The sequence below is a fragment of the Erythrobacter sp. genome (assembly GCF_040217515.1).
In the GTDB taxonomy this organism is placed as follows: Bacteria; Pseudomonadota; Alphaproteobacteria; order Sphingomonadales; family Sphingomonadaceae; genus Erythrobacter.
Genome location: NZ_JAVJPT010000001.1, coordinates 110,425 through 165,787, shown reverse-complemented (window position 1 = coordinate 165,787; position 55,363 = coordinate 110,425). Strand labels below are relative to the sequence as shown.

At 65.4% G+C, this 55,363-nt stretch carries 56 protein-coding genes (2 of these 56 running past the window's edge); 39 read left to right on the top strand and 17 right to left on the bottom strand.

Going from position 1 to position 55,363, the window contains the following annotated elements; all coding sequences use genetic code 11:
- The 3 genes in view from RIB52_RS00830 to bla are tightly spaced (each overlapping or abutting the next) and all read left to right on the top strand, a layout consistent with a single transcriptional unit that may run on beyond the window.
- Nucleotides 1–627, top strand: partial view of a stage II sporulation protein M gene (locus tag RIB52_RS00830; protein WP_350171930.1) — the 3' portion only. The gene continues 453 nt to the left of window position 1, outside the view; 627 of the gene's 1,080 nt are visible here — the last part of the coding sequence; its start codon lies off the left edge, out of view; its stop codon occupies nt 625–627.
- Nucleotides 624–1,583: an RDD family protein gene (locus tag RIB52_RS00825; protein ID WP_350171928.1), complete on the top strand. Its 960-nt coding sequence runs from the start codon at nt 624–626 to the stop codon at nt 1,581–1,583. Before RIB52_RS00830 ends, RIB52_RS00825 begins: the two co-directional genes overlap by 4 nt.
- Nucleotides 1,580–2,497: a class A beta-lactamase gene (bla, locus tag RIB52_RS00820; protein WP_350171926.1), complete on the top strand. Its 918-nt coding sequence runs from the start codon at nt 1,580–1,582 to the stop codon at nt 2,495–2,497. Before RIB52_RS00825 ends, bla begins: the two co-directional genes overlap by 4 nt.
- Before the next feature lie 7 nt (nt 2,498–2,504).
- Here bla and RIB52_RS00815 read toward each other — a convergent pair whose 3' ends face one another.
- Entirely contained in the window at nt 2,505–3,578 is a 1,074-nt protein-coding gene (locus tag RIB52_RS00815; protein ID WP_350171924.1) for an isoaspartyl peptidase/L-asparaginase family protein, read from the bottom strand.
- Between the two features lie 59 nt (nt 3,579–3,637).
- On the opposite strand from RIB52_RS00815, the gene RIB52_RS00810 reads away from it, so the two are divergent.
- Nucleotides 3,638–4,597, top strand: coding sequence for an SDR family NAD(P)-dependent oxidoreductase (locus RIB52_RS00810; protein WP_350171922.1), 960 nt, complete (start codon nt 3,638–3,640; stop codon nt 4,595–4,597).
- On the opposite strand, the gene RIB52_RS00805 is transcribed toward RIB52_RS00810, so the two are convergent.
- Nucleotides 4,594–5,532, bottom strand: a complete 939-nt coding sequence (locus tag RIB52_RS00805; RefSeq protein WP_350171920.1) for an alpha/beta hydrolase fold domain-containing protein — start codon at nt 5,530–5,532, stop codon at nt 4,594–4,596. The genes RIB52_RS00810 and RIB52_RS00805 overlap by 4 nt on opposite strands.
- Nucleotides 5,533–5,653: 121 nt before the next feature.
- Here RIB52_RS00805 and ispG point away from each other — a divergent pair, with 121 nt between their 5' ends.
- The 7 genes from ispG to RIB52_RS00770 all read left to right on the top strand — a co-directional run bounded on the left by ispG (nt 5,654) and on the right by RIB52_RS00770 (nt 11,247).
- Nucleotides 5,654–6,805 carry a flavodoxin-dependent (E)-4-hydroxy-3-methylbut-2-enyl-diphosphate synthase gene (gene ispG / locus RIB52_RS00800; RefSeq protein ID WP_350171918.1) on the top strand — a complete coding sequence of 384 codons (1,152 nt, stop codon included), beginning with the start codon at nt 5,654–5,656 and terminating at the stop codon, nt 6,803–6,805.
- A 1-nt stretch (nt 6,806) separates the two neighbouring features.
- Nucleotides 6,807–7,043 carry a hypothetical protein gene (locus RIB52_RS00795; RefSeq protein ID WP_350171916.1) on the top strand — a complete coding sequence of 79 codons (237 nt, stop codon included), beginning with the start codon at nt 6,807–6,809 and terminating at the stop codon, nt 7,041–7,043.
- A complete protein-coding gene (locus RIB52_RS00790) occupies nt 7,043–7,534 on the top strand; it encodes a thioredoxin family protein (RefSeq protein ID WP_350172012.1) in 492 nt (163 codons plus the stop codon). Before RIB52_RS00795 ends, RIB52_RS00790 begins: the two co-directional genes overlap by 1 nt.
- Complete coding sequence (locus RIB52_RS00785; protein WP_350171914.1) at nt 7,531–7,872, top strand: TfoX/Sxy family protein; 342 nt, start codon at nt 7,531–7,533, stop codon at nt 7,870–7,872. The genes RIB52_RS00790 and RIB52_RS00785 overlap by 4 nt, the downstream gene beginning before the upstream one ends.
- Before the next feature lie 13 nt (nt 7,873–7,885).
- A complete protein-coding gene (locus RIB52_RS00780; RefSeq protein WP_350171912.1) occupies nt 7,886–8,818 on the top strand; it encodes a histone deacetylase family protein in 933 nt (310 codons plus the stop codon).
- Between the two features lie 119 nt (nt 8,819–8,937).
- Nucleotides 8,938–10,410, top strand: coding sequence for an NAD(P)-binding protein (locus RIB52_RS00775; protein WP_350171910.1), 1,473 nt, complete (start codon nt 8,938–8,940; stop codon nt 10,408–10,410).
- A gap of 135 nt (nt 10,411–10,545) precedes the next feature.
- A complete protein-coding gene (locus RIB52_RS00770; protein WP_350171908.1) occupies nt 10,546–11,247 on the top strand; it encodes a murein L,D-transpeptidase catalytic domain-containing protein in 702 nt (233 codons plus the stop codon).
- Between the two features lie 18 nt (nt 11,248–11,265).
- Here the strand turns inward: RIB52_RS00770 and RIB52_RS00765 are convergent, their stop codons facing one another.
- Nucleotides 11,266–12,699 carry a L,D-transpeptidase family protein gene (locus RIB52_RS00765; RefSeq protein ID WP_350171906.1) on the bottom strand — a complete coding sequence of 478 codons (1,434 nt, stop codon included), beginning with the start codon at nt 12,697–12,699 and terminating at the stop codon, nt 11,266–11,268.
- A gap of 196 nt (nt 12,700–12,895) precedes the next feature.
- Here RIB52_RS00765 and RIB52_RS00760 point away from each other — a divergent pair, with 196 nt between their 5' ends.
- From RIB52_RS00760 to RIB52_RS00745, 4 genes are all read left to right on the top strand, one after another.
- A complete protein-coding gene (locus RIB52_RS00760; RefSeq protein WP_350171904.1) occupies nt 12,896–13,834 on the top strand; it encodes a DMT family transporter in 939 nt (312 codons plus the stop codon).
- Nucleotides 13,835–13,980: 146 nt separating this feature from the next.
- Nucleotides 13,981–16,653, top strand: coding sequence for an aconitate hydratase AcnA (gene acnA, locus RIB52_RS00755; protein ID WP_350171902.1), 2,673 nt, complete (start codon nt 13,981–13,983; stop codon nt 16,651–16,653).
- A gap of 26 nt (nt 16,654–16,679) precedes the next feature.
- Nucleotides 16,680–17,141, top strand: a complete 462-nt coding sequence (locus tag RIB52_RS00750; RefSeq protein WP_350171900.1) for a rhodanese-like domain-containing protein — start codon at nt 16,680–16,682, stop codon at nt 17,139–17,141.
- A gap of 187 nt (nt 17,142–17,328) precedes the next feature.
- On the top strand, nt 17,329–18,642 hold the full coding sequence (locus RIB52_RS00745) for a hypothetical protein (RefSeq protein ID WP_350171898.1): 1,314 nt from the start codon (nt 17,329–17,331) through the stop codon (nt 18,640–18,642).
- Nucleotides 18,643–19,318: 676 nt separating this feature from the next.
- Here the strand turns inward: RIB52_RS00745 and ruvB are convergent.
- From ruvB to ruvA, 3 genes are read right to left on the bottom strand one after another with little or no spacing between them, the layout of a single operon-like run.
- The gene (gene ruvB / locus RIB52_RS00740; RefSeq protein ID WP_350171896.1) at nt 19,319–20,359 is read right to left on the bottom strand and encodes a Holliday junction branch migration DNA helicase RuvB; all 1,041 of its coding nucleotides are present in this window, start codon (nt 20,357–20,359) and stop codon (nt 19,319–19,321) included.
- Complete coding sequence (locus RIB52_RS00735; RefSeq protein ID WP_350171894.1) at nt 20,356–20,748, bottom strand: hypothetical protein; 393 nt, start codon at nt 20,746–20,748, stop codon at nt 20,356–20,358. The genes ruvB and RIB52_RS00735 overlap by 4 nt, the downstream gene beginning before the upstream one ends.
- A 19-nt stretch (nt 20,749–20,767) precedes the next feature.
- Nucleotides 20,768–21,376, bottom strand: coding sequence for a Holliday junction branch migration protein RuvA (gene ruvA, locus RIB52_RS00730; RefSeq protein ID WP_350171892.1), 609 nt, complete (start codon nt 21,374–21,376; stop codon nt 20,768–20,770).
- A 226-nt stretch (nt 21,377–21,602) separates the two neighbouring features.
- Between ruvA and aroC the strand changes: the two genes are divergently transcribed.
- The 4 genes from aroC (at nt 21,603) to RIB52_RS00710 (ending at nt 24,938) form a co-directional block, all read left to right on the top strand.
- The gene (gene aroC, locus RIB52_RS00725; protein ID WP_350171890.1) at nt 21,603–22,679 is read left to right on the top strand and encodes a chorismate synthase; all 1,077 of its coding nucleotides are present in this window, start codon (nt 21,603–21,605) and stop codon (nt 22,677–22,679) included.
- Nucleotides 22,680–22,901: 222 nt separating this feature from the next.
- A complete protein-coding gene (locus tag RIB52_RS00720; protein WP_350171888.1) occupies nt 22,902–23,990 on the top strand; it encodes a metallophosphoesterase family protein in 1,089 nt (362 codons plus the stop codon).
- 92 nt (nt 23,991–24,082) lie between these two features.
- Entirely contained in the window at nt 24,083–24,295 is a 213-nt protein-coding gene (locus RIB52_RS00715; RefSeq protein WP_350171886.1) for a helix-turn-helix transcriptional regulator, read from the top strand.
- Nucleotides 24,288–24,938 (top strand): hypothetical protein, encoded by a 651-nt coding sequence (locus RIB52_RS00710; RefSeq protein WP_350171884.1) that lies wholly within the window; start codon nt 24,288–24,290, stop codon nt 24,936–24,938. Before RIB52_RS00715 ends, RIB52_RS00710 begins: the two co-directional genes overlap by 8 nt.
- Before the next feature lie 10 nt (nt 24,939–24,948).
- Here the strand turns inward: RIB52_RS00710 and RIB52_RS00705 are convergent, their stop codons facing one another.
- Nucleotides 24,949–25,440: a hypothetical protein gene (locus tag RIB52_RS00705; protein WP_350171882.1), complete on the bottom strand. Its 492-nt coding sequence runs from the start codon at nt 25,438–25,440 to the stop codon at nt 24,949–24,951.
- A gap of 242 nt (nt 25,441–25,682) precedes the next feature.
- Here RIB52_RS00705 and ahpC point away from each other — a divergent pair, with 242 nt between their 5' ends.
- The 3 genes from ahpC to katG all read left to right on the top strand — a co-directional run bounded on the left by ahpC (nt 25,683) and on the right by katG (nt 30,714).
- Complete coding sequence (ahpC, locus tag RIB52_RS00700; RefSeq protein ID WP_350171880.1) at nt 25,683–26,249, top strand: alkyl hydroperoxide reductase subunit C; 567 nt, start codon at nt 25,683–25,685, stop codon at nt 26,247–26,249.
- A 357-nt stretch (nt 26,250–26,606) separates the two neighbouring features.
- Nucleotides 26,607–28,196, top strand: coding sequence for an alkyl hydroperoxide reductase subunit F (ahpF, locus tag RIB52_RS00695; protein WP_350171877.1), 1,590 nt, complete (start codon nt 26,607–26,609; stop codon nt 28,194–28,196).
- 316 nt (nt 28,197–28,512) lie between these two features.
- Nucleotides 28,513–30,714, top strand: a complete 2,202-nt coding sequence (gene katG, locus RIB52_RS00690; protein ID WP_350171875.1) for a catalase/peroxidase HPI — start codon at nt 28,513–28,515, stop codon at nt 30,712–30,714.
- A gap of 60 nt (nt 30,715–30,774) precedes the next feature.
- Here the strand turns inward: katG and RIB52_RS00685 are convergent, their stop codons facing one another.
- Nucleotides 30,775–31,635, bottom strand: a complete 861-nt coding sequence (locus RIB52_RS00685) for a LytTR family DNA-binding domain-containing protein (RefSeq protein ID WP_350171873.1) — start codon at nt 31,633–31,635, stop codon at nt 30,775–30,777.
- A gap of 187 nt (nt 31,636–31,822) precedes the next feature.
- Between RIB52_RS00685 and RIB52_RS00680 the strand changes: the two genes are divergently transcribed.
- Complete coding sequence (locus RIB52_RS00680) at nt 31,823–32,416, top strand: DUF2306 domain-containing protein (RefSeq protein WP_350171871.1); 594 nt, start codon at nt 31,823–31,825, stop codon at nt 32,414–32,416.
- A gap of 46 nt (nt 32,417–32,462) precedes the next feature.
- Here the strand turns inward: RIB52_RS00680 and RIB52_RS00675 are convergent, their stop codons facing one another.
- From RIB52_RS00675 to RIB52_RS00660, 4 genes are all read right to left on the bottom strand, one after another.
- The gene (locus RIB52_RS00675) at nt 32,463–33,881 is read right to left on the bottom strand and encodes a tetratricopeptide repeat protein (RefSeq protein WP_350171869.1); all 1,419 of its coding nucleotides are present in this window, start codon (nt 33,879–33,881) and stop codon (nt 32,463–32,465) included.
- Between the two features lie 93 nt (nt 33,882–33,974).
- Nucleotides 33,975–34,565 (bottom strand): Smr/MutS family protein, encoded by a 591-nt coding sequence (locus RIB52_RS00670; RefSeq protein WP_350171867.1) that lies wholly within the window; start codon nt 34,563–34,565, stop codon nt 33,975–33,977.
- Nucleotides 34,562–35,755 (bottom strand): murein transglycosylase A, encoded by a 1,194-nt coding sequence (gene mltA / locus RIB52_RS00665; RefSeq protein WP_502879431.1) that lies wholly within the window; start codon nt 35,753–35,755, stop codon nt 34,562–34,564. The genes RIB52_RS00670 and mltA overlap by 4 nt, the downstream gene beginning before the upstream one ends.
- Nucleotides 35,756–35,803: 48 nt before the next feature.
- Nucleotides 35,804–36,475 carry a Tim44/TimA family putative adaptor protein gene (locus tag RIB52_RS00660; RefSeq protein WP_350171863.1) on the bottom strand — a complete coding sequence of 224 codons (672 nt, stop codon included), beginning with the start codon at nt 36,473–36,475 and terminating at the stop codon, nt 35,804–35,806.
- 344 nt (nt 36,476–36,819) lie between these two features.
- On the opposite strand from RIB52_RS00660, the gene secB reads away from it, so the two are divergent.
- The 4 genes from secB (at nt 36,820) to RIB52_RS00640 (ending at nt 40,975) form a co-directional block, all read left to right on the top strand.
- Entirely contained in the window at nt 36,820–37,356 is a 537-nt protein-coding gene (secB, locus tag RIB52_RS00655; RefSeq protein ID WP_350171861.1) for a protein-export chaperone SecB, read from the top strand.
- Between the two features lie 27 nt (nt 37,357–37,383).
- Nucleotides 37,384–38,964, top strand: coding sequence for a murein biosynthesis integral membrane protein MurJ (murJ, locus tag RIB52_RS00650; protein ID WP_350171859.1), 1,581 nt, complete (start codon nt 37,384–37,386; stop codon nt 38,962–38,964).
- A gap of 2 nt (nt 38,965–38,966) precedes the next feature.
- Entirely contained in the window at nt 38,967–39,986 is a 1,020-nt protein-coding gene (gene trpS / locus RIB52_RS00645) for a tryptophan--tRNA ligase (protein WP_350172010.1), read from the top strand.
- 293 nt (nt 39,987–40,279) lie between these two features.
- Complete coding sequence (locus RIB52_RS00640) at nt 40,280–40,975, top strand: DUF4136 domain-containing protein (protein WP_350171857.1); 696 nt, start codon at nt 40,280–40,282, stop codon at nt 40,973–40,975.
- A gap of 127 nt (nt 40,976–41,102) precedes the next feature.
- Here the strand turns inward: RIB52_RS00640 and dut are convergent, their stop codons facing one another.
- Nucleotides 41,103–41,567, bottom strand: coding sequence for a dUTP diphosphatase (dut, locus tag RIB52_RS00635; RefSeq protein WP_350171855.1), 465 nt, complete (start codon nt 41,565–41,567; stop codon nt 41,103–41,105).
- The gene (locus RIB52_RS00630; RefSeq protein ID WP_350171853.1) at nt 41,564–43,213 is read right to left on the bottom strand and encodes a bifunctional phosphopantothenoylcysteine decarboxylase/phosphopantothenate synthase; all 1,650 of its coding nucleotides are present in this window, start codon (nt 43,211–43,213) and stop codon (nt 41,564–41,566) included. The genes dut and RIB52_RS00630 overlap by 4 nt, the downstream gene beginning before the upstream one ends.
- 221 nt (nt 43,214–43,434) lie before the next feature.
- Here RIB52_RS00630 and RIB52_RS00625 point away from each other — a divergent pair, with 221 nt between their 5' ends.
- Entirely contained in the window at nt 43,435–43,836 is a 402-nt protein-coding gene (locus RIB52_RS00625; protein ID WP_350171851.1) for a DUF4345 family protein, read from the top strand.
- Between the two features lie 4 nt (nt 43,837–43,840).
- Here the strand turns inward: RIB52_RS00625 and ubiB are convergent, their stop codons facing one another.
- Both ubiB and RIB52_RS00615 read right to left on the bottom strand, forming a co-directional pair.
- The gene (gene ubiB / locus RIB52_RS00620; protein ID WP_350171849.1) at nt 43,841–45,409 is read right to left on the bottom strand and encodes a 2-polyprenylphenol 6-hydroxylase; all 1,569 of its coding nucleotides are present in this window, start codon (nt 45,407–45,409) and stop codon (nt 43,841–43,843) included.
- A gap of 49 nt (nt 45,410–45,458) precedes the next feature.
- Nucleotides 45,459–46,235: a class I SAM-dependent methyltransferase gene (locus RIB52_RS00615; protein ID WP_350171847.1), complete on the bottom strand. Its 777-nt coding sequence runs from the start codon at nt 46,233–46,235 to the stop codon at nt 45,459–45,461.
- A gap of 119 nt (nt 46,236–46,354) precedes the next feature.
- Here RIB52_RS00615 and mutM point away from each other — a divergent pair, with 119 nt between their 5' ends.
- The 7 genes from mutM (at nt 46,355) to RIB52_RS00580 (ending at nt 51,961) form a co-directional block, all read left to right on the top strand.
- Nucleotides 46,355–47,170, top strand: coding sequence for a bifunctional DNA-formamidopyrimidine glycosylase/DNA-(apurinic or apyrimidinic site) lyase (mutM, locus tag RIB52_RS00610; RefSeq protein WP_350171845.1), 816 nt, complete (start codon nt 46,355–46,357; stop codon nt 47,168–47,170).
- Between the two features lie 181 nt (nt 47,171–47,351).
- Nucleotides 47,352–47,612 carry a 30S ribosomal protein S20 gene (gene rpsT / locus RIB52_RS00605; RefSeq protein ID WP_350171843.1) on the top strand — a complete coding sequence of 87 codons (261 nt, stop codon included), beginning with the start codon at nt 47,352–47,354 and terminating at the stop codon, nt 47,610–47,612.
- A 533-nt stretch (nt 47,613–48,145) separates the two neighbouring features.
- A complete protein-coding gene (gene dnaA, locus RIB52_RS00600) occupies nt 48,146–49,549 on the top strand; it encodes a chromosomal replication initiator protein DnaA (protein ID WP_502879430.1) in 1,404 nt (467 codons plus the stop codon).
- Nucleotides 49,550–49,691: 142 nt separating this feature from the next.
- Nucleotides 49,692–50,462, top strand: a complete 771-nt coding sequence (locus RIB52_RS00595) for a HesA/MoeB/ThiF family protein (protein ID WP_350171839.1) — start codon at nt 49,692–49,694, stop codon at nt 50,460–50,462.
- Nucleotides 50,463–50,554: 92 nt separating this feature from the next.
- Complete coding sequence (locus RIB52_RS00590) at nt 50,555–50,704, top strand: hypothetical protein (protein WP_350171837.1); 150 nt, start codon at nt 50,555–50,557, stop codon at nt 50,702–50,704.
- A gap of 82 nt (nt 50,705–50,786) precedes the next feature.
- Complete coding sequence (locus RIB52_RS00585) at nt 50,787–51,173, top strand: YidH family protein (RefSeq protein WP_350171835.1); 387 nt, start codon at nt 50,787–50,789, stop codon at nt 51,171–51,173.
- Nucleotides 51,174–51,223: 50 nt separating this feature from the next.
- Nucleotides 51,224–51,961, top strand: coding sequence for a tetratricopeptide repeat protein (locus tag RIB52_RS00580; RefSeq protein WP_350171833.1), 738 nt, complete (start codon nt 51,224–51,226; stop codon nt 51,959–51,961).
- A gap of 8 nt (nt 51,962–51,969) precedes the next feature.
- Here the strand turns inward: RIB52_RS00580 and RIB52_RS00575 are convergent, their stop codons facing one another.
- A complete protein-coding gene (locus RIB52_RS00575; RefSeq protein ID WP_350171831.1) occupies nt 51,970–52,671 on the bottom strand; it encodes an NAD-dependent deacylase in 702 nt (233 codons plus the stop codon).
- Nucleotides 52,672–52,706: 35 nt separating this feature from the next.
- Here RIB52_RS00575 and dapB point away from each other — a divergent pair, with 35 nt between their 5' ends.
- The 4 genes from dapB to RIB52_RS00555 form a co-directional block, all read left to right on the top strand.
- Entirely contained in the window at nt 52,707–53,462 is a 756-nt protein-coding gene (gene dapB / locus RIB52_RS00570; RefSeq protein ID WP_350171829.1) for a 4-hydroxy-tetrahydrodipicolinate reductase, read from the top strand.
- A gap of 32 nt (nt 53,463–53,494) precedes the next feature.
- Nucleotides 53,495–54,283: a potassium channel family protein gene (locus RIB52_RS00565; protein ID WP_350171827.1), complete on the top strand. Its 789-nt coding sequence runs from the start codon at nt 53,495–53,497 to the stop codon at nt 54,281–54,283.
- Entirely contained in the window at nt 54,280–54,930 is a 651-nt protein-coding gene (nth, locus tag RIB52_RS00560) for an endonuclease III (protein ID WP_350171825.1), read from the top strand. Before RIB52_RS00565 ends, nth begins: the two co-directional genes overlap by 4 nt.
- A 130-nt stretch (nt 54,931–55,060) precedes the next feature.
- Nucleotides 55,061–55,363, top strand: the 5' portion of a protein-coding gene (locus tag RIB52_RS00555) for a hypothetical protein (RefSeq protein WP_350171823.1). Its footprint extends 117 nt past the window's final position; only the first 303 of its 420 coding nucleotides appear in the window; it begins with the start codon at nt 55,061–55,063; its stop codon lies off the right edge, out of view.

Here is a 55,363-nt window from a genome sequence, read left to right as displayed (position 1 = left end):
TGGCTTCTGGTGGTGCAGGACAGCGAATGGTTCTATCGGCTGGTGCCCACGAACCTCGCCGACAATCGCCGCCCGGGGGCGAGCCGCGCGGAATTGATGGAGACGCTTGGGATCAAGGAGGGAAGCGAGGGCCTTTCGAGCTTCGCCGCCTTCCTGTTCAGCAACAATGCGGGCGTGTGCATCCTCGCCTTCGCGCTGGGCTTCGCCTTCGGCATCCCCTCGCTCATGCTGCTGGTTCACAACATGGCGCTGCTGGGCGCTTTCCTGTGGCTGTTCCAGAGCGCCGGGCTGGGGGTCGAATTCGCCGCCTGGCTCTCGGTCCACGGGACGACGGAATTGTTCGGCATATTGCTCGCCGGGGCGGCGGGGCTGCATATCGGGCGCTCGATGGCCTTTCCGGGTGAGCGCAGCGTGCTCGCCGCAGCCGCGACAAGCGGGCGGCGCGGGGCGGTGGTGATGGTCGGCGTGGTCATCATGATGATCGTCGCGGCCTTTCTCGAGGCCTTTCCGCGCCAGCTCGTCGGCGACACCGGCGGGCGGTTCGTGATCGGGGCTATCTTTCTCGCCTTCTGGCTTTCCTATTTCTTCCTCTATCGCCGGGATGCCCCCGCCGAGACCGGACCATGAACGCTGCCACCGCCCCTGCCCCCGCCAATGGGGCCCCGCGCCCCGATCCCGACGCAAAGCGCCGCCGCACGCTGATCACGCCCGAAGGGCTCGCCCTGCCCGTCACCGTCGCATCGCGCGGGGCGCGCGTGGGGGCGCTGGTGATCGATTTTATCGTCATCATCGTCTCGATCGTCCTCATCCAGATCCTTTTCAGCCTGCTGTTCGCAGGGGTGCTCGGGGAGACGCTCGAGGGACTGGGCGGACAGGTGCCGGCGGCGGGCGAATTCGTCGTGATCCTCGCGATCCTGCTGATCTTCGCGGCGCGTTACGGCTATTTCCTCGCCTTCGAACTGGGCCCGCGCGGCGCCACGCCGGGCAAGCGCGCCGTCGGCATCCGGGTCGCCGCGCGCACCGGTCCGCAAGGGGGCGGACGGCTCACCCCCGAGGCGGTGATTGCGCGCAATCTCATCCGCGACATCGAGTTGTTCATGCCCTTCATCTTCCTGCTGCTCGCACCCTCGGGCGAACAGGGCAATGCGGGGATTGCGGGGCTGGTGTGGTTCGGCATCTTCATGGCCTTCCCCTTCTTCAACCGCGACGCGCTGCGCGCGGGCGACGTGATCGCGGGCACCTGGGTGGTCGAGGCGCCGCGCACCAGACTGGCCGAGGCGCTGTCCACTCAGGGCGCGGCGGCGGCGGAGGGAACGAGCGACCTCACCGGGGCGCGCTACCGTTTCGGCGAGGCGGAACTGTCCGTCTATGGCGAGCGCGAGCTCCAGACGCTCGAACGCATATTGCGCGAAGACCAGCCCGAGGCGCTTTCGGCGGTCCACGCCGCGATCTGCCGCAAGATCGGCTGGGACCCGGGCGCAGGCGACGAGCGTGCCTTTCTCGAGGCATTCTATGCCCAGTTGCGCGCGAAGCTGGAAAGCGACATGAGATTCGGCAAACGCAAGGCGGACAAGTTCTCATGACCCTATCTCGCAGGTTCTTTCTTTGTGGCAGCGGCGCCCTTGCCCTTTCCGCCTGCGTGCCGCCCGACCAGAGCCCGCTCGGGCGGATGCAGGCGACCTTGCGCATCATCGAGGCGAAGGCGGGCGGGACGCTCGGCGTCGAAATCTACGACACGCAAACCGGCCTATCGGTCGGCCTCAACCGCGACCGGCGTTTCGGGCACTGCTCATCGTTCAAGCTGTCGCTGGCCGCCATGGTGCTCGCGCTCGACGCGGCGGGCGAGAGCGACGCCTCGCGCCGGGTGACATGGACGAGGGATGACCTGATGCACGTCTCGCCCTTTACCGAAAAGCGGCTGGACGAGGGAGCGAGCCTGCTGGAACTGGCCGAATACACGCAGAAATATTCGGACAATACGGCGGCGAACGTGCTGCTGCGCGAACTCGGCGGCCCGGCCGCGCTGACCGCCTTCTGGCGCAGCATCGGCGACGATGTCAGCCGCCTCGACCGGACCGAGCCCGAACTGGGCAACGTGCCCGTCACCGAATACCGCGACACGACCACCCCCGCCGCCATGGCGCGAACCGTGGCGAAGCTGCTCTACGGCGACATACTGCCCGAGCCGTCCAAGGCGATGCTGCGGCAATGGATGATCGACACGCCGACCGGGCGGCGGCGCGTGCGCGCGGGGCTGCCCGAAGGCTGGGTCGCGGGCGACAAGACCGGCACCTCGACCTGGCCGGGCATGGGAAGTCTCTATGTCGATATCGGTTTCGTGGAGCCGCCCGAACACCCCCCGATCACCTTCGCGACCTATTACCGGGCGAACGAGACATTCGAGGGCATGGACCCCGAAAGCGAAGCCGCGCTCGCGAGCGTGGGCGAGGTGATCGAGGATTTCGCCAAGCGCGGCGAGAGCATCCTGCCCTTCTGAGGCGCGCTCAGTGGTCGGGAGTGTTCGATGCGCCCGCTTCCACGTCGCCGCCGAAGATCGCGACCTCGCTCATGCCGCTGCTGTCGGCGCGGCCGCGATACATGCCCGTCGTGTTGAAGCTGAAGATCGCATGGCCTTCGGGCGTGACAAGGATCACCCCGCCATCGCCGCCGAGCTGCTTGACCTCGGCCATGACTGCGTCGGCAATGCCCTGCGCGATGAAGGAATGATCCTTCTCGCCCTCAGGATCGCCCGCAGAAACGATCTGCTGGCCATAGGCAAGGCGCAGGCAGATATTCATCGCCACGCCCACCCGGATGAAATACTCGCCCCATCCGGTCGCCGAAACGGCGCAGGAGCGATTGTCCGCATAGGTCCCCGCGCCGATCACCGGCGTATCCCCGATCCGGCCCCAGCGCTTGCCCGTCATGCCGCCGGTCGAAGTCCCCGCCGCGAGGTTGCCGTCCTGGTCGAGCGCGACCGCGCCCACCGTGCCGAACTTGGTATCGACATCGAGCGCGGAGAGTTCCTCGGACTTCATCCGTTCGAGCGATTTCCTGCGCGCCTCGGTCGCGAAATATTCCGGCGGCGCGGTCTCGATCCCCTGTTCGACTGCAAACTGCTCCGCCCCCTCGCCCATCAGGAAGACGTGCTCGCTTTCGGTGCGGACTGTGTCAGCGAGCAGGATCGGGTTCCTGATCGTCGTCACGCCCGTCACCGCCCCGGCGCTGCGGTCGCGCCCATCCATGATCGAGGCATCGAGTTCGTTGCGCCCATCCCAGGTGAACACCGCGCCCTTGCCCGCATTGAACAGCGGCGAATCTTCCATCGGAAGAATCGCGGCCTTCACCGCCTCCATCGCGCTGCCGCCCTCGGCAAGCACCTTCGCCCCGGCATCGAGCGCCTCTTGCAGCGCAGCCTCATAGGCGGCCCGGCGTTCCGGGGTCATCCGGTCGGGGTCGAGCGTCCCCGCCCCGCCGTGGATCGCGATCGACCATTCCGGTTTCTCGTGGTCCTCCGCAGCAACCGGCGCGGAGAGGGCGAAAAGCGCGGCAAGCGCTGCAAACATGGCCTTTTTCATGAGTTGCACGCGTAACCCAAAGCTGCGCATCAAGCCAAGCGGGCAAATGGGAGAGCATGATGGCTTACGGCAAGGATACCACCACCGACGAAGTGCTGGAGGGCAAGGACCTTGCGGGGCGGACCTATTTCATTACCGGCGGCAATTCGGGGCTGGGGCGTGAATCGGGCCGTGCGCTCGCCGCGAAGGGCGCTGCTGTCGTCCTTGCCGGGCGCAACCCTGCGAAACTGGGCGATGCGGCGGACGCGATCCGCTCGGCCACCGGCAGCGAACGGGTCGAGACGATCACCTGCGACCTCGCCGACCTTGCCAGCGTGCGCGCCTGCGCGGGCGAAGCGCGCGAGCGGTTCGAGGCGATCGACGCGCTCATCAACAATGCGGCGGTGATGGCCTGCCCCTTCGAACACACCAAGGACGGGTTCGAAATGCAATTCGGGACGAACCATCTCGGCCATTTCGCGCTCACCGCCGGGCTGATGCCGCTAATCGAGTCGGCTTCGGGCCGGCCCGGCAGCGGGCGCATCGTCAACCTGTCGAGCCGCGCGCACCAGATGGCGGGGGTCGATCTGGGCGATCCGCATTTCGAGCGGCGCGATTACGAGCCATGGGCAAGCTATGGCCAGTCCAAGACAGCCAACGTGCTGTTTACGGTCGAACTCGAAAACCGCTATGCGGGCCGGGGCATCCACGCCTATGCGGTCCATCCCGGCGGGATCGACACCAATCTCGGCCGCCACCTGACCGAGGAAATGGCGCAGGCGCTGATGCAGAACATCGCGCACAGCGACCCGGATTTCGCCTGGAAATCGATCCCGCAGGGTGCGGCCACGAGCATTTGGGCGGCAACCAATGACACGGTCGAGGGGCGCGGCGGGTTCTATTGCGAGGATTGTGGCGAGGCCGAGATCGACGCCGAGGCGACCGATCACGGCGTGCGTCCCTATGCGCTCGACCCGCCCACGGCGGCGCGGCTGTGGGAAATGAGCGAACGGATGACGGGCGTGAGCTACCCCGTCTAGCTTCCCAGGAAGCCCTTCATCAGCGCGAACACGTCCTTCGCCTCGCGCGTGGGCGTGATCGCCATGAAGACGTGCGGCGCGGCCTCGTATTCGTAAAGTTTGGCATCCACCCCTGCATCGCGCAACTTCCCCGCAAAGCTGCGCGAATCGACGATGAAAAGATCGTGCCGCCCGGTCCAGATGCGCGTCGGGGGAAGCTGCGCGAGCTGCTCGGTCGGCGTGTAGAGCGGGCTGCATTCGGCGCTCGCCGGGTCGCGGGTGCCTGCATAGATTTCCCCCGCCGCGCGCAGCGTGCCGATCTTGAGCATCGCGTCATGCGGCTCGACCGCGCGCATCGCCTCGTCCTTCATGGCAAGGTCGAGCCACGGCGCGAACAGGGCGAGCCGCCCCGGCTGCGGTCCTGCGGCGCGCGCCAGCCGCAGCGCGAGGGCGAGCGCCATGTGCCCGCCGGCGCTGTCGCCGCAGAGCACGATTCTTTCGGGCGCGTGGGCCTCGGCAAGCTGCGCGAAGCAGGCATGGGCGAGCGCGTCCTGCACGCTCGCCGGGCTTTCGGGGACGACATTATAGAGCGGCAGGGTGATCGACAGGCCGCAGGTCTCGACCAGCTTCGCGGCGAGCGGCCAGTGCACGTCGAACATCGGCAGGACGAAGCCGCCGCCGTGGAAATAGAGCATGTGCCATTCGCCGGGGCCGGATTTCGGGTGGAGCGTGACGACCTCCTGCCCCTCCACGGTGCGCCGCTCGACGGTGAAGCGCTGCTCGAACTTCGCGGGCATGGGCGCGTCCTGCGGCGGCTCGCGCCGGGCGAGCTTTTCGCGGAAGCCTTCGGGGCTGTGCGGGAAGACGGGCTTTCGCCGTTTCATCAGCCACACCACCGCCCGCATCAGCAGGCTGGCGCGCTCGCTGCGCAATTCGGCGGTCGATCCCTGAAGCATGGCGTCTCTCCCTTTGGCGCAAGGCAAGCGCGCGGGAGGCCGGGTGTCAAGCGGGAGGGAGGTCTGACCCGAAACAAGCATGTCATTGCCCCGAAACGCTCTCGTGATTATATCCAGTCCCATGTCTGTGAGACCCTGGCGCGATATCGAGCGGCGTGAATGCCGGCAGATCATGGTGGGCAACGTGCCCGTGGGCGGCGATGCGCCGATCACGGTGCAGACCATGACCAACACCCCGACCGAGGACGTGAAGGCGACGATCGACCAGATCCGCCGCTGCGAGGATGTCGGCTGCGACATCATCCGCGTCTCCTGCCCGACCGAGGAATCGACCCGAAATTTCCGGCAGATCACCCGCGCCTCGCGCATCCCGGTCGTCGCCGACATCCATTTCCACTACAAGCGCGCGCTCGAGGCCGCCGATGCGGGCGCGGCCTGCCTGCGGATCAATCCGGGCAATATCGGCTCGGCCGACCGCGTCGCCGAAGTCGTGCGTGCGGCCAAGGCGAATGGCTGCGCAATCCGCATCGGGGTCAATGCAGGGTCGCTGGAGAAGGACCTGCTCGAAAAATACGGCGAACCCTGCCCCGAGGCGCTGATCGAAAGCGCGCTCGATCACATCAAGATTTTGCAGGACCACGATTTCCACGAATTCAAGGTGGCGGTGAAGGCCTCCGACGTTTTCCTCGCGGTCGCCGCCTATATGGGTCTTGCCGATGCGGTCGATTGCCCGCTGCATCTCGGCATCACCGAGGCGGGCGGGCTGATCGGCGGGACGGTGAAGTCGTCCATCGGCATCGGCTCGCTGCTCTGGGCCGGGATCGGCGACACGGTGCGCGTCTCGCTGTCGGCCGAGCCCGAGGAAGAGGTCAAGGTCGGCTACGAAATGCTCAAGGCCCTCGGCCTTCGCACTCGCGGCGTGCGCGTCGTCTCCTGCCCATCTTGCTCGCGCCAGGGCTTCGACGTGATCCGCACGGTCGAAACGCTCGAAAAGCGGCTCGAACATATCAAGACGCCGATGAGCCTTTCCGTGCTCGGCTGCGTCGTCAACGGCCCCGGCGAAGCGCGCGAGACCGATATCGGCCTCACCGGCGGGGGCAATGGCAAGCACATGGTCTACCTGTCCGGCGTCAAGGCGCACGCGATCGACGACGAGGACATGCTCGACCACATCGTGCGCCTGGTCGAGGAAAAGGCCGCCGCGATCGAGGCCGGCGAACAGGTCGCCTTCGACCCGCACGCGGCCCAGGAAACGCCCGAGGCCGCCGAGTAAGTTGGCAAAACGTCCCGCCCCTGCGCGCCCCGGTGCGATCGGCGTCGCTTCGGCAGGCGCGGTGTCGAGCGGGGCCGCCGCGATCGGCGCGCTTGCGGTCGGTGCGCTCGCCGTGGGTGCGGTCGCGATCGGCACGATCGCCATCGCCCGGCTCGCAGTGGAGCGTCTGCGTATCCGCGATGCCAAGGTCGATGTCCTGCGCATCGGCCAGCTGAGGATCGAGGACCAGCGCGAGTGATGCGTTCCACCATGGCCGCAGCGGCGGCGCTAGCGCTCGCTGCCTGCGCGACCGCGCCGCCCGCGCCCGCCTATCCCGAAGCCGCCGTGTTCGACGTGTCCGAGGACGCGATGGCCGACGTCGAAGCCGCGCTTGCCCGCGCCGACGCTTCGGGCAAGCGCGTCCTGCTGGTGATGGGTGCGAACTGGTGCCACGACAGCCGCGCGCTCGCCGGATGGCTGGAAAGCCCGCGCATCGGCAAGCTGGTGGCGGAGCGATACGAACTGGTCTTCGTCAATATCGGCATGCCGCAAACCGGCGACGGGCATAACCTCGCCGTGGCGCGCCGCTTCGGGCTCGATGAGCTTCCGGGAACGCCCAACCTGCTCGTGCTGACGGCAGACGGAACGCTCATCAACGCCAAGACCGCGACGACCTGGCGCAATACGTCCAGCCGCAGCGAGGCGGCGATTTTCGCAGAGCTTGAGCGGCTGGCGGAGGTCGAGGCATGACCCTGCGCGACCACGTTCTCGAAGTGCTCCACACGCTGCGACCCCTGGGCGCGATCAAGGCGCGCTATTGCATGGGCCAGACCGCAACCCTGATCTATCACGACCGGGTCATGGGCGTGGTCAGTTTGGATGGGCTGTTTATCAAGTCGGACGAAGTAAACGATCCTGTCTTCGACCGGATAGGAGCTGCACGGTTCCTACCGCGGCTCGCATCGGCGAATATCCATCGTTTTCCCTTTCGCAAGGTGCCCGCCGAAGCCCAGCATTGCTCGAAAGCCATGCTCGAATGGGCGCGGCTCGGGATCGAGGCGGTGGAGCGGGAAACCCTGCCCGCCTGATGCTGCCCGCCTGATGCTGCACGTCGTCCACCACGCCGATTACATGGCCCCGCGCCCTGAGCGCGGGACGTTCAAGTTCGACAAGTACTACCTCGTGATGGAGGAACTGCGCGCCCAAGCTGAACGGGGCGGAGCACCCATCACCGAGCACGCGCCCGAGCCTGCCCCGCGCGAATGGCTCGAGGCGGTGCACGATCCGCACTATGTCGAGGAGGTCTTCACCGCCAGCGTCCCGCGCGAAAAGGAGCGGCGCATCGGCTTTCCCGTGACGGAGCGAATCCGCGATCGGGTGCGGCACACCAATGGCGGGACGTGGCTGGCGGCGCATCTGGCGATGACCCATGGCTATGCCGCCAACAGCGCGGCGGGGAGCCACCACGCTCTAGCCAATACCGGCGCAGGCTATTGCGTGTTCAACGATCTCGCGGTGGCATCCAATCGCTTGATCGCGGAGGGATCGGCCCGGCGCATCCTGATCGTCGATCTCGATGTCCACCAGGGCGACGGGACCGCCAGCCTCACCGCCCTGCGCGATGACATCTTCACCCTGTCACTTCATGCCGAGAAGAATTTCCCGGTGCGCAAGGCGCGCTCGAATTGCGACGTGCCGCTGCCCGACGGGCTGGACGATGATGGCTACATGGAGGCGCTTGCGGCCCACCTGCCGCGCATCATGGACTACTTCGCGCCCGATATGGTGCTCTATCAGGCGGGGGTCGATCCGCATGTGAACGACAAGCTCGGACGGCTCGCGCTGACGGATGAGGGCCTCGCCCTGCGCGACCGTTTCGTGGTGGCCGAGGCACGGCGGCGCGGCCTTCCGGTCGCCAGCGCCCTGGGCGGCGGATATGGCGAGGACCAGCGCGAGGTCGCCCGCCGCCATGCCCGCTCGATGCTCGCCATGGCCGACGAAAACGCGCGATACCAAGGGCAGCCGGCGCGCTGAAGACCCGCAGTCCGGCTGCTTGCCGGGTTGTGCCGGTCGTGGTATTCCGACTGTCGACGGGTTGCACGTCTCCCACGCTTTTTCCCGAAGGATGAGGCATACGAGGAAGAGGGGCAGCCGTGACCATTTCCGAAACCGATTATCTCGTCATCGGCGCAGGTGCCGTCGGCCTCGCTTTCGTCGACACCTTGTTCGACGAGGACCCGGACTGCCATATTACCATCGTCGATCGCCGCGCGCGGCCGGGCGGTCACTGGGTCGACGCCTATCCCTATGTCTCCCTGCACCAGCCGAGCACGAATTACGGCGTCAACTCGATGGAGCTCTGCTCCGCACGGGTCGATACGCAGGGCCATAATGCGGGGATGCACCCGCTCGCCAAGCACCCGGAAATCCTCGCCTATTACCTCAAGCTGATGAACGAGCGGCTGCTGCCGAGCGGGCGCGTGGCCTATCATCCCCTCACCGATTATCGCAGCGAGGAAAGCGGGGTGCACCGCCTGCGCGGCATATTGTCGGGCGAGGAGCGAACTGTCCGTGTCCGGCGCAAGATCGTCGACGCGACCTGGTTTCAGACCTCTGTGCCCGCCACGCACACCCCGTCCTTCGAGATCGCGGAAGGCACGCGCTTCGCCATTCCCGGCGAGCTCCCCGCCCTCGTGCGCGATCCCGCCGGACTGCCCGATCGCTACGTCATCCTGGGCGCCGGGAAGACTGCGATGGATGCGGGCGTATGGCTGCGTGAGGCGGGCGTGGCGCCGGAAAGGATCGGCTGGGTCCGTCCGCGCGATTCGTGGATGTTCAATCGCTGGGTTCTCCAGCCCGCCAGCGCCGAGTTCGAGAGATTGCTCGGCTATCAGCGCGCGCTGGTCGAATGTGCCGCTGCGTCCGCAACCGGGCAGGAAATGTTCGCAAAGCTCGAAGAGCGCGGCGTCATGCTGCGGATCGACCGGGACACCGTGCCGACCATGTTCCATTACGCGGTGATATCCGAAGGCGAGGTCGACATGCTCCGGCGCATCGAACAGGTCTTTCGTCAGGGCCATGTCACCCGAATCGCACCGGGACGGATGGAATTCGCCGACGAGGCGTTCGACCTGCCCGAAAACACGCTTTTCATCGACTGCACCGCCACCGCCGTCCCGTTCCGGCCGCGCGAGGAACCTCGTCCCTTTTTCGAACCGGGGCGGATCACGCCGCAGCTCGTGCAGTCGCCGTGGGTCACCTACAGCGCCGCCTTCGCCGCCTTCCTCGAAGCGAATTACGATACGGACGAGGAGCGCAACGCCCTTTGCCCGCCGACACCGCTGACCGGGACACCCGACACCTTTCCCTATGCGGTGATGGAAAACCTTTTGAGTTCGGCACGACTGGGCGAGGATGCGAAGGCCAGCGCCTTCAACGCGCGAAGCCGCCTTCATCCCACCGGCCCGGCGATCGCCGCCATGGTCGCGCGAGGCGATCCGCGCCTCGCCGCTCTGACCGAGCTTGGCGAGGTGATCGCGGCGAACATGCCGGGCGTCATGGCGCTCGGCACGAAAGCGAGGGCGCTCCACGAGGCGGGCATGCCGACAAGCCACGCGGCGGCCTGAGCCTTTGGCGAACCGCGAAGAACCGCGACTTGCCGACGAAGGGGCACGGCCAAGCTACGGAATGACCCTGATATGCGGCCAACCGCAATTAAAGGCTCACGCAAGAGCAAGCTTCGCGCTATATATTGCAGTGATATGAAACGTCGCGATCTCATCAAGGGCACGCTGGCAACCGGGACCTTGCTCGCCCTTCCCGCCGCCCGCCTCGCCGCTCAGCCGATCAAGGGCAGCCCGCGCGACCGCGCGCTCTTCGCCATTGCCAAGCGCGAATTGGAAAGGGCGGGCGATGCGATCTGGAAACGCGACATCGTCGGCATCGCCGATTACGGTGTCCATTCGGCCGAGCGGCGGTTCCATTTCGTCAATCTCGCCCTTCAGGAAGTGCACTCCTACCATGTCAGCCATGGCGCGGGTTCCGACCCGGAGCATGACGGCGTGCTCAACCGCTATTCCAATGTCGAAGGCTCGAACGCGACAAGCCGCGGAGCCTATGTCACCTGGGAGTGGTACAAGGGCCGCTACGGCACCAGCGTGCGCCTCGGTGGGCTGGACGAGACGAACGACAACGCGCTTCGCCGCTACATCGTCATGCACCGCGCCGATTATGCCGAGCCTTCGCATATCGATCGCTGGGGCCGGCTCGGCCGGTCGAACGGGTGTTTCGCCATGGGCGAGGAGCAGTTCCGCATCGCGCTCATGAACCTGTCGGGCGGGCGCCTGCTGTTCGCCGACAGCCTCGGCCTGCAGGAAGACGGGAGCTTCCGCTCCGCCAATCTCGAACCGCTGCGCCCGAGCAAGCCGAGCGACCTGCAGCGCTTCGCGCCCGGCTCGTTCTGAGGCGGACCACTCCGGCCGTCAGCCCTCGTCCCTCGGATCGTTCTCGATCACGATCACCTCGTCGTCGATCGCGCCCGGACGGTCATCGACGCGCGGCTTGTCGAGGCTCGCCAGCACCGGGGCATCGCGGTCGTAAATGTCCTCGAACTGCGTCATCTCGCCCTCCACGTTGGTGCCGTAGGTGAAATAGGTGATGTAGGCCGGGATCTCGCGCTCGATCATGACCTTGGTGTATTCGCCCGAGGTCGAGATCGCGACCGCCTCGTCGCGGCTCGCGCCCTTGCCGAGGATCGCCAGCGTCATGCCCAGTTCGAGCGCGCGCTCGGTGCGGATACAGCCGTGGCTGAGCGCGCGTCTGTCGCGCGCGAAAAGGTGGCGCGAAGGCGTATCGTGGAAGAAGATCGCATGGCGGTTGGGCATTTCCAGCTTTACCCGGCCCAGCGAATTGGTCGGCCCCGGCTGCTGCACGACCGAAATATAGCCGTTCGCCCCCCTGGTCGCCTTATAGCCTTTCGAGCGCGCCCATGATGGATTGTTCAGCACGCGCTGGCCCAGCCCTTCCCCCTTCACGATCGACTGCGGCACGGTCCAGGTCGGGTTGAAGACCACGCCTTCGACCATTTCGGCCAGCTGAGGCGTCGCGGTGCGGCCTGGCTTTCCGACGATGGTGCGATAGGTCTTGAGCGGCTTGCCACCAACCGTCAGGCGCAGCTGGTATTCGGGCACATTGGTGATGAGATAAAGCTTGCCCAGGTCGCGTGGCAGCCAGCGCCAGCGATCCATGTTGGCGCGGATCAGCTTGCGCTTTTCGACCTCTTCGGCAGGGGTCGCGGCGAGCGCATCGCGCAGGCGGGCGTAATCGGGATAACTCGGGTTGAGGCTGGTCAGCGTGCCCGCAATGTCGCCGCTTTCCAGCGCCTTTTCGAGCAGGTCTCCCGTGCGATAGCGATCGCGGTCGGGATCGATCACGAACCACTGCTTGCGCGCCTCCATCGGCGTGCGCCCGTCGCGCAGGTCCTCCACCAGCCAGACGAAGTTTTTCGATGCGAGCGCATCGAGCTCTTCGGACGGGCCGGAAGCGAGCGCAGTCCTGAGCGCCTGGAGGTCGTAATCGGCCGGGTCGAGCCCTTCGACAGCAATGCCCTCGATGAAGGCGACCAGCTTTTCGGCCTGGGAAAGCGACCATTGCGCCACCAGAGGGCCGGGCGGATCGAGATCGCCCTGCACCACCGGATCGGAGATCATGCGAGGAAAAGCCTCTTCGAAACGCGCGCCGGGTTCGGGCGTGTCCGATGCGTCGGGCGCGTCGGGCTCGTCCGGCGTACCTGCTTCCTGCTCCCCCGGAAGCAGGTTTTCGGCCCCGCCCGCGCCATCCTGCGCGCCCGCCGTTCCGGCAAGGCCGAGCACGAGCGCGGCCAGCCCGCCCGCCAGCAGTTTCGCCCGATTTGTCATGTCTCGTTTCCCGTCCGTCCTGCGCGCATGGGGCGCGGCTCTGTTCTGTTTGTCCTTACAGGTATACCCCCACCCCGCCCCCCCTATCAATGGCGATGGCTTTCGCTGGGCTGAATCCGCGATTGCGGGCGAATCGCGAGACGGCCCGCTCGGCGCGTGACGCGGCGCGCCCGGCGGACTACGTAAGGTGCCAGCCATGCCCGATACCGCCTCATCGCCGGCGCACCTCGCGCGCACAGCCCGGCTCGCGCCCTATATCGCGGCGTTCGCCGGGGTTGGCTTCCTTGCGCTGATGGATGCTTTCATGAAAGGCTCCGCCATGGCCGCCGGGGCCTATAGCGCAACCATGCTGCGCTCGCTGATCGGGGCGGCCTTGATCGCGCCCTTCTGGCTTGCGCGCGGGCCCGCCTGGCCGCGCGGAGCTGTGTTGCGGCTGCATCTGGAGCGCGGCGTAGTCTCCGCCTTCATGGCGTTGTCCTTTTTCTACGCGCTGACCAAGCTGCCGCTGGCCGAAGCCATTGCCTTGTCCTTCATCGCGCCGCTGCTCGCGCTCTATTTCGCGCATCTCCTGCTCGGCGAGACGATCCGGCGCGAGGCGGTGGGGGCGAGCCTGCTCGGCCTTGCGGGAACACTGGTGATCGTCGGCGGGCGGATCGGCAAGGGCGAATTCGATGCCGATGCGGGGTTCGGCCTTGCCGCGCTGGCCTTTTCCGCGGTGCTCTACGCCTACAATTTCATCGTCATCCGCCGCCAGAGCCAGCTTGCCGGGCCGGTCGAGGTCGCGACCTTTCATTCCGGGATCGGCGGGCTGGTCCTGCTCGTTTTTGCGCCCTTCGCCTGGCAGGCGCCGGCACCGGAGGTGATGGGCGGGATCGCTGCCGCCGGGGTGCTGAGCGTGGCGGGAGCGATGGCGATCGCCTGGGCCTATGCCCGCGAGGAGGCGCAGGCGTTGGTCCCGATCGAATATTCTGGATTTCTCTGGGCGAGCCTGCTGGGCTGGCTTTTTTTCCGCGAGGCCGTGACATGGCCGACGCTTGCCGGGGCGGGGCTGATCGTGGCGGGCTGCTGGCTGGTCACCCGCCCCGCCCCGTCGCCGGTCGCGTCCGAAAACGCGAACGATCCGACAAAGGCCTGATTCCATCCGATCGCGCCCTCGCCCGCCCTTGACCTAGGCCCCGCTGTCCAGCAATTGCGCGGTCGACGAATTCACCCGGGCCGCTGCGGTGCCCGGCCCCCTTTCCAGCCTAGGAAAGGGCGACAGCCAGAAGGATGGGATACGACATGACCGATACCGGCAAGGACACGCTGGGCACCCGCTCGACGCTGAATGTGGGCGGCACGGAATACGCCTATTATTCGCTCGCCAAGGCGGCCGAACAATTGGGCGACGTGTCGCGGCTGCCCATCTCGATGAAAGTGCTGCTGGAAAACATGCTGCGCTTCGAGGACGGCGGCTTCACCGTCGGGCAGGACGACATCCAGGCGATCATCGACTGGCAGAAGGATCCCTCGACCGGCAGCGAGATCCAGTATCGCCCCGCGCGCGTGCTGCTGCAGGATTTCACCGGCGTGCCCTGCGTGGTCGACCTCGCCGCGATGCGCGATGCGATCAAGAAGCTCGGTGGCGATACGCAGAAGATCAATCCGCAGGTTCCCGTGAACCTCGTGATCGACCACTCGGTCATGGTCGACGAATTCGGCCATCCCAAGGCGATGGAAGCGAACATGGCATTGGAATATGAGCGCAATGCCGAACGCTATGACTTCCTCAAGTGGGGTTCGAAGAGCTTCGAGAATTTCTCCGCCGTGCCGCCGGGCACGGGCATCTGCCACCAGGTGAACCTCGAACACATCGCGCGCGGTGTGTGGTCGTCCAAGGGGCCCGACGGCCAGATGGTGGCCTATCCCGACACCTGCGTCGGCACGGACAGCCACACCACGATGATCAACGGCCTCGGCGTGCTCGGCTGGGGCGTCGGAGGGATCGAGGCCGAGGCCGCAATGCTCGGCCAGCCGATCTCTATGCTCATCCCCGAAGTCGTCGGCTTCAAGCTCGAAGGCCGCATGGCCGAGGGCGTGACCGCGACCGACCTCGTGCTGACCTGCGTCCAGATGCTGCGCGAAGTCGGCGTTGTCGGCCGTTTCGTCGAATTCTACGGCCCCGGCGTTGCCAATCTCACGCTGGCCGATCGTGCGACGATCGCCAACATGGCGCCCGAATACGGCGCGACCTGCGGCTTCTTCGGCATCGACGATGCGACCATCGACTACCTGCGCCTGACCGGCCGCTCGGAAGAGACCATCGCCCTCGTCGAAGCCTATACGAAGGAACAGGGCATGTGGTTCGACCCCGAGGCCGAGCCGGTCTTCACCAAGACGCTCGAACTCGACATGGCGAGCGTCGTCCCCAGCCTTGCCGGGCCCAAGCGCCCGCAGGACAAGGTTATCCTCCCCGAGGTGGGCGAGCTGTTCAACCGCGACCTCGAGTCGATTTACAAGAAGGACAAGCCGCTGCGCGTCGGCGTCGAGGGCGCCAATCATGACATCGGCGACGGCGACGTGGTGATCGCCGCGATCACCAGCTGCACCAACACCTCCAACCCCGACGTGCTGATCGCCGCCGGTCTCGTCGCGCGCAAGGCGAACGAAAAGGGCCTGAAGCCCAAGCCCTGGGTCAAGACCAGCCTTGCACCGGGATCGCAGGTCGTCACCGATTACCTCGTCAAATCGGGCCTGCAGGACGATCTCGACGCGATCGGCTTCGATCTCGTTGGCTATGGCTGCACCACCTGCATCGGCAATTCGGGCCCGCTCGCCCCTCCAATCAGCGAGGCGATCAACAGCAACGACATCGTCGCGGCGAGCGTCCTGTCGGGCAATCGCAATTTCGAAGGCCGCGTGTCTCCCGACGTGCGCGCGAACTTCCTCGCCTCGCCGCCGCTGGTGGTCGCCTATGCGCTCAAGGGCACGGTGACCGAGGACATCACCACTACACCGCTCGGGCAGGACAAGGACGGCAATGACGTGATGCTCGCCGACCTTTGGCCCTCCAATGCCGAGATTGCCGAGCACCGGGCTGCCAATATCGACCGCTCGATGTTCGAATCGCGCTACGCCAATGTCTATGACGGCGACGAGCACTGGCAGGCGATCACGGTCGAGCCGTCCGACACCTACAAGTGGCGCGCCGGGTCCACCTATGTCGCCAATCCGCCCTATTTCGAAGGGATGGACATGACGCCCGCGCCGATCACCGACATCGTCGATGCGAAGCCGCTCGCGATCCTCGGCGATTCGGTCACCACCGACCACATCTCGCCCGCCGGTTCGATCAAGGAGGACAGCCCGGCAGGCTCCTACCTGATTGCGAACCAGGTGCAGAAGAAGGATTTCAACTCCTACGGCTCGCGCCGCGGCAACCACGAGGTGATGATGCGCGGCACCTTCGCCAATATCCGCATCAAGAACGAAATGGTGCCCGGCGTGGAGGGTGGCTACACCACCTATAATGGCGAGCAGATGGCGATCTACGACGCGGCGATGAAGCACAAGGAAGACGGCACGCCGCTGATCGTGGTCGGCGGCAAGGAATACGGCACCGGCTCGTCGCGCGACTGGGCGGCGAAGGGCACGATCCTCCTCGGTGTGCGCGCGGTCATCGTCGAAAGCTTCGAGCGTATCCACCGCTCCAACCTCGTCGGGATGGGCGTGCTGCCCTTGCAGTTCAAGGACGGCGACACCCGTGAGACGCTCGGTCTCACCGCCGACGACACTTTCAGCATCAAGGGCCTCGCCGATCTCGCCCCCGCGCAGGACGTGGAAATCGAGGTCACGCGCAAGGACGGGACGAAATTCACCTTCAGCGCGCTCTGCCGTATCGATACGGCGAACGAAATGGAGTATTACCGCAATGGCGGCATCCTCCATTACGTGCTGAGGAAGCTCGCCGCCTGAGCGCTGACGACAACCGGAGACGATCCATGCGACGCGTGCTTTTCCTTTCCCTGATCGCGCTGGGAGCCTGCGCCCCCGCGGCCGAGGAAGCCGAGGAGAAGCGCGCGCCCGCCTCGCCCTTCGGGTTCGAGCTGGCTTCCGCGCAGGGTGGGATCGCAGCGCCTGCGCCATCGGTCGTCGATCTTGCCCCGTCCGGAATCGAGGCGCTGCTTGCGCAAGGCGCGGTGCGCCTGATCGACGTGCGCACCGACGCGGAAGTGGTCGAAGGCATGATACCGGGAGCCGAGCATATCGCGCTCGATGAATTCGATCCGGCCTCGATCGATCTGTCAGCGGACGAAACTGTCGTGTTCTATTGCCGCTCGGGTCGGCGTTCGGCGCTTGCTGCGAAGCGACTCGCCGCGGCCAGCGGCGGGTCGGTCGCGCACCTCGCGGGCGGGATTGTCGCCTGGGAGCAGGCGGACGGCGAGCTTATCCTGCCCGAATAGACCCGCTCCCCTTCCACGCACCGCCAAGGGCGGAGGGCTTTGCGTAACCTTGTCAGGGAAGAAACTCTGCGCTGCCGCAGCGCGGTGGGGAGTCGGCCGGCTTCAGGCTTCCAACGTCTTGCGCTTGCCTGCCTTGTCCTTACGGCGGCGCAGGATTGCCAGCGCCGCGAGCCCGAACAGCCCGACCATGGGGGGCGCGGGCACTTCGACCCCGCTGCTGGTCCCGCCCGAGGTCGAGCTCGACGAACTGGAGGAAGAGGAAGAGGAAGAGGAGGTGCTCGTCCCCCCACCCGATGTCGCACCGCCCGTGGTCGAACCGGAGCTGGACGAAGAACTGGACGAGGAGGAAGACGAGCTGGTCGACGAACTCGTGCTGCTTGTCAGATCGCCCGACGAACCGCCACCACTGGTCGCCCCGCCCGAACTCGAAGAGGAAGAAGAGCTGGAGGACGAGCTGGAACTCGAAGAGGACGAAGAGGACGAGCTCGACACTCCGCCCGTGCTACTCGAGACGCCACCGGTCGAACTCGAGACATTACCCGAGGAACTGGAGACACCACCGGACGAGCTCGACACTCCGCCCGTGCTGCTCGAGACGCCGCCGGTCGAACTCGAGACATTGCCCGAGGAACTGGAGACACCACCGGACGAGCTCGAAACGCCGCCGGTGCTGGAGGAAACCCCGCCAGTGCTCGAGGAGACACTTCCCGTACTCGAAGAGACCTCGCCCGTGCTCGAGGAAACACCGCCCGTGCTCGAAGAAACGCCGCCCGAAGAACTCGATACGTCGCCGGAACTCGATGACACGGAGCCAGTGCTGCTGGAGACGTCACCCGAAGAGGACGAACTGCTCGATACGGAGCCGGTGCTGCTGGAAACGTCGCCCGAAGTGGACGAACTGCTCGATACGGAGCCGGTGCTGCTGGATACGTCGCCCGAGGTGGAGGAACTGCTCGAGACCGCACCGGTGCTTGACGACACGTCCCCGGACGAAGACGACGACGTGCTCGAGACCGCGCCGGTCGAACTGCTCGAGGAAACCGCGCCGCTCGAACTGCTCGAGGAAACCTCGCCGCTCGAAGACGAGATTGAGCCCGTCGAGGAGGTCGAAGTCACCGTGCCCGAGGACGAGGTGGTCGAGGTCGAATTGTCGATATCGATATCGATGACGGTCCCGCTGGTGCCGCCGCCGCTCGTCGTTCCGCCGTTAGTAGTTCCGCCGGTGGTCGTGCCGCCGGTGGTCGTGCCGCCACTGGTGGAGCTTACATCGCCCGACGAACTGACATCGCCGGATGTCGACCCGCCCGAAGTCGACGTCGTGGTCGAGACCGAAACGTCGCCCGAGGACGATCCGCCGCCTCCACCGCCGCCGAAGAAACCGCCAAAGAAGCCACCTCCGAAACCGCCGCCGAAACCGCCGAGCCCGCCGCCAACGACGAGCGGGGCCGCACCGCCGCCACCGCGGACAGGCGGCAGCGGGGGCAGCGGGGCGGGCGCATAGGCGACCTGCTGGATCGGGGGACATTCCTCGGGATCGAAATAGGCCTGGACCGCGCCTTCGGGCGCGCTCGTCGCCATGCCGGGCGCGCCGGCATAGGGCTGGCACTCGATCGTGCGCTCGACGATGCGGCGGCGGCGCGGCTCGGGCTCGGGGATGGTGCGCTGGCGAGTCTTGATATATTTCGGCTCGGCGATGCGCGGGGCGGTCTTGATGTATTTGCCCTGCCGTTCGCGTTCGACGAGGCGGCCGTCGAGACCGGTCGTGTATTCGGGCTCCTCAGTCGTCATCGGCTCGGCCGTGCGCACCGCACCGCCCTGCTGGGCGACCTGGACCGCACCGCCGGTCATCAGCGCCACGCCCGCAGCGGTAGCGGAAAGCTTTGCAGCAGCCAGTTTGAGCGACATGGACCCACCTCGAAATTCGATACGTTCGGCACGCCAATCCCGGACAGCGAACCTGAGCCGGGACGGGAGTGCAGACATTGTGTGAGGGTGAAAGCGTTACCGGGGCAACGCCGTTAACCACCCCTGCAAACTCACAATGACCGAAAACGAGGCGAAATCACGGTTTTTACAAGGGGCTGTCCCATTCCGGCACCGAAAACGCCCGGACCGTTAGCCGCAGGGGTGGCTTGTGGTTAATAAAGCCTCACCGCGTGGTTCATAAGCGGCCCGGCTCAATCCTGCTCGCCGAACATGCCGAGTTGACTGTCGCTCGGACCCCCGGGTGGAGACAGGCCGAGATGCTCCCATCCCGCATCGTTGAGCACGCGCCCGCGTGCGGTCCGCGCCAAAAGGCCGAGCTGGATGAGATAGGGCTCGACCACCTCCTCGACCGTGTCGCGCGGCTCGGCAAGGCCTGCGGCGAGCGTTTCGACCCCCACCGGCCCGCCCTTGTAGGTGGTCGCGATCATGGTGAGGTATTTGCGGTCCATTGCATCGAGCCCGAGCCGGTCGATCTCCAGCCGGGTGAGCGCATCGTCGGCCATGGCCTTGGTGACGGTCCCCTCGCCTGCGACATGGGCGAAATCGCGCACACGGCGCAGCAGCCGCCCGGCGACTCGCGGCGTGCCCCGGCTGCGGCGGGCGATCTCGCGCGCCCCCTCGGGCTCGATGGCGAGGCCGAGCAGCCGCGCCCCGCGCGTGACGACGAGGTCGAGCTCGTCATGGCTGTAGAAATTGAGCCGCACCGGAATGCCGAACCGGTCGCGCAGCGGCGTCGTCAGCAGGCCCTGCCGCGTGGTCGCGCCGATCAGGGTAAAGGGCGGCAGGTCGATGCGCACGCTGCGCGCCGAGGGTCCCTCGCCGATGATGATGTCGAGCGCGCGGTCCTCCATCGCAGGATACAGCACTTCCTCGACCACGGGATTGAGCCGGTGGATCTCGTCGATGAACAGGACGTCGTGCGGCTCGAGATTGGTGAGCAGCGCGGCAAGATCACCCGCCTTGGCGATGACGGGGCCGCTGGTCGCGCGAAAACCGACGCCGAGCTCGCCCGCAATGATCTGCGCGAGCGTCGTCTTGCCGAGCCCGGGCGGGCCGAAGAACAGCGTGTGATCCATCGCCTCGCCCCGGCCCTTCGCGCTTTCGATGAAGACACGCAGGTTATCGCGCGCGGCCTCCTGCCCGATGAACTCGGCGAGCGATTTGGGCCGCAGCGCGGCGTCGGGGTCGCCGGGCTGCGGCGCGGGGGAATGGAGGGGGGCGGGGTCGGTCAAGGCTTTCGAGCCTTCTTCGTCTCGAAGTCTAGTGATCGAAACGCTCTCCACTCAGATTCACTGTAAGGAGTGAAATCTTCGTCGGTCTCTCTGGGAATATCTACATACAAGCAACGGAAGCATTCGACGTTCTTTGGGCTCTTGAACGTCACAAGTGCGCCAAGCGTGGTGAAGTATGCTACGCTGGAAAGCCCAAACAGGTATGGGATAGCCCACCAGCCGCCTACGAGCGTGCCGAAATTCCCAGCCACTACAGCGACTGAAAGAGCAAGGTTGCCGAATGACCAGTAGAAGCCCGTCCGATATGCGTGCCTTCCGCCTGCGTGGAAGTTGAACGCCAAAAGGACGCTGATGCCAACCACCGCTGCTGAGGCAGATATGTCTTCCAAAGGACCCATCTCTCTCCTTTCACCCCGCCGCCCGCTTCAGCGCGACCCGGATCAGCTCGCTCTCGCCCGCATCCTCGCCCAGTTCGGCCTGTGCGCGGTCGACGGCCTGCGCGGCGATAGCGGGCTTGAAACCGAGATTTTCGAGCGCGCTCACCGCGTCCGCGCTGGCCGAGCCTGCCGGAGCCATCTTCGCGGCCATTCCGCCCGCACCGGAGCCGCCCGGAAGCGCGCCCGCCTTGTCCTTCAATTCGTTGACGATCCGCCCGGCAAGCTTGGGCCCCACGCCGTTCGCCCGCGCCACCTGCGCCGCATCGCCGCCAGCGCAGGCATCGCGCAATTCGCCGGTCGACAGCGCGGAGAGGATCGCGAGCGCCACCTTGCTCCCGACGCCCTGCACATTGGTGAGCAGCCGGAACCAGTCGCGCTCCTCGCCTTGTGCAAAGCCCAGAAGGCGCATGTCGTTCTCGCTCACCTGAAGGTCGGTGTGGACGGTGCAGGCCTCGCCCACCTCGCCCAGCGCGCTCAATGTGCGGGCCGAGCAATGGACAAGGTAGCCGACGCCGCCGACATCGACGATCGCCCAGTCCTCGCCGGTTTCATCGAGACGGCCCTTCAGCTTTGCAATCATCGTTTGTTTCCGCGCTACCGCTTCGCTGCTTGAGCGTTCTCTTCTACGCTACCGCTTCGCTGCTTGAGCGTCCTCTTCTACGCTACCGCTTCGCTGCTTGAGCGCAGTCTTGTCGCCCAAACCCGCACGGATTGCCAGACGGATGCGCGTGTTATCGTCGGCGGTTCGCCCTTCGCAGTTGCGGAAATATCGACACGGGCCGCGAATCCGCTAAGGCTTGGCGCATATGAGCTTCAACACTTTCGGGCGCGTGCTGCGCTTTTCGACATGGGGGGAAAGCCACGGGCCGGCGCTCGGCGCGGTCGTCGACGGCTGCCCGCCGGGCCTGACCTTGCGCGAAAAGGACATCCAGCCCTTCCTCGACGCGCGCCGTCCGGGGCAGAGCCGCTACACGACGCAGCGCAGGGAAGCCGACCAGGTCCGCATCCTGTCCGGTGTGTTCGAGGAGACGACCACCGGCACGCCGATCTCCCTTATGATCGAGAACACCGACCAGCGGTCGAAGGATTATTCAGAAATCGCGCGGAGCTATCGCCCGGGCCATGCCGATTATGTCTATGATGCCAAATACGGCATCCGCGACTATCGCGGCGGCGGGCGATCCAGCGCGCGCGAGACGGCTGCACGGGTCGCGGCCGGAGCGGTCGCGCGGGCGATCATTCCCGAAGTGACGATTCACGCCTATGTCTGCGAATTGGGCGGCGACAGAATCGAGCGCGAAGCGATCGATTACGACCAGATCGCGAAGAACCCTTTCTTCTGCCCGGACAGCTGGGCGGCGAAGCGCTGGGAGGAAAAGGTCGAGAAAGCGCGCAAGGACGGTTCCTCGCTCGGCGCGGTGGTCGAATGCGTGGCGACCGGGGTCCCGGCGGGCTGGGGCGCACCGGTCTATGCCAAGCTCGATGCCGACATCGCGAGCGCGATGATGAGCATCAACGCGGTCAAGGGCGTGGAAATCGGCGACGGCTTCGAGGCGGCGCGCCTGACGGGCGAGCAGAATGCCGATGCCATGACCCCGGGCGAAACACCGGGCGCCCCGCCGATCTTCGCGAGCAACCATGCGGGCGGAACAGCGGGCGGCATTTCGACAGGCCAGCCGGTGGTGTGCCGCGTGGCGTTCAAACCGACGAGTTCGATCCTCACTCCCGTCCCCTCGATCACGGCCGATGGCGAGCAGGTCGAGGTGCGCACGAAGGGCCGCCACGATCCCTGCGTCGGCATCCGCGGCACCCCGGTGGTTGCAGCGATGATGGCGCTGGTGCTGGCGGACCACAAGATGCTGCACCGCGCTCAAGTAGCTTAGCGGTAGCGCAACAGGAACGCGCTCAAGTAGCGTAGCGGTAGCGCGACACCGACCGTGCTCAAGTAGCGTAGCGTTAGCGCGACACCGACCGCGCTCAAGTGGCGTAGCGTTAGCGCGACCAACCCTCACTCCAACAGCGCACGCGACAGCGCCCTCGACCCGCTGACGTAGCGCGGGGGTAACATTCTCGGCGCATCGCCTCCGCGATCGAAGGAGGTGCCCATGATCCGTGCAGCAATGCTCGCCGCCATTCTTGCCGCCGCCCCGCTGGCCGCCCATCCCGGCCACACGCCGGACGGGGAGGTGCCGCAGGCAAGCCCCCGCATCGAGGCGCAAGTCCCGCCCGAGGCGCGCGGGAGCGAGAGCGGGGGGCTGCCCTGGACCAGTCTCGAGGCGCTCGATGCCGAGGCGCGCTTTCACTTCGTCGTCGTCTCCGACCGCACCGGTGGCCACCGGCCGGGCGTGTGGCAGGACGCAATGGACAAAATCGACCTCGTCCAGCCCGCCTTCGTCGTCAGCGTCGGCGATCTCATCGAAGGCTATACCGAGGATCGCCGCCAGCTCGAGCGCGAATGGGACGAGATCGACCGGATGATCGGAACGCTCGATTCGCCCTTCTTCTACGTGCCGGGCAATCACGACTATTCGAACGAGGTGATGGCGGCGCTGTGGGCCGAACGGCTCGGCGCGTCCTACTACTCGTTCACCTACAAGGGCGCGCTTTTCATCGTGCTCAATTCCGCGCTGTTCGATCGCGAGGGGCTGGAGGGTTACGGCAAGCGCGGCGGCGACTGGGCGGAGGAACAGGAAAAGCAGCTCTCCTGGCTGGATGAGACGCTGAAGGCGAACGAGGACGCGCGCTGGACTTTCCTGTTCATGCACCGCCCCTTCTGGCTCGAGACTTTCGTGCGGCCCAACGAAGGCGAGGATGTTCCCGCGACCGGGCCCTGGCCGAAACACACGCGCAGCCCGAGCGAATGGGACAAGGTCGAGGAAATACTGGGGCGTCGGCCCTACACTTTCCTGTCGGGGCACGAGCACGTCTACAACTACGAGGAAACGCCCGGCGTGCCGCACCAGCATCGCATCACGCTCGCCTCGACCGGCGGAGTCTCGGCAAATCGCGGAGTCGATTACGGTGAGTTCGACCACTTCCTTTGGATCACCATGACCGAGGACGGGCCGGTGATTGCCAACCTGCTGCTGGACGGCGTGCTGCCAGCCGACATGAAGCAGAAGCACCGCCGTCCCTGGTGGGCGCCGCGCGATCCGTCCGATCCGAAGGCGACGGACGGGGCCGGAGGCGAATAGCGCGCCTGACAAGGACTCTTGACTGACAAGACCTCTTTACAGTAAAGAGCTCTTGTCAGGCGGCGATTCGCCGCGAGCCCGAGGGATGCGCTTTGGAAAACCGCCTGAAACAGCACCGCGAGGCGCGCGGGTGGAGCCAGGGCGAACTCGCCCGGCGGCTCGGCGTGTCGCGCCAGACGATCAACGCGGTCGAGACCGACAAGTACGACCCCTCGTTGCCGCTCGCGCTGCGCATGGCCAAGCTGTTCGCGGTGAGCGTGCCCGACCTGTTCATCGACCATTGGGAGCCGATTGATGATGAGTGATGCGAAACAGCCCGAGGGCAAGGCGATCTGGCGCAAGGTCGCGGTCCCGGCAATGTTCGGCGGGGTCTTCGGCTTCGGGGCGGCCTTCGCGCTCGGTTCCTTCGCCGATGTGAGCTGGGTCGGCGGCCTGTCGACTTCGGCCGAGATCGCGCTGATCGGGGGCGGGCTTTACGTGCTCATCGCGCTGATGACGCTGCTCGGAACGCTCAATCCCAAGGCGGGCGCGCGCTATCTCAATGTCGAGGACGAAGGCGAACTCGCCGAGATGCGCGCCGTGCTCGTCAATTCGTGCGCCGCGATGGCGCTGTGGGGCGCGGCGCTGATGGCCCTGGCGCTGGCCGCGCCCGGTCCGCTTGCCGCGCCGCTTGCCCTTGCAATTGCGCTCGGCGGGCTGCTGGGCGGGGCGATGTTCGCATGGCGCTCCTGGAAATTGTCGGACGAGCTGATGGCGGCAGTGACGACCGAGGCCAATTCGCTCACCGCGCTGCTCGCCTTCGCGGTGCTCGGCGGCTGGGGTATGCTGGCCCATCTCGGCTACATCCCCGGGCCGCAGCCGCTCGACCTGCTCACCGGCCTCTATGCCCTGTCGCTTCTCGCCACTTTCGTCACCGTCGCGCGGCGCGGGATGATGCGGCTGGGCTGAGCGCCCGCGCTCAGCGATCGTAACGGATGATCGCGAGCACCATCTGCAGCGTGTTTCCCCGCCGCTGCGTCGTCAGGCGAAAGGCGCGCCCCGGATAGCGCGGCAGTTCGAACGCGGCTTCCATCCGGGCGTTGGACGTGAAGGAGCGCGAAATCTCCTTCATGCAGGTGGCCAGATCGTCGCTCGCCGCGTCGAATTCGGCCTTGAGCGTGGCGGTGTCCTCGAAGGAGCGGATGCAGCGGTAACGCACGTTGGAGGTCGAATAGGCCCAGACCCCGCAGTCGCCCGTGGAATAACCCGCACTGCGCGGTCCCGCCTTCGCCTCGTAGACGACGAGAAAGCCGGCGCCCTTGCTGCGCCGGTCACCCTCGAGATCGGCAAAGTAGCCCGGCTGGGCCTTGGCGATCCGCGCGAGCGCCTCGCAATCGGCTGCCAGCGCGCCCTGAGCGGTCAGTGCCATGCAGCTTGCAGCGAAACTCACCGCGGACCTGATCGATTTCATGCTCACCCCCTGGGATCGAAAAATCCACCGCGACCCTAGCCGCAGGACCGCGGAAAGCAAAACCTGCCCGTTTCCCGCTACTCTGGCCGACATATCGCGGGGCAAGGAACAATTCCGATGGGTTCCCGTTCGGTCGATTGAAAAAATCGATTGTTGCAATCGCACATTCCCGCTTTTGTGCGCTGCAATAGCCTCTATCTGGGCATCGTCAGTTTCAACCTTCAACAATGGGGAAAATCACAATGGGTATCATCGGTTCGACCATCCAGCCGTTCAAAGCCACCGCCTTCCAGACCGGCAAGGATTTCTTCGAAGTCACCAACGAGGATATCGCCGGCAAGTGGGCCGTGTTCTTCTTCTATCCGGCCGACTTCACCTTCGTCTGCCCGACCGAGCTCGAAGATCTCGGCGAGAAGTACGACATGCTGCAGTCGATGGGCGTCGAAGTCTTCGGTGTTTCGACCGACACCCATTTCAGCCACAAGGCGTGGCACGACACTTCGGAAAAGATCGGCAAGCTCAAGTTCGCCTTCCTCGGCGACCAGCTTCACACCCTGTCGAAACAGTTCGGCGTGCTGCGTGAGGAAATGGGCTTGGCCGACCGCGCGACCTTCGTCGTCGATCCCGATGGCGTGATCCAGATCATGGAAATCACCTGCGAAGGTGTCGGCCGCAACGCGAACGAACTCGTCCGCAAGATCAAGGCTGCGCAGTATGTCCGCGAAAACCCCGGCCAGGTCTGCCCGGCCGCATGGGAAGAAGGCAGCGACACGCTCGCGCCCTCGCTCGACCTCGTGGGCAAGATCTAAGGGGGCGTTTACCCCTCCTAAGGCCGGAAACGGCACTGAATACGAACGGCGTTTCCGCTCCCCCTCCGGCGGGGCGTCGTTCGAGACCCCGAGCAGGCTTCGAGATAAAAAGCCCTCGGGTCGCAGAAGGAACCGGAAGGCCGCGCGCCCTGCTCGCACCCCCTCCCCCCGAAGCGGGGTGGCGGTCTTCCGGTCTCACGCCTGGCTCCCTTACGGCTCAGCGCTTCCGCGCAGCCGGATTGATCGGGAGCAAGGCACGAGGGGGCCGTTACGAATACGACACCCCGCACTATCAACAGGACGCTGCGCCTTTAGCGAGGCTTGGCAAGTCCTGCCGCACAGGAAAGGCACCGCATCATGCTTGACCAGAACATGAAGGCCCAGCTCGGGCAATATCTCGAAAACCTGCGCCAGCCGATCGAGCTGGTCGCGACGGTCGGCGACGATGACAAGAGCGCGCAGACGCGGGAACTGATCGACGAGATCGCCGCGCTGCACGATCTCGTCACCGCGCGTTTCGACGGGACCGATGGTCGTGTGCCGAGCTTCGAGATCCGCCGCGCGGACGATGCGGCATCATCGGTGCGCTTTGCCGGCCTGCCGATGGGTCACGAATTCACTTCGCTCGTGCTGGCGCTGCTGTGGGCCGGCGGCCATCCGCCGAAGGTGGAAGACGACGTTCTCCAGCAGGTGCGCGAACTCGACGCGAAGCTCGATTTCGAGATGTTCTTCTCGCTTTCCTGTCACAACTGCCCCGATGTCGTTCAGGCGCTGACCCTGATGGCGCTGGAAAATCCCAACGTCACCGCGACGCTGGTCGAAGGCGGCGCGTTCAAGGACGAGGTCGAGGAGCGCGACATTCTCGCCGTGCCGGCGACCTTCCTCAATGGCGAGGTGTTCTACAACGGCAAGATGGAGCTCGCCGAGATCCTTTCGCGCGTCGACAGCGGTGCCGACGCCAAGGCGGCGGCCAAGCTTTCGGCCAGGGATCCGTTCGAGGTGCTGATCGTCGGCGGCGGCCCGGCGGGCGCGGCTGCGGCGGTCTACACAGCGCGCAAGGGCTTTCGCACCGGCATCGCGGCCGAACGCTTCGGCGGGCAGCTGATGGACACGCTCGGGATCGAGAACCTGCCGGGCACGACCTACACCGAAGGCCCTAAGCTGACCGACAACCTGCGCGCGCAGGTCGGCGAATACGACATCGACGTGATGGACCTCGCCAATGCCACGGCCCTGCGTCCCGCATCCGAAAAGGGCGGGATGCACGAGCTCGAACTGTCGAACGGCGCCGTGCTGAAAGGCCGCGCATTGATCCTCGCCACGGGCGCGCGCTGGCGTAACCTCGGCGTTCCGGGCGAGGCGGAATACCGCAACAAAGGCGTTGCCTATTGCCCCCACTGCGACGGCCCGCTGTTCAAGGGCAAGCGGATCGCGGTGATCGGCGGCGGCAATTCCGGCGTCGAGGCGGCGATCGACCTCGCCAACATCGTCGGCCACGTCACGCTGATAGAATTCGACACCAAGCTGCGCGCCGACGAGGTGTTGCAGAAGAAGCTGCGCTCGATGGACAATGTCGAGATCATCGTGAACGGCCAGACCACCGAGATCACCGGTGACGGGAGCCGCGTGAACGGCCTCGTCCTCAAGGACCGCGAGAGCGGCGAGGAACGCACCATCGAGCTCGAAGGCGTATTCATCCAGATCGGCCTCGTGCCCAACACCGAATGGCTGAAGGACACGGGCATCGAACTGTCGCAATACGGCGAGATCGTCGTCGACGAACACGGCGCGACCAACCTGCCCGGCATCTATGCCGCGGGTGATGCGACCGTGATCAAGGACAAGCAGATCGTCGTCGCCATGGGCACGGGAGCGACCGCAGGTCTCGGCGCGTTCGACTATCTCATCCGCAACGAGCCGGTCGAGGAGATCGCGCAGGCGGCGTAGCTTGCTTCGGGCTCGCCCATCCGGGCGAGCCTCATCGGCGCCGTTCCCCCACTTCGTTCCGGGCGCCTGCGGGCGCGCGGACGCGCTTGCGGGCTCTCGTTCGGGAGCCCGTTTTCGTTTGCGCCTGCTTCTTCTGTCATACCCCGAAAGCGGGGACCCGGAGCGCAAAGGCAGCCCGAATGATTATTTCACTCGATCAAACTTCGTGTTTTAATCGATTGGACAGATCAAAACGACTCCATCATCCTCCTGCCATCAAACTCGGATAAGCCGAGTCCCCGGGCGAAAACGGGGGATATCGAGAGAGGAGAGCATAATGGACGTTAAAACTGGCGAAATGGGCGGCTGCCCGATCCACGGCAATGCGATGCGCTCACTGCTGGGCCGGACCAACCGCGACTGGTGGCCCGAGGCGCTGCAGCTCGACATCCTGACCGAGGGCGGGCGCAGCGCGAACCCGGCGGGTGAGGATTTCGACTACGCCGAGGCCTTCAACGCGCTCGACTACGCCGCGCTGAAGCAGGACCTCCACGCCCTGATGACCGACAGCCAGGAGTGGTGGCCGGCCGATTACGGGCATTACGGCCCCTTCTTCATCCGCATGGCGTGGCACGCTGCGGGCACCTATCGCACCGGCGACGGGCGCGGCGGAGCGGGCTCCGGCCAGCAGCGCTTCGCCCCGCTCAATTCCTGGCCCGACAACGGCAATCTCGACAAGGCGCGCCGCCTACTCTGGCCGGTCAAGCGCAAGTACGGCAAGCATATCAGCTGGGCCGACCTCATGATCCTTGCCGGCAATGTCGCGATCGAGAGCATGGGCGGTCCCGTCTTCGGCTTCGGCGGGGGACGAAAGGACGTGTTCGAGCCCGAAAGCACCTATTGGGGCACCGAAGAGCAGTGGGTGAACGAAGGCGTCGCCACGCGCATCCAGCCGAAGGAAGGCATGGCGCTCGAAAACCCGCTCGCCGCGATCCAGATGGGGCTCATCTACGTCAATCCCGAAGGACCGGGCGGCGACCCGCACGATCCCGAAGGAATGGCGCGTGACATGCGCGAAACCTTCGCGCGCATGGCGATGAACGACGAGGAAACCGTCGCGCTCACCGCCGGGGGCCACGCCTTCGGCAAGTGCCACGGTGCGGAGCCTTCCGACACCTTCGGCCGCGCGCCGGAGGGTGAGGACCTGCACCTGATGGGCTTCGGCTGGCTCAACGACCAGGACGAGATCGATCGCGGCCACGTCACCACCTCGGGCATCGAAGGGCCGTGGACCCCCAACCCGACCGAGTGGGGCAATGACTATTTCCGGCTGCTGTTCAAATACGAATACGAGTTGGTCAAATCACCCGCGGGCGCGTGGCAGTGGACCCCGATCGACCCCGAAGAGGCGGACATGGCGCCCGACGCGCGCGATCCGTCGAAGAAGGTCCCGACGATCATGACCACCGCCGACATGGCGCTGAAGCGCGATCCGGAATATCGCAAGATCTCGGAGCGTTTCCTGAATGACCAGGCGGCTCTCGACGATGCCTTTGCCCGCGCGTGGTTCAAGCTGTGCCACCGCGACATGGGGCCAAAGGTCCGCTATCTCGGCCCGGAAGTTCCGCAAGAGGACCTGATCTGGCAGGACCCGGTCCCAGCCGGAAAGGCCCCGTCCGATGGCGAAGTCGCCGCTTTCAAGGCCAAGGTGCTCGACAGCGGCCTGACGGTCAGCGAACTCGTGAAGGCGGCCTGGGCCTCGGCCTCGACCTATCGCTGCTCCGACCATCGCGGCGGCGCGAACGGCGCGCGCGTCCGGCTCGCTCCGCAGAAGGACTGGGCGGCGAACGATCCCGATGAACTGGCGAAGGTGCTCGGCAAGCTCGACGAGCTGCGCGGCGACATGAGCATGGCCGATGCGATCGTGCTCGCAGGCAGCGCGGCGGTCGAGAAGGCGGCGAAGGATGCGGGCATTGAGATCACCGTCCCATTCATGGGCGGACGCGGCGATGCGGGCGCGGAGCATACCGATGCGGCGAGCTTCGAACCGCTGGAGCCCTTCGCCGACGGCTTCCGCAACTACCTGCGCAGCAAGGCCGACGTGAAGACCGAGGACATGCTGATCGACAAGGCGCACCTGCTCGGCCTGTCCATCCCCGAGATGACCGTACTGGTCGGCGGGATGCGGGCGCTGGGCGCAGTGAGCGGCAATCGCTCCCACGGCGTGCTGACCGAAAATCCCGGCGCGCTGACGCCCGATTTCTTCGTCAACCTGCTCGACATGGGGACGAGATGGGCCCCGGTGGAAGACAGCGGCGATGAGGAATATGTCGGCACGGACCGCAAGACCGGCAAGGAACGCTGGCGCGCGACGCGGGCCGACCTCGTCTTCGGCTCGAACTCGCAGCTGCGCGCGCAGGCCGAGCACTATGCCGAGATGGGCAATGAGGCGGCTTTCGTGCGCGATTTCGTGTCGGCATGGACGAAAGTGATGAACGCCGACCGCTTCGACGTGGCTTACGCGAAATACCACGCTTGAGGCACCGTGTAAGGAGTGAAGAGGCCTCCGGGAGATGGTCCCGGGGGCCTTTTTCTTGCGTCAAAACCAGCCCGCATCGCGCAATTCGGCGACCTGCGCACGGGCAACCCGGGCCTCGATCCCGCGCGGCAGGATCAGGCGCACATTGCGCCCCTCGCGCCTGACATCCTCGACCGCGCCGCGCGCGACCCACCAGCTGCGATGGACCTGTCGCCCGTCCCAGCCGGCGAGATGGGCGACTGCGTCGCGCATCCGCATGAGCACGAGGTCCGAACCCAGCGCGGTATGAACGCGCACATAGTGGTCCTCCATCTCAAGCGCGATCACCTCGCTGCCGAGCTCCGCCGGTATCTGGTCGAGCAGCGGATTGCCGCTTGCCTGCGACGGGACAACGACGTGCAGAGGGTCCTGATCGGCGATGGCTGTATCGAGCCGGTCGCCCATCAACTTGCCGGGATCGTCCCGCTGGCGCTCATCCCCTTTGTCGCGGAGCGCATGGAACAGCAACACCACGCCCCCGCCCACGACCAGGACATAGAAATAGTGAACAAGGCCCTCTTCCAATCCCGGCAGGGGGATCGGTCCGGGCAGGTGGCTGACCGCCCAGACGAGGACGGCCATCGGAATCGTCGCGATGAGAGTCGCAGCGAACCACAGCGCCGGGCGCGGCAGGTCCAGCGCGGCTTCGGCCCGGTCGACCAGGAAACCCATCGGGCGATAGATCGCATAGCCCGCATAGGCGAAGCCCAGCCAGGTCACGAGCCGCCAGGCGAGCGGCATTCCGATGCTGCCGAACGGGCCGATTATCGCAAGGAAAACCCCCACTGCCGTCATGATCGCAATGTCGATCACCAAGCGGCGCACGAACGGCGCACGCCGCTCGGCTGAGTCGTTTCCGGAAGAGACGGAAAATTCGACCATGGCCTGAAATACCCTGCCGGTTCGCGCTTCGTAAAGTGGCAAGTCGCGCTGGATCGGGGCGTACGCGACATCCTTTCGCGCAAGCGATGAACATTTCGCGCAGGACAGGTTGCCCGCGACGGGGCCTGCGGCATTTCCCTCGTCATCGACATTGCCCGACCGAAATCCAACCGAAAGGAAGCCTGCGATGATGACGACACTTGCCAACCGCCTTGCCCGTCAAAGCACCGCCGATCACGCAACGCCTTCGCACAGGACACGTTCACACCCGTCGGCCGGCTCCGGCCTCGACCTCTCGCCGCGCCTTCGCCGGCTGGTCGCGCTTGTCGCCCTCGCAATGAGCGCCGCCGCGACCATAGCCCTTGTGCGGGGCCTGTCAGGCATCGCACCCTACCATTCCAATGTCCGCGAACTGGCGATCATCGTCCATGTCGCGACAGTCCTGCCCGCAATCCCGCTCGGCGGCTGGCTGCTCCTGTCGCGTAAGGGCGGGAGGCTGCACAGGACACTCGGCAGGGTCTGGGTCGGCCTGATGGTGACGACGGCGCTCGCCGCGCTGTTCATCGGACAGGGGGGCGGGGCGCTTCACATCAGCCCGATCCAAGTCTTCGTACCGCTCACCCTCGCCGCCTCGTGGAAGCTGGTCACCGCCGCACGCCGGGGCGATATAAAGACCCACCGCAAGGAAGTGCTGATCCTTTTCCTCGGCGCGCTCACCATTCCCGGCCTCGTCGCTTTCGCCATGCCGGGTCGGATGATGAACACCTGGCTGTTCGGATGACACGGACAGGCGGTGCGCATATCGGCGCGCCGCCCGACAGGGCGCATCACTCGAAGATTCTGCGGCACACCTTGCGCGTTTCGGGCCGGTTCTTGCAGGCGAGCAGGATGTTCTGGAACTTGCAGCCGAGCCCGTCGCCCTTTGAGCACAGTTTGGCCGATGCGATCTGAGCCTCGCCATAGGCCTCCTCGCGGGCCAGGTTGTAGAGCCTGTGCTGTGCAGTGCGCGGATCGCAGTAATCGGTTTCGCCTGCCTTGAGACACAACTGGACGTCGATCCATTCGCGCTCCCCGGCATAGTCGGGTTCGATCTGCCGATCGCGGAACATGTCCGACAGCGTCCGGCACGAGGCGATCAGCGAGCCTATGTGGCAGGCGTGTTCGTAGTAGGTCCGCGCCGTGTCGTAATCGGGCGCGGCCATGCCCGACCCGCGATAGGCGGCGGTTCCAGCATTGTTGCAGGCCTGTAGGTCCGGCTCGTCGTCGCGCAGGCAAAGCGGTCCGAGCAACTCGATCGCGCGCCGTCCGTCCTTGCGCCCGGCGCGACCGTCAATGAACCACGAACCAAGATTGTAGCAGGCGTTGTCGTAATCGAGCTCGCACGCCTTCTCCATCCACGGCACCGCCTTCAGGGTGCTGCGCGCCTGCCCGTGCCGGCCTTCGTTGAAGATGATGCCCATGTTGTAACACGCCGCCCCGATACCGCGCTCGCAGCCAGTCCGGTAGAATGAGCTTACCTGCGGGTAGATCGAGGGATCTCTCGGCGAGCGGATTTCCACCAGTGTCGCCCCGGCATAGAAGCAAGAGATTCCGTCTCCTCCTTTGCAACCGACCGCATAGAAAGGGTGTGCCCCATCGTAACTCTTGGCAATCCCTTCGCCGCGCCGCAGCCCGTCCCCGGCATAACGGCACGCGAGCGGATAATTTCCGACGCATCCTTCGACCCTGAACTGCTGCGCCTTGACGGGTGAAGTGGGGACCCCGTTGGTGCCGTTCTGGTGGATCGAGGCGAGCGTGACGCAAGCGAAGGCGATCCCTTCACGGCAGCCGGTCTCGAACAGCTCGAGTGCGCGCGGGACATCTTCGGCCACGCCATTGCCGTTGAACAGGGTATAGGCGAGCGAGACGCAGCCGCGCCGGTCACCCTGCTGGCAGGACCGCTCGGCCAGTCCGTAACCGCGCTCCAGATCGACCTCGACCCCGCCGAGCCCGCGCTTGTAGACATAGCCCAGGAAATAGGCCGCGCGGGCATCGCCTCTCTCGGTGGCTTCACGCAGTTCGGCAACGCTCGCCTCTTCGAGCACCCTCTCGGTGAGCGTGCGCGTCGAGACGGTGGTGATGTCGTCGATCGACAATGCGTTCCACGGCTCGGCCTCAGTCTGCGCGGCGCCTTGAGGTGCGCCCAAAAGAGTCCCGCAGACAACGAGAGACGCAGCCGCAAGCGCGGCGAAATGCTTGATCTTCACTGATTTCCCCCTGTTCTTCGGTGGCCGGACCATGGCAAGCGGTTGTTTGCCTGTCCAGTAGGGGCAAGCGCGCCGGCTGGCGCTAAGTTTTGCTTAACGCGGGCGTTTGAGAACAAGGTAGAGCGCGCCCTCGCCGCCGTGCCTGACATGCGCGCGGCGCACGGCGGCGATGCTGTCGGCGTGGCGACTGGCGGCGAGCCAGTCGAGCAGTTTCGCCCGGATCGCCCCGCGCCGCTCCATCCGGTCCGCGGGGTCGACCGGCCGCTCGCGCCCGGCGACGACGAGCACCACCCGCGCGCCCATCGCCCGCGCCTGATCGAGCCCGTTCATGATCCGCGCATGTGCCATGTCGAGAGTGTGGCCATGCAGGTCCAGTGTCAGGTCGGGTGTCACCCGTCCCGCCTTGAGCCGCCGGTTCCAGTGCGAATCGAGGTCCGAAGAGAAACTTGCGCGCGGCGGGGGCGAAGCGGTGGGCCGCGCCGCTCGCGCCATGCCAGGCCGAACCCCCGCAGAAGCAGGCTTGGTCGGAGTCGCCTTCGGCCCCTGCTGTTTCCGCGAGGCGATCGGGGCGGCCGGGATTTTTCCCACGCCGGGCACCTCGCGCCCTTCGAGCGGGGTGACGCTCTCCGCAAGGCGCGCCCAGGCGGCCTGCTCCTCCGGGGAAAGGCCGCGCGGCGCGCTCATCGTGCCCGCCAGAGACGATCGAGCGCCGGCCAAGGAAGAAGCACCAGCGCCTCGCCCCGCCCGCTCATCGTACCCGCCGTGAAGCGAGCCTGCTTACCTGCGCCCCAGAACGTGTCGAAACGATTCGCGCCCTTGATCGCCCCGCCCGTGTCCTGCGCGATCCAGAGGCCATCTGCCTCGTCTCGGTCGAGATCGAGCCACACCGGTGCGCCCAACGGCACGAAGCGCGGATCGGCGGCGAGTGACACACGCTCCCGGACGGGCACGCCCAGGGCGCCGATCGGTCCGTCTCCCGTCAATTCGCGGAAAAAAACCCAGCTTTCGTTCATCCGCATGAGCTCTCGGCCCTGCTCCGGCTTGTCGCGCAGATAGGCCATGATACCCTGCATCGAGCCGGGATATTGCCCCGGTCCATCGCCCAGCAGGCCACGCTTGCGCATGATCGATCCGATGCTCGTATAGCCGCGCCCGTTCTGCCCGGCATAGCCGATGCGGATGATTTCGCTCTCCGGGGTACGCAGGCGCCCCGATCCCTGGATCTGGAGAAAGAACAGTTCGATCCGGTCGGCCGCCCACGCGATCACCGGGGCCTGTCCCGAAAGTGCGCCGTCCTCGATTTCGGCTCGGCTGTAATAGGGAACGAAGGTGCCGGTTTCATCGAAGCGACCGAGCGGGGGCCTGCCGGTGCGTTGTTCAGACGCTGCATCGCGGGGCCAAGCGCGCTCGAGATCGGGAGGCATGGCGTAGACGGGCACTGTGAAACCCGGGCGGCGAGTGCGGCTGGCACGAATTTCTGGCTCGTAATAGCCGGTGGCGAAGGCGCTGCCGCGCCCGACGCGAACCGCGCCGAAATGGGTTTCGAAAAACGAACCGGCACGCGCGGCTGGCCAACTCCGTGCGGCATCGCACGCGTTCTGCCAGTCGGCCGGAGCAGCAAGACCGCTCGCATCCTCGCGGGCGAGAAGCTTGGGACAGGATTCCCGGAACGAAGCGAGGGCGGCAGCCGCATTGCTTCGAGCGAGCCCGAGCGAGTCGATGGCGGGCCCGCGCGCGATTCCGGCCATTGCGGCGCTGGCAATGATCGGGGCGGGGGGCGAAAATCGGGCTGCTCCGCCAGGTGCGCCCCTATCGGGGATTGCAGCGCATCCGGTCAGCATCAGCAATAGAGCCAGTGCAACCGACCTGCCCATTGTCCATTCCCGTGAGCCTCGCGCGCGCTCCCGCACGGATGCGGCGCCTTAACCCTCGTCGGTTTCGTCGAGCAGCCAGTTGGGATCCTTCGATGCGACATTCCGGCTGAAGGTCCACACGTCGCGGCTCTCGATTGCATCGTCAAGCGAGCCGGCAACGACGTTACCGTCCTTGTCGCGCGTCACGGCCGCGATGTCGGCCACGAACAGGACAGCGATGCGCGCCGTGCGACCCGACCGCCCGCCGTCGAGCGAAGCGGAATGGATACGCGTTTCCTCGATCCGGATGAGCTTGTTGTCGACGCTCTCGCCCGCTTCCTCGCGTGCGTCGATAGCGGCAACGAAGCCTTCATAGACATCGTCATCGCACAATTCGCGCAAGGTTTCCCGGTCTCCGCTCCAGAACGCCTCGAGCACCATTTCATAGGCCCCCTTCGCCCCGGCGAGGAATTGCGGCAGGTCGAAGCGACTGTCCGCCTGCGCGATCTCGCGGATGCCGCGTTCGACCGCGGGCATGACGCCGTCCATCTCGACCACGCGCTGCGGCGCTGTGGGCGCGTATTGCGGCGGCTGGGCAGGACGCTGTGCGTCGTCCTTGCCCGAATCGAAGCGCTGCGGGATCGATTCCTCTTCGTGTTCGGCCCGGCGTCCGAGAACGGAATACAGCCGCAAGCCGAGAAAGGCGGCGATCATGGCGAGGATAACGATTTCTACGATCACAATGGATACCCGATCTTGATTGGTGGTCGCCCCCGCTCCTCCCGCAAGCGCAACTCATGAACCCCTGTCGTGCCCGAAATAGGCATCAATTACAATTCGCCAACGCCGAATGGGTTGCAAATTGCCGCATTTTCGCTGCGTCTGATGCCATTTCCTTCTTCCCGCGCTTCTGCGCAGCGCTATTGGCGCGCTCCGGTTTGGCCCGACATGCCACATCCATCGCGACCGTGTCAGGTTGCGGCCTTGCTGCACCGGTGCTACGCGCGCGCCACAGGCTCGCTGGCCGTCCGCACAGCCACGCATGCCGCGAGCAATGACCATATCCTATTCGAAAGACTTTTCCCATGGCCGATGAAGGCGACGTCCTCACCAATCTCGACAACCAGCCCGGAGCGAACGGCGCGGACAACCACCCCGCAGCCGCGATCCTGACGCAGTACATAAAGGACCTGTCGGTCGAGAATCCGAACGCGCCCGACGTCTATCAATGGCAGGACCAGCCCAAGATCGATGTGCAGTTCAATATCGGCGCGGATCCGGTCGGGCAGGAAGTCCATGAGGTAACGCTCAAGATCAACATCACGGCCTCCGGCGAGAAGGGCAATTTCTATCTCGTAGAACTCGCCTATTGCGGGCTTGTGGGCATGCGCAACATTCCCGAGGAGCAGGGCCACGCCTTCCTCTACGCCGAGGCACCGCGCCTGCTCTTCCCCTTCGCTCGCCGGGTCGTGGCAGACGCCGTGCGCGATGCGGGATTCCCGCCCCTGGTGGTCGATCCGATCGATTTCAACGGCCTTTATGTCCAGCAGCTCAATGCGCGCCGCCAGCAGGAGCAGGGTGCAGCGGCTGGCGATACCCCGGCGCCGGGCAGCGACGCCTGACGCGCGCCGGCCGGGGAGCCTGAGGGCGTGAGCCTGCTCAGGAATGTCGGTACGATCGGCTCGCTCACGCTGCTGAGCCGCGTCGCCGGAATGGCGCGAGAAATGATCTTCTCGCGCGTGCTCGGCGCGAATGCAGTGACGGATGCCTGGTTCCAGGCCTTCATCATCCCCAATGTCTTTCGCCGGTTGTTCGCGGAAGGCGCGTTCTCGGCGGCTTTCGTGCCGATGTTCTCCAAGCGCCTGAACGGCAGCGAGGATCCCGAGAAAGGGCTGGAGGAAGCGCGCAGCTTCTCGGCCGACGTGCTGAGCGTATTCCTGCCGGTCCTGATCCTTTTGGCCGCGCTGTTCGAGCTCGCCATGCCGGGAGTGATCTGGCTTTTGTCCGAAAAGCCGGTCGACCCGCAAACCTATCCGCTCGCGGTCGATTTCGCGCGGATCATGTTTCCCTACATCGTCCTTGTCAGCCTCGTGACGCTCTTCACGGGCATGCTTAATTCGGTCTCGCGCTTCGCTCCGGGGGCGAGCTTCCCGATCATCCTCAACCTCGTCCTGATCGCCGCGCTGCTGGCGGGAGAATGGTTAGCGGTGACACGAGGGGCGAATGTCCGGGACATCGCATACGGTGTCGCCTGGGCGGTGGTCGGGGCCGGGGTCGTACAGCTTGCCTGGCTCTATTACTGGGTGCGGGTGGAGGGGTTCCGCCCGCGCCTGATATGGCCACGCATCACGCCCGAGGTGAAGCGCCTTGCCGTGATCGCCCTGCCGGCCGCGATCGGAGGCGGGGCCTACCAGATCAACACGCTGATCCAGCTCTATTTCCTCAATCAGCTGCAGGACGGGGCTGTGAGTTTCATGAATTATGCCGACCGGCTGAACCAGCTTCCCCTCGGCATTATCGGCATCGCATTGGCGACCGCGATCCTGCCGACCCTGTCGAAATATGTCGGAGGCGAGGACAAGGAGGGGGCGGACCGGGTTCAGTCGGACGCGATCGAGCTCGCCATGCTGCTCACGATCCCGGCAGCGGTGGCGCTGGCCATCTGTGCCGAGCCATTCGTAATCATGATTTTCCAGGGCGGGCGTTTCGACCTTGCCGATGCGGCGGCGACGGGCGAAGTGCTGGCGGTCCTGGTGCTGGGCCTGCCTGCCTATGTTCTGGTCAAGGTGCTGGTGCCCAATTTCTACGCCCGCGCCGACACGAAGACTCCGGTCGTCGCGGCGTTCATCTCGCTCGGCGTGTTCATCGCCGTCAGTTTGACGGTTCTCGATACGCTGGGCGTCGTCGGCGTCGCCCTTGCCAGCGTCGTGGGGGCCTGGATCAATGTCGCCTTCCTGCTGATCGTGCTGGCGCGGCGCGGCCATTACGCCATTCCGGTCGGCCTGCTGCTGCGGATCGCGCGGCAGGTCTTCGCCGCCGCCGCCATGGGCGCGGCCTTGTTCTACGCCCGCGACCTGCTAACCGACTGGTTCGCGGCAGGCGTGATTGCCCGTCTCGCGGCCCTGCTGGCGCTCGTCAGCGCAGCGGCCGTCGTCTATTTCACAATCGCCTTCGCAGTCGGCGCGATCGACCGCCGGCGCATCGCCACCCTAACGAAGAAAGCGACATGACAATGCGAGTCGTCTCCGGCATCCAGCCGACCGGCAAGCCGCATCTCGGCAATTATCTCGGCGCGATCGTCAATTACGTGAAGCTGCAGCACGAGGCCGATGCTGCGGGCGGTGAGTGTTTCATCTTTCTCGCCGATCTTCACGCGCTGTCGATGTCGCATGACCCAGCCGAGCTATCCGAGGCGACGCGCGAAATGGTCGCGACACTGGTCGCCTGCGGGGTAGATCCGGCGAAAACCGTGCTGTTCAACCAGGCGCAGGTCCCCGCCCACGCCGAATTGCAATGGCTTTTGAACGGCACGGCGCGGATGGGCTGGCTCAATCGCATGACCCAGTGGAAGGACAAGGCGGGCAAGAACCGCGAGGGCCAGTCGGTCGCGCTGTTCACCTATCCTGTCCTTCAGGCCGCTGACGTGCTGCTTTACCAGGCGACGCACGTCCCGGTGGGCGAGGACCAGAAGCAGCATCTCGAACTCGCCCGTGACATCGCACAGAAATTCAACACGGATTTCTGTCCGGAGGACGCACCGCTTTTCACCCTGCCCGAACCCTATATCCCTCCCGCCGCCGCACGGATCATGTCCCTGCGCGACGGGACGGCCAAGATGAGCAAGTCCGACATCTCCGACATGAGCCGGATCAATCTCGTCGATGATGCCGACACGATCATGAAGAAGATCAAAAAGGCCAAGACCGATCCCGAACCGCTGCCGAGCGAGGAAAAGGGCCTAGATGAGCGGCCGGAGGCGCGGAATCTCGTCGGGATCTATGCCGCGCTCACGGACAAGAGCACCGCGCAGGTCCTCGCCGAGCATGGCGGCGAGGGATTCGGCGCGTTCAAGCCGAGGCTCGGCGAGGCGCTCGTCGAGGCCCTCGCCCCCATCAATGCCCTCTTCCGCGACCTCAAGGCCGACGAGGAAGCGCTCGATGCGATCCTCGCGCGCGGGGCCGCACGGGCGCGCGAGCGGGGCGTGCCGACGCTCGATGCGGCCTATCGCGCACTCGGCCTCGTTCGAGGCTGAGCCTTGGCGCATGCAACCGTGAAGGAAATGCCTGATTGTGGGGCATTTTCCGACTGGCGAGGCAGTAAAAGCGTTCAATAATGGTTCAGGCCCGGCCTGTAGAAGGGTCATATGACGGTGCTGCATCCGCGCACCGGCCATGTCGCAGGATTGATCGAGGCTGACGCAAGAGCCGCCGGGAACAGGTGGACCGCCACGCCCGGCAAGAACACCTCTCCCATGCGGGGAACAGGCATGAGCGGCGGTCTGCCGGACTAGGCACAAGGCACTGGTGAACTCGCAGAAGGTATGCCATGACACATTCTATCATGAACCCGCATCAACGCTCCTACACGGCTCCGGTTCGCATCGGGCTCGCGCTCGCCCTTGCGGGCAGCCTCGCGGCCTGTGCGACTCCCTTCAAAGCCGATGTCTCGCGCTTCGCCGCGCAGCTTCCCGCACCGCAGGGCGAAAGTTTCGCCGTGGTGGCAGAGGATCCCAAACTGGCCGGCGGGCTCGAATTCGCGATGTATGCCGACCTCGTCGCGCAGGAACTGACCGAACTCGGCTACACCCGCGCCGCATCGCCGTCCGAGGCGAGCCTGCTGGTTCGGTTCGACTACGATGTCGACACCGGGCGCACGCGCGTGCGTTCGACCAATGTCGGTGTTGGCCCAGCCTTCGGCCCATGGGGCGGCTGGGGCGGCTTCGGTGGCTTCGGCTTCTCTCGCGGATGGGGCTTCGGCTTCTACGATCCGTGGCTCGCCGGACCGCAGGTACGCAGCTATACGGTCTATACCAGCGGAGTAGAGATGAAGATCGATTCGACCGCGACCGGCGAACGCCTATTCGAAGGCCAGGCCCAAGCTGTCTCGCGATCGAACCGGCTGCAGACGCTCGTTCCCAACCTGGTGGACGCGATCTTCACCGATTTCCCGGGCAATTCGGGCGAGACGCTGCGCATCACGATCCGCGACGACGATACCAAGAAGGTGAAGGCAATCGACTGACCGATCGCGGTCGGGACTTGCAACCCGGATGGGAGGGAAAGGCGGCGCAAGGGATCAGCGCCGCCTTTTTCGTTGCCCCCCTTGCTTGCGCGAGGGCAGGGGTTCCACCCGACTGAATAGCGGGCGATCAAAGACGCGCGTGGCCGCCGGTCGAACCGAAACCCCGCTCGCCGCGCGCGGTCGAATCGAGTTCGGCGACTTCGCGCCAACCGGCCCGTACGACAGGAGCCAGCACCAACTGCGCCACGCGATCGCCGCGCGCGATCTCGAAAGGTTCGCTGCCGTGATTGATCAGCAGGACCTTCAATTCCCCGCGATAATCGGAATCGATCGTGCCCGGCGTGTTGGGCACGGTGATGCCGTGCTTAAGCGCCAGCCCGGAGCGCGGGCGCACCTGGATTTCGTAATCGGGCGGGATGGCTAGCGCGAGGCCGGTCGCGACCGGGTGCCTCTCACCTGGTGCGATGGTCACATCCTCGGCCGAAACAACATCCATCCCGGCCGCTCCCGCAGTGGCATAGCACGGCAGGTCCAACCCCTGCCCATGCGGCAGGCGCTTCAATTCGACCGGGACCGTGTCCTCGCCCGTCATTCGGCGGCTTCGGCCTTGAGCGTCGAGGCGATCCGTTCGACCAGCGCCATCGCCACATCACGCTTGGGCATCTGCTCGAGCGTCTCGACTCCGCTCTCGCTCACGATATGGACGAGATTGTCATCGCCTCCCATGACATCGCCTGACACGTCGTTCGCGACGATCCAGTCGGCCGCCTTGCGCTTGCGCTTGCGCCGCGCATTATCGACAACATCGTCGGTTTCTGCGGCAAAGCCGATGACGAGTTCGGGCCTCTCCTTGCCTGCGGCGAGATTGGTGAGAATGTCGGGATTCTCGGTCAGCATCAGCGCGGGCGGGGCGGAGCCGCGCTTCTTGATCTTGTCCGAGCGATATTCCTTGGGCCGCCAGTCGGCAACAGCCGCGACCATCACCGCAGCATCGGCGGGCAGCGATGTCTTCACCGCCTTCGCCATGTCGTCGGCGGATTCAACGTCGAGGCGCGTCACGCCTTCGGGCGTGGGGAGGGAGACGGGACCCGCGACCAGCGTGACCCGGGCACCCAGGGCCGCGGCGGCGGCTGCGATGGCGAAACCCTGCTTCCCGCTCGAGCGGTTGGCGATGTAGCGCACCGGATCGATCGCCTCCCAGGTCGGGCCGGCGGTGACAAGCACGTGGCGCCCCTTGAGCGGTCGATGCGAGGGATCGATATCATAGCCCGTTGCGCCGGGTCCGTCGCCTGCGGCGCCCGCAGGCGCGGCGGGCTCGAAGGCTTCGGGCGGAGCCTTGCGCTCGTCGAATTCGTGGTTGAGCGCGCGGGGATCGAGCGGCGGGGCAGCCGAAGCGCCGCCCTTCTTGGCGAGCAGCGGGCCGCCAAGATCGGGCCTGAATTCCGGCGCATCGTCTTCTGCGGGGAATTCTTCACCGCCTTCGCTTTCGAGAGCCTGTTCGCTCCCTTTCACCTCGTCGTATTCGGCCTCGATATCCTCGTGCGTGCGTTTGGGCGTCGAGCGTGGGATTATGCGCGACAGCAGCCCGCCAAGGCCGTGCCCGGCATCGCCGTCTTCCTCTTGCGCTTCGGCGAGATCGTTCGCTGCGGCGACCTGTGCGGCGCCGGGAACGGGGACTGGTTCCTCGACCTCGATCCCGAAATGGGCCGCGATCTCGTGCCAGATCATCTGCGGTTCGGGCAGGCGACCATAGCCGAATTCGCCGCAGGCCATCGCGCCCTCGTCAGGGTGAAGCACCGTCACTCCCGCCTGCCGCAGCCATTCGAGATTGCGTTGGGTCGCCTCGTGCTCCCACATTTTCACGTTCATCGCCGGGACCGCCATGACCGGCTTGTCGGTGGCGAGAATCAAAGTGGTCGCAAGATCGTCCGCGATCCCGCTCGCCATTTTCGCGACGAGATCGGCGGTGGCGGGGCAGACAACGACAAGATCGGCCTCGCGCGAGAGCTGGATATGGCCCATCTCGACCTCGTTTTTGAGATCGAACAGGCTGGTATAGACTTGGTTTTCCGAAAGCGCGGCAAGCGACATCGGCGTGACGAATTGCTGCCCGCCCCTGGTAACGACACAGGTGACATCGCCTCCGCCCTTTCGGATCAGGCGGATAAGTTCCAAGGACTTGTAGGCAGCGATACCGCCGCCCACGACCAGCAGGATTTTCGGTCCAGAGCCGCTCATCGCGTCCCGTATCTCCTTGTCGCGGCGGGATGGCTCCCGCTGCATCGCCCGCCTTTCCACCTAGCCGCCAGACCCCTTGCCGCCAAGGGCCACAAATCGCCTTGCGCCGGGCATGGTTAAGGTTTCGCTTATACAGCCCGGGAGCCCGTGCGCCAAATGGCTTGTGACAGGCCGCGCGATGGGCTCATAAGGGGCGGCGACCTTGCGAAAGGACAGAAGCCATGACCATCACCCTGCTGCGCGCCGCCGTGTTTCTGGCCGGGCTAGTCTTCATCGTCATAGGTGGATCGTTCCTCGTCGACCCGGCGGCTATGGGCGGCAGTTTCGGATTGACCCCCCGCGGTGCACAAGGGCTCTCCAGCCTGCGGGGCGATTTCTTCGCCTATTTCGTCGTCGCCGGCGGGTGCCTGTTGATCGGCGCGTGGAAGCGGCGCGGCGATTTCCTGCTGGTAGCGGGCGCGATCTTCGGGCTGACTTTCCTCGCCCGCGCCTACAGCCTCGTGGTCGATGGTTTCTACGTGAATTGGGTGATGCCGATGGGGGTCGAGGCGGTGACGGTAATTCTGATCCTGATCGCCAGCCGCGTACTGCCGAGCGGGGCTTTCTCCCAACGAAAGGACTGAAGCGTCAGCCGAGCAGCCCGGTCGCCACCAGCGCCCATGTCGCGCCCGCGCCGATCGCGCCCGCCAGCAGGTAGCCAAGGATCGACCCGCCGCCGCCTTCGCTTTCGCGCCTCTCCGTAATGAGGCGGATATCGGGCAGCGGAGGCGGTTCGGGAGCGCCGCCCCTGGGCGGGAATTTCTCCTCCAGCCGCCGGATCAGGCCGGGCAGGCGTATCAGCGTTTCCGTATCCTCCTTCACCCGGTCAGCCAGCGCGGCTTCGGGTCCCAGCTCGTCCCTGATCCACGAGCGGACATATGGCGCAGCAGTGTCCCACATGTTGATGTCGGGATTGAGCTGGGTTGCGATCCCTTCGACCATGACCATAGTCTTCTGAAGCAGCAGCAGGTGGGGCTGCGTCTGCATATCGAAATCGCGGGTGATGGCGAACAGTCCGTCCAGCATCTGGCCGACGGAAAGCTCCTTGACCGGCTTGCCGCGCATCGGCTCGCCCACCGCGCGCAGGGCAGTCGCGAATTCGCCGACCGAATGATAGGACGGCACGTATTGCGCCTCGAAATGGATTTCGGCGACGCGCTGGTAATCGCCTGTCGTCAGGCCATAGAGGATTTCCGCCAGCCATTGCCGCGCGCGCCGGTCAATCCGGCCCATGATACCGAAATCGATAGCGACGATGGTTCCGTCACCTTCCACGAACAGGTTCCCCTGGTGCATGTCGGCATGGAAGAAACCGGCACTGATGGCCTGAGTGAGAAAGCTGATGACGAGCTTTTCGGCGATCGCAGGCAGGTCATACCCACGCTCGGCGAGCGCCGCAGTGTTCGAGATCTTGACCCCGTCGATCCACTCGATCGTCAGCACGCGACCATTGGTTCGGTCCCAGTCGATCTCGGGTATCCGATAGCCCCCGACACCGGCCATCTGTTCGGCAAGTTCGCTCGCCGAAGCAGCTTCGCGGCGCAGGTCGAGTTCGGAATTCGACCAGCGCTTGAAATTGGCGATGGTCAGTCGCGGGCGCAGGCGCGAGGCTTCGCCGCCCATCGCCTCGACATGGGCTGCGGCCCATTCATAGGTCTGGATGTCGCGCGCGAATTTCTGCCGGATGCCGGGGCGCAGCACCTTGATCGCGACCTTGCGGCCATCGCTCGTCACGCCCTTATGGACCTGCGCGATCGAGGCCGCCCCCACCGGCACCGGATCGACCTCGGCAAAAAGGTCCTCGAGCTTCTGCTCGAAGCTCGCCTCGATCTGCTCCCTGATTTCGTCGAAGGGGACCGGCGGAAGATTGTCCTGCAGGCTGAGCAGGTTATGCGCCGCCTCCTCGCCGACGAGATCGGGCCTGGTGGCGAGCGACTGGCCGAGCTTGATCGCCGCGGGCCCGATGGCGCGAAAGGCCCCCGCGTAATCGCGCGGACCCTTTGCGCTCGTAAAGGTCGCGAGCCGCGCCAGCTTGACCAAGCGCTTGAGCGCGGGCGGCGCGTTGGGGTCCTCTTCGATCCCCACCAGCGCACGGCGGCGGGCAAGTGTCGTTCCCCAATTGGCGAGGCGTAGCAGATGGATGGCAGGTGCGGTCATGTCAGGTCATTGCGCAAGAGGCGGGAAAAGGTTCCCTCAGGCTTGCCGTTCAAACCTTCCAGCCGGAATGGATCGCCACCAGCCCGCCCATGATCGGCTCGAACCTGGTGTTCATAAAGCCCGCCTTAGCGATCATCTTCTCGAAGTCGGCCATCCGGGGAAACTTGCGGATCGATTCGACAAGATAGCGGTAAGAATCGGCATCGCCCGCGATCACCTGACCCAAGCGCGGCAGGAGCTGGTCGGAATACAGGTCATAGGCCTGCTTCAGACCGGACCACTCGACGGTGGAGAACTCGAGGCAGAAGAACCGCCCGCCCGGCCTGAGCACGCGGTGGGCCTCGGCGAGCGCACGGTCGATATGGGTGACGTTCCTGATGCCAAAGGCGATGGTGTACGCATCGAAGGTGCTGGAGGCGAATTCGACCTCCTCCGCGTTCTGGCAGGTGAACACCAGGCTGCCCTCGTCCTCGCTGCTGCCGCGTTCGACGGCGCGCTCCGCACCGACATCGAGCATTTCCTGGTTGATGTCGGCGACCGTCACATGCGCCCCTCGCGCCACCATGCGAAAGGCGATGTCGCCCGTACCGCCCGCCATGTCGAGCACCTGCTCGCCAGGTTGCGGCTTCACGCGCCTGACGAAGCGGTCCTTCCACAGACGGTGCATGCCTGCCGACATGGCATCGTTCATGATGTCGTATTTCTCGGCGACGCTGGTGAAGACCGCGCCCACGCGGCGCGTCTTTTCCTCAGGCGTGACGTCCTCGTAGCCGAAGGAAACGGTTTCGGGGCCGGGATCGGTTCCGGCGGAGGCTGTATCGTTCATGGGCGCATGCCTTAGGGTGAATCGCTCCGCGGGCAAAGGCCTTGTGTTCGCTAGCGCGCAGGGCGAAAGCGAGGGCTCTTTTCCCGCGGCTACGATGCCGCCCAATCGCAAGCCTTCCGATGCCCGAACTTCCCGAAGTTGAAACCACCGTACGCGGCCTTGCCCGCTTCCTCGAAGGCGAGCGGATCACGCGCGTCACGGTCAACCGGCCGGACCTGCGCCGCCCCTTCCCACCCGATCTCGTGCAGGTGATGACCGGCGCGCGCGTCATCGCGCTGTCGCGGCGGGCGAAATACGGCCTGATCCATACCGATCGCGCGCGGACCCTGGTGTTCCACCTTGGCATGAGCGGGCGCTGGCGGATCGATCCTCCAGCACCCGACACGCACGATCATCTCATGCTCGAAACCGCCGATCATCGCTTCGCGCTGTGCGACCCGCGCCGCTTCGGCTCGGTCGATCTCATAGAGACGGGGGCGCTTGCGGCCTGGCCGCGATTCGCCGCGATGGGCCCCGAGCCGCTGGGCGGGGAATTGACCACAGAGCACCTGAAGGCCGCATTCTCCGGTCGCAAACAGGCAATAAAGCTTTGCCTGCTCGACCAGCGAGTCGTCGCAGGACTGGGCAACATCTATGTCTGCGAAGCCTTGTGGCGTGCGCGGATCCATCCGCGCAAGCCCGGCGGCAAGGTGACCGGGCCGCAGCTTGCCCGGCTCGTCCCGGCTATCCGCGAGGTGCTCGAAGCCTCGATCAGCGATGGCGGATCGACCCTGCGCGACTATGCCGGACCGACGGGAGAACTGGGCTATTTCGCGACCCGTTTCGATGTCTACGGACGAACCGGACAAGCCTGTCGGCGCGACGATGGCGGAACGATTCGCCGCTTTGCGCAAGGGGGGCGCAGCACGTGGTTCTGCCCGAAATGCCAGCGCTGAGCCGCCGTTGAGGCATGCTCGAGGGAATCGTTGACCTTTAGGTCATCCGGTTCTATGAGCCGCGTTTTCCGGCGATGGGACTGGCGCGTCCCGGTACCGCCGATCGATCCATTGACCGCAACCCGAACCCGCGAGCCGGCCGACAGGTCGCTCCGCCAAGACGCGAGACAGACGACACGACATGGCCAACACGCCGCAAGCCCGTAAGCGCATCCGCCGCAACAACCGCCGCGCGCAGATCAACACCGCCCGGATGAGCCGTATCCGCAACTTCATCAAGAAGGTCGAGACCGCGATCGAGGCGGGCGACAAGGATGCGGCAGCGAATGCCCTGCGGGCAGCCCAGCCGGAAATGCAGCGCGGCGTGGCCCGCGGCGTACTTCACAAGAACACTGTTGCGCGCAAGATGTCGCGCCTCTCGAAGCGCGTCTCGGCACTTTGACGGCAGCACAGATCGCCCCGTAGGGCGAATCATCGGCTGCCTATCAGACCTGATTTCGCCCGGCTCGCGAAGTGACGAGCCGATCGCTCCCGCACAGGGCTGCGCCGGTTCGGCGCGGCCCTTTTTCATGTGACAGATATGACCGCGACACGGGCGCGTAACGTTAGGATTTCCTGCGATTCGCGTCGGCTCGACATCGCTTCGGGAAGTAAAACAGGCACTTGGACGAAGGCCTGCGGGCTAGCGCCGAGTCAACAGGATTATTTCACTTTTTTTAAACGCACCTGCTTGCCTTGAAGGGCGAACGGGCCTTTATTTGCATCTCACTCGGGGCGGGACAGCCTGGGTTCTTGAAAGCTGATGGCAGGGTAAATCCCGAGGGAACACGCTTCTCGGGCCCGGATGGATATTGCCTGTCGAAAATTGGGTGCGACATCCGGGAAAGCTTCCGGGTGCGAGGACGAATTGGGGATGTGATGGTGCATAGAACAGACAAGGCGCGGGCCACGCGTCGCGCCAACCACGATGATCTTATGGAAGATGCCGAAGCCGTGAATCTCGCCGCCGACTGGTCCGATATCAGCCAGGGGCTGCGCAAGGATCTCGGGCATCAATTGCACAGCCAGTGGATCCGTCCGATCCAGCTGGGCGGCATCGACAAGGAGACCGGCACGCTCGATCTCTATCTGCCGACCGAATTCGCCGCCAACTGGGTCAATGACCGTTTCCGTGACCGGCTTCAGCTTGCCTGGAAGATCGCGCGCAGCGAAGTGCGCCAGGTGCGTATCCAGGTCCATCCGGGGCGCCGACAGCTGCCCGAACTCAATCTCGAGGATGCGCGCCGCCCGGCGAATGACGGGGCGAGCTCGATCGCCGTCGCAGCGGGAACGATCGGCGATTCGGGATTTACCGGATCGGTTGGGCTCGACCCCTCGCTGACTTTCGCCGCTTTCGTCACGGGCGAGGCCAACGTGCTTGCCTGCAATGCCGCGCAGCGCATGGCGGCGACGGAAAAGCCGCAATTCTCACCGCTTTATCTCAAGGCCGCGACCGGGCAGGGGAAGACGCATCTGCTCCATGCGATCGGCCATGCTTACCTGCAGGCCCATCCGCGCGCGCGCATATTCTACTGCTCGGCCGAGCGATTCATGGTCGAATTCGTGCAGGCGCTCAAAGCCAACCAGATGATCGAATTCAAGGGCCGCCTGCGCAGCTTCGACCTGCTGCTGGTGGACGACATCCAGTTCATCATCGGCAAGGCATCGGCGCAGGAAGAGCTGCTTTACACCATCGATGCCCTGCTCGCTGAAGGCAAGCGCCTCGTCTTTGCTGCAGACCGGGCTCCGCAGGCGCTCGACGGGGTTGAACCGCGCCTGCTCAGTCGCCTGTCGATGGGGCTGGTGGCCGACATCCATGCCGCCGATATCGAGCTTCGCAAGAAGATCCTCGAATCCAAGCTGTCGCGCTTCGCCCCGCTTTGCGTGCCCGAGGACGTGATCGATTTCCTCGCGCGGACCATCACTCGCAACGTGCGCGAGCTGGTCGGCGGGCTCAACAAGCTGATCGCCTATGCCCAACTTACGGGTCAGGACGTTTCGCTCCAGCTGGCCGAGGAACAGCTCACCGACATCCTTTCGGCCAATCGCCGGCGGATCACGATCGACGAGATCCAGCGCACGGTCTGCCAGTTCTATCGCATCGACCGGGCGGAGATGAGTTCCAAGCGCCGCGCGCGTGCCGTGGTCCGGCCGCGGCAGGTGGCGATGTATTTGTCGAAGGTGCTCACCCCGCGAAGTTATCCTGAAATCGGACGCAAGTTTGGCGGGCGCGACCATTCGACGGTTATCCACGCCGTCCGCCTCATAGAGGACCTGCGCCAGCGCGATGCCGACATGGACGGCGATGTGCGCAGTCTTTTGCGCCAGTTGGAAAGTTAGTTCGCACGCAAATCGCGCAGCTTTCGGGCAGGCTTGTCCACAGCCGGAGGCGCTTGCGGATATGTCGTACATCCACGCCTGATCGACAGGGTTATAGACAGCCCTGTCGACAGGCTTTGCACATGATGCCAACAGCCTTTGCATGAGCCTGTCACCGGCCCGCCTCGATCGCTTCGCGCGCCACATCGTCCTGCCGGAGATCGGCGGCGCGGGCCAGGTCGCGCTGGCGCGCAAGCATGTTGTCGTTACCGGTCTCGGCGGGATCGGCTCGCCCGCGCTGCAGTATCTCGCCGCCAGCGGGATCGGGCGCTTCACGCTGGTCGATGACGATGTGGTCGATGTTTCGAACCTGCAGCGCCAGACCATCTTCACCATGCGCGATGTCGGGCACGGCAAGGCGACGAGCGCGCGGCGCTGGCTCGCCAATTTCGACGATTCGCTCGGCATCGAGATCTCGGATGCGCGGATAACCTCGCACAACGCGCCCGGAATCGTCGAGGCGGCCGATCTCGTGCTCGACGGGACGGACAATTTCGCCACCCGGCTCGCCGTCTCCGATGCATGCGTCGCAAAGGGCGTGCCCTTACTTTCGGCTGCGGTCGGTCGATTTCAGGGCCAGGTCGGGGCCTTCGCCGGACACCTCGCCGAACAGCCGTGTTATCGCTGTTTCGTGGGCGATGCCTTCGACGCCGAGGATTGCGATACCTGCGCCGAAGACGGTATGCTCGGAGCAATGGCCGGCTGGACCGGGAGTTTTGCCGCGATGCAGGCGGTGCGGGTGCTGCTCGAGGGCGTGAGCACTTTCGGTCGGCCGCAATGGGGCCGGCTCCACCTCTTGGACGGAATGACCCCCGGGATGCGCACGCTCAATATCGCCAGGGACCCCGCCTGCAAGACCTGCGCCACGGACTGACGCAGCTCACGCTCGCCCTGCCGCAGGCAGCGCAGCGCATGGAACCGGCAAGTAATCCTTTCGTTGACCTTGGTGAAGGAAAGGATGAATTCATGACACTTCTCAATATCTTGATCCTCAGCGCCGGCGCGATCTTCGGATTTTCGCAGTGGCAGAAGATGAAGAAGAAAACTCCGGACGATCATCGCCCGAAACCCGAAGAAAAGTTCAAGGGCGGCGGGGAGCCGACCAGGGCGGGGTAATGCTCCCGCGCATCCACCGAAACCATGAAGGGCCGGCCCCTGCGCCGGCCTTTTTCATGCGCGTGTGCCGGGTGAAGCCACGATGACGGATGGTAAGGATCGCAACGAACTCGCAGAGGACCGGACCGACTGGGCCGAGGATCGCACGCTCATGGCGAACGAGCGGACTTTCGCCGGGTGGATGCGGACAGGGCTCGCCGCGGTCGGCATCGGGCTCGGGTTCAATGCGCTTTTCGGAAAGCTCGACCCGGTTTGGGTGGCAAAAGGTATAGCGACGCTTTTCATCGCGATCGGCGTGTTCGTCTTCTGGAGCGCGCAGCGCAATGCGCGGGCGGTGCAGAAACGGATGGATTCGCACGACGCATCGCCAATCCGCACTTCGAACATGAAACTGATCGCGGCCGCGATGGCCTTAGCGAGCATCTGCCTTGCCGCCGGGATCTGGGCGATCGACCTGCGAGGGCTTTAGCGGTCGCATTTCTACAAAGTCTCGCGCCGCGCCTGCGTTAGGTTGGCACCATGACCCGCTCCCTTCTATGCTTCGCCAGCGTTCTTACGCTCTTCGCCGCCGTGTTCGCGTTTCCGTTGTCGGCCCAGGCACCGCAAGAGGCCTACGAACGTGCGATCGTGGCTGAGGAACAGGGCGATTTCGACGGCGCGCGCAGGCTTCACAGCCAAGCCTGCGATGCCGATCACGCCCCCGCTTGCCGCGAGATGATCGTGATGCATCTCAAGGGGCGCGGCGGCCCGAAAAGCGACAGCGCGGCGCGAAGCATGGCGGAAAAAGCCTGCCGCCTCGGCTCCATCGACGGCTGCTCGATCCTCATGCAATTCGCTTACACGGCCAAGGGCGGACCCGCGGATTTCGGGCTGGTCCGGCGCTTGGGAAAGGCCGTCTGCAAGAGCGACGATGACGGCGACGCGATCTCGTCGCGCGCCTGCTTCCATTTCGGGCGAGCGCTTTTGACAGGCAAGGGGGGACCGACCGACCTGGCAGGAGCCGAGAGCGCGCTCACCCTCGCCTGCCGCGGCACGGTTCCTCAGGGCTGCACGCAACTGGCCGCGCTACACCTCGGTCGGCATGGCGGCCCTCGCAACGATGAGAGGGCGGCACGATTCCTCGCGCATGCATGCATTCGCGGCGAGAAGGACGTCTGCGACATCTACGATTCGGACCCGATTTCCATGCGCAAACGGGCTACAGAGGCATGCGAGGCGGGTGACAAGGGAGCCTGCCTCACCCTTGAACGGCCCTGAACACCGGATCAGCTCCCCAGCACCTCGTCCACCCATTGCGGCACGATCTCGCCCGCGCGGCCGTGGCGCGATTCGGTGAAGAAGCGGCTGCCTTCCGAGGGTTCCAGATTGAGCTCGAGCGTGCGTGCGCCGTTCATCAGCGCCTCCTGCACAAAACCCGCCGCCGGATAGACCGCGCCGCTCGTCCCGATGCTCACGAAGAGGTCGCACTCGCCAAGCGCGGCGTAGATCCGCTCCACCCGGTAGGGCATTTCGCCGAACCACACGACGTCCGGCCGCAAGGTCGGCGCCTGGCAGACGGGGCATGCGGGCCGGTCCAGCAGCGGCACATCGAGCGGCGAGCGCATTTCGCACGCGGTGCACAGCGCGCTCGACAATTCGCCGTGCATGTGCAGCACGTCCCTCGACCCGCCGCGTTCGTGCAGGTCGTCGACATTCTGCGTCACCAGAAGCAATTCGCCCGGAAACTCGGCCTCCAGCCGCGCGAGCGCGCGGTGCGCCGGGTTGGGCTCGACCGATTTCAGCGCCGCGCGCCGCGCATCGTAGAAGCCGAACACGAGATCAGGATTGCGCGCAAAACCTTCGGGCGTTGCGACGTCCTCGATCCGGTGGCGCTCCCATAGCCCGCCCGCATCGCGAAAGGTGTCGATCCCGCTTTCTGCGGAAATGCCAGCGCCTGTGAGGATGACGATACGCTCGAACTTTGCCATGAACGCCTTTGACCACAGGAGGCGGAGCGGAAGCAATGGCGCAAGGGGCTGACAGCGAGACGACGCGGCGATTCGCCGTGATCGGGCACAAGGGCCGAATGGGCCGCGCGATCGCGGCGGCGATCGAGGAAGCAGGCCACGAATTCTGCGTCGGGGTCGATCAGGGAGGCGACCCCGAGCCGCTGCTCGGCCAGTGCGACGTGGCGGTCGATTTCTCTGCGCCCGGCGGACTGAAAGCGAGCCTTGCGGCGGCGGAGACGGCAGGCATCCCGATCCTGATCGGCACGACGGGTCTCGACGAGACGCATTTCACCCTGATTGCCGAGGCCGCGAAGACGATCCCCGTCCTTCAAACCGGGAATACCTCGCTCGGCATCACGTTGATCGCCCATCTCGTGCGCGAAGCAGCGGCGCGACTCGGGCCCGAATGGGACATAGAGGTGCTGGAGATGCATCACCGAATGAAGGTCGATGCGCCCTCGGGAACGGCGAAATTGCTGGGAGAAGCGGCGGCCGAAGCGCGCGGAATCGCACTCGCCGACAATACGGAAAGCGGTCGGCATGGCCATACCGGCGAACGCGGCCGCGGTACGATCGGTTTTGCCACCCTGCGCGGCGGGACCGTCGCGGGCGAACACAGCGTCATCTTCGCCGGCCCGCAGGAACGCATCACGCTCGCCCATTCGGCCGAGGATCGCGCGATCTTCGCGCGCGGCGCCGTGAAGGGCGCGCTTTGGCTGACCGACCAGGGGCCGGGCCGCTACCGGATGGAGGACGTGCTGGGCCTGTGACCGGATCGGAAAGCGGCCTTGCAAACGCGCCCATGACCCTTCGCGCAAAGACCTATCGCCAGCTCTTCGCCTCGGCGCGAAGCGACGGTCATCTGACAGCATGCGACCGAGTGATCGTCGTCGCGATTCTCGCCTCGGTTGCGGTCGCGATCATAGGGACGGAAAAGACCTTCGCCGCCGAGAACCGAAGCGCGATCCTGTGGGCCGAATTTGGCTTCGGGATCTTTTTCCTGGGCGAATATTGCGCGCGGCTCTGGTCGGTCGCGGAATGCCCCGGACCGCACGGCGACTGGACGAAACGACTGCGTTGGATGCGTTCCTTTTTCGCGCTGATCGACCTGTTCGTGGTCGTCGTCACGCTTGTACCTTTCGCGTTGATGGGTGCCCCGATCCTGCGCCTTCTCAGGCTGCTGCGGCTCGCCGCGCTGCTCAAGTTCGGGCGGTTTTCGATGGCATTGAAGGCGCTCGGATCGGCGGTGATCGAACGACGCTACGATCTCTACGTGACCGGCGCACTCGCCATGGTCCTGTTGCTGAGCGGGGCGACCGCGCTCTACTGGGCGGAAGGCACGGTGCAACCCGATGCCTTCGGCTCCATCCCGCGCGCCATGTGGTGGTCGGTCATCACCCTGACGACGGTCGGATATGGCGACGTGTCCCCGATCACTCCACTCGGCAAGATGCTTGCCGCCGTCGTCGCGGTGGGCGGGATCGCGCTGGTCGCCATGCCTACGGGAATCATTGCGGCGGCTTTCTCCGATGCGATGCAGACCTATCGGGAAAACCTTCCCCCGCCCGATCAGGATCACACGACGCCATGACGAAAGACCAGATCTTCGAGTTCTTCCGCCGTCTGGCCGAGGACAATCCCGAACCCGAAACCGAGCTGGAATACGGCAATGCCTATCAGCTCGTCGTCGCGGTCGCGCTGTCGGCACAGGCGACCGATGTCGGCGTAAACAAGGCCACGCGCGCCCTCTTCGAAAAGGTCCGGACCCCGCAGGACATGCTGGATCTCGGGCTGGAGGGGCTGACACAGCACATCAGGACCATCGGGCTGTTCAATTCCAAGGCCAAGAACGTCATCGCGCTCTCGCAAATGCTGGTCGACGACTATGGCGGGGAGGTCCCAGCCACGCGCGAGGATTTGGTGAGGCTTCCCGGGGTCGGGCGCAAGACCGCCAATGTCGTCTTGAATTGCTGGTTCCGGCAGGAAACCTTTGCCGTCGACACCCACATACTGCGCGTCGGCAACCGGACCGGCCTTGCCAAGGGCAAGACCCCCGAACAGGTCGAGGCGAAGCTGGAAAAGCGCGTGCCGCAGCCCTTTCGCCTACACGCTCATCACTGGCTGATCCTGCATGGCCGTTATGTCTGCAAGGCGCGCACGCCCGAATGCTGGCGCTGCCAAGTGGCGGATCTGTGCAGCTTCCGCAAGAAAGTGCCGGAGAAGCCAAAGCACCGCTGACCCGCGCCGGTGTTAGCATTTCCATATGCGGGAACCTTGCCTTGGTGCTAGTTCTTTCATGGACAGGGGAGACGAGTTCAGGCCCGGCCCGGGCATTTCGCGCAGGGTCGCGTCCGGAGAGGAAAGCCAGATGAAAACCACCTTGATCGTAGCCGCCCTGCCCTTGTTCGCGCTGGCCGGTGCCTGCGCACCGATGGAGGAAGGCGAACGCTCCGATGAGCCCACCGCCTATGATCCGCCCGTGCGTGTGGTGGGCGAGCCGCGCAATTGCATCCCGCTCGCGCAGATCCGCCAGACCCCGGTGCGCAGCGATGATGTGATCGATTTCGAGATGCGCGGCGGGCGCGTGTACCGCAACGTCCTGCCCAATTCCTGCCCGCAATTGGGGCTATGGGAATCCTTCACTTACGACACCGAGATCAGCCGGCTGTGC

Bases quoted from the DNA above. Each gene is read 5' to 3' on its own strand.
- RIB52_RS00825 (WP_350171928.1), top strand. From the start codon at position 624: ATGAACGCTGCCACCGCCCCTGCCCCCGCCAATGGGGCCCCGCGCCCC.
- bla (WP_350171926.1), top strand. From the start codon at position 1,580: ATGACCCTATCTCGCAGGTTCTTTCTTTGTGGCAGCGGCGCCCTTGCC.
- RIB52_RS00815 (WP_350171924.1), bottom strand. From the start codon at position 3,578: ATGAAAAAGGCCATGTTTGCAGCGCTTGCCGCGCTTTTCGCCCTCTCC.
- RIB52_RS00810 (WP_350171922.1), top strand. From the start codon at position 3,638: ATGGCTTACGGCAAGGATACCACCACCGACGAAGTGCTGGAGGGCAAG.
- RIB52_RS00805 (WP_350171920.1), bottom strand. From the start codon at position 5,532: ATGCTTCAGGGATCGACCGCCGAATTGCGCAGCGAGCGCGCCAGCCTG.
- ispG (WP_350171918.1), top strand. From the start codon at position 5,654: ATGTCTGTGAGACCCTGGCGCGATATCGAGCGGCGTGAATGCCGGCAG.
- RIB52_RS00790 (WP_350172012.1), top strand. From the start codon at position 7,043: ATGCGTTCCACCATGGCCGCAGCGGCGGCGCTAGCGCTCGCTGCCTGC.
- RIB52_RS00785 (WP_350171914.1), top strand. From the start codon at position 7,531: ATGACCCTGCGCGACCACGTTCTCGAAGTGCTCCACACGCTGCGACCC.
- RIB52_RS00780 (WP_350171912.1), top strand. From the start codon at position 7,886: ATGCTGCACGTCGTCCACCACGCCGATTACATGGCCCCGCGCCCTGAG.
- RIB52_RS00770 (WP_350171908.1), top strand. From the start codon at position 10,546: ATGAAACGTCGCGATCTCATCAAGGGCACGCTGGCAACCGGGACCTTG.
- RIB52_RS00765 (WP_350171906.1), bottom strand. From the start codon at position 12,699: ATGACAAATCGGGCGAAACTGCTGGCGGGCGGGCTGGCCGCGCTCGTG.
- RIB52_RS00760 (WP_350171904.1), top strand. From the start codon at position 12,896: ATGCCCGATACCGCCTCATCGCCGGCGCACCTCGCGCGCACAGCCCGG.
- acnA (WP_350171902.1), top strand. From the start codon at position 13,981: ATGACCGATACCGGCAAGGACACGCTGGGCACCCGCTCGACGCTGAAT.
- RIB52_RS00750 (WP_350171900.1), top strand. From the start codon at position 16,680: ATGCGACGCGTGCTTTTCCTTTCCCTGATCGCGCTGGGAGCCTGCGCC.
- RIB52_RS00745 (WP_350171898.1), top strand. From the start codon at position 17,329: ATGGGGGGCGCGGGCACTTCGACCCCGCTGCTGGTCCCGCCCGAGGTC.
- ruvA (WP_350171892.1), bottom strand. From the start codon at position 21,376: ATGATTGCAAAGCTGAAGGGCCGTCTCGATGAAACCGGCGAGGACTGG.
- aroC (WP_350171890.1), top strand. From the start codon at position 21,603: ATGAGCTTCAACACTTTCGGGCGCGTGCTGCGCTTTTCGACATGGGGG.
- RIB52_RS00720 (WP_350171888.1), top strand. From the start codon at position 22,902: ATGATCCGTGCAGCAATGCTCGCCGCCATTCTTGCCGCCGCCCCGCTG.
- RIB52_RS00710 (WP_350171884.1), top strand. From the start codon at position 24,288: ATGAGTGATGCGAAACAGCCCGAGGGCAAGGCGATCTGGCGCAAGGTC.
- RIB52_RS00705 (WP_350171882.1), bottom strand. From the start codon at position 25,440: ATGAAATCGATCAGGTCCGCGGTGAGTTTCGCTGCAAGCTGCATGGCA.
- ahpC (WP_350171880.1), top strand. From the start codon at position 25,683: ATGGGTATCATCGGTTCGACCATCCAGCCGTTCAAAGCCACCGCCTTC.
- ahpF (WP_350171877.1), top strand. From the start codon at position 26,607: ATGCTTGACCAGAACATGAAGGCCCAGCTCGGGCAATATCTCGAAAAC.
- katG (WP_350171875.1), top strand. From the start codon at position 28,513: ATGGACGTTAAAACTGGCGAAATGGGCGGCTGCCCGATCCACGGCAAT.
- RIB52_RS00685 (WP_350171873.1), bottom strand. From the start codon at position 31,635: ATGGTCGAATTTTCCGTCTCTTCCGGAAACGACTCAGCCGAGCGGCGT.
- RIB52_RS00680 (WP_350171871.1), top strand. From the start codon at position 31,823: ATGATGACGACACTTGCCAACCGCCTTGCCCGTCAAAGCACCGCCGAT.
- RIB52_RS00670 (WP_350171867.1), bottom strand. From the start codon at position 34,565: ATGAGCGCGCCGCGCGGCCTTTCCCCGGAGGAGCAGGCCGCCTGGGCG.
- mltA (WP_502879431.1), bottom strand. From the start codon at position 35,755: ATGGGCAGGTCGGTTGCACTGGCTCTATTGCTGATGCTGACCGGATGC.
- secB (WP_350171861.1), top strand. From the start codon at position 36,820: ATGGCCGATGAAGGCGACGTCCTCACCAATCTCGACAACCAGCCCGGA.
- trpS (WP_350172010.1), top strand. From the start codon at position 38,967: ATGCGAGTCGTCTCCGGCATCCAGCCGACCGGCAAGCCGCATCTCGGC.
- RIB52_RS00640 (WP_350171857.1), top strand. From the start codon at position 40,280: ATGACACATTCTATCATGAACCCGCATCAACGCTCCTACACGGCTCCG.
- dut (WP_350171855.1), bottom strand. From the start codon at position 41,567: ATGACGGGCGAGGACACGGTCCCGGTCGAATTGAAGCGCCTGCCGCAT.
- RIB52_RS00630 (WP_350171853.1), bottom strand. From the start codon at position 43,213: ATGAGCGGCTCTGGACCGAAAATCCTGCTGGTCGTGGGCGGCGGTATC.
- RIB52_RS00625 (WP_350171851.1), top strand. From the start codon at position 43,435: ATGACCATCACCCTGCTGCGCGCCGCCGTGTTTCTGGCCGGGCTAGTC.
- ubiB (WP_350171849.1), bottom strand. From the start codon at position 45,409: ATGACCGCACCTGCCATCCATCTGCTACGCCTCGCCAATTGGGGAACG.
- RIB52_RS00615 (WP_350171847.1), bottom strand. From the start codon at position 46,235: ATGAACGATACAGCCTCCGCCGGAACCGATCCCGGCCCCGAAACCGTT.
- mutM (WP_350171845.1), top strand. From the start codon at position 46,355: ATGCCCGAACTTCCCGAAGTTGAAACCACCGTACGCGGCCTTGCCCGC.
- rpsT (WP_350171843.1), top strand. From the start codon at position 47,352: ATGGCCAACACGCCGCAAGCCCGTAAGCGCATCCGCCGCAACAACCGC.
- dnaA (WP_502879430.1), top strand. From the start codon at position 48,146: ATGGAAGATGCCGAAGCCGTGAATCTCGCCGCCGACTGGTCCGATATC.
- RIB52_RS00595 (WP_350171839.1), top strand. From the start codon at position 49,692: ATGAGCCTGTCACCGGCCCGCCTCGATCGCTTCGCGCGCCACATCGTC.
- RIB52_RS00590 (WP_350171837.1), top strand. From the start codon at position 50,555: ATGACACTTCTCAATATCTTGATCCTCAGCGCCGGCGCGATCTTCGGA.
- RIB52_RS00585 (WP_350171835.1), top strand. From the start codon at position 50,787: ATGACGGATGGTAAGGATCGCAACGAACTCGCAGAGGACCGGACCGAC.
- RIB52_RS00580 (WP_350171833.1), top strand. From the start codon at position 51,224: ATGACCCGCTCCCTTCTATGCTTCGCCAGCGTTCTTACGCTCTTCGCC.
- RIB52_RS00575 (WP_350171831.1), bottom strand. From the start codon at position 52,671: ATGGCAAAGTTCGAGCGTATCGTCATCCTCACAGGCGCTGGCATTTCC.
- dapB (WP_350171829.1), top strand. From the start codon at position 52,707: ATGGCGCAAGGGGCTGACAGCGAGACGACGCGGCGATTCGCCGTGATC.
- RIB52_RS00565 (WP_350171827.1), top strand. From the start codon at position 53,495: ATGACCCTTCGCGCAAAGACCTATCGCCAGCTCTTCGCCTCGGCGCGA.
- nth (WP_350171825.1), top strand. From the start codon at position 54,280: ATGACGAAAGACCAGATCTTCGAGTTCTTCCGCCGTCTGGCCGAGGAC.